Raw genomic sequence first — 57,671 nt, forward strand, 5'->3', positions numbered from 1 at the left:
ACGAGGCGAACAAGGTGATGGTGCCGCTCTACATCCCGCTGCTGCTTCCCCTCACCGTGCTCGCGCTCCCCGTGAGCGACCTGGTGCTGGCGTTCGTCCGGCGCACGTGGCGCGGGCAGTCGCCGTTCGCCGCCGACAAGGGGCATCTGCACCACCGGCTGCTGCAGATCGGCCACTCGCACCGCCGGGCCGTGCTGATCATGTACGCCTGGGCGGCCCTGTTCGCCTTCGGGACGGTGGCGGTCGCCGCGGGCGGGGGAGCGCGCTGGTTCCTGCTGGGGCTCCTCGCCGTCAGCGCGACGGGGATGGTGGTGCTGATGCTCCCCGGCTTCTCGCCGTCCGCGACGCTGCGGACCGCGCGGTCGCTGGTCCCGCGGCTGCGTCCCGCGCGGGCCGATGAGCCCTCAGCGTCCGGCGCGCCGGTCCCGGTCGTGGCGCAGCAGTACGAACACCACGCGCCACACGGCCGCCCCGAGGCCTAGCACCCCGCCGGTCCACTTCAGTCCTTCGGCGCCGCGCGGCGGCAGGTCCCAGACCAGGGCCGGGGTCACGACGGCGCCGAACACGAGGGCTCCGACGACCAGCGCGCTCACGAGCGCGAACATGATCTCGACGGTCATCGCGTCCTTCTCCCAGCGGGATTCACGGCCCATGTCCATGGCCGGAGTTTCCCACGGCGCCTGCCGGAGGCGGAGACGGAGGCGGAGACGGCGGCCGCCCGAAGAAGGCCTGCCTCGTGAAAAGTGGCTGAATACAGCCTTGTGGGCCGTACTTGGGGGCGCCTTTCACGTATCAGTAAGGTTAGGCTAACCTCTCCCCGTGCTTCCAGGTGAAGAGACGGCCGCGGCTTCGCGTCCCCAAGGTCATGAACTGTCCGCCACGGGCGTCACCGTGGCGTACGACGGCGTCGACGTCGTGCACGACGCCTCGATGACGCTGCGGCCCGGCGACGTCACCGTCCTGGTGGGCCCCAACGGCAGCGGGAAGTCGACGCTGTTGCGCACGCTCGCCCGGTTGCAGCGCGCCCGCACCGCCACGCTCGTCATCGACGGCGGAACCGACGGCCTCGCCATGGGCCCCCGCGAGTTCTCCCGCCACGTCGCCCTGCTCACCCAGGGGCGCCCCACACCCAGCGGTCTGACCGTGCGCGACGTCGTCGAGTTCGGCCGCTACCCGCACCGGGGCCGCTGGGGCAAGGCCGACCCGGGCGGCCGGGCGGCGGTGGACCGCGCGCTCGCCCTGACCGGCGTCGCCGAGCTCGCCGGACGGGGCGCCGAGCACCTGTCCGGCGGCCAGCTCCAGCGCGTCTGGCTCGCCGGCTGCCTCGCCCAGGAGACGGGCGTCCTCCTGCTCGACGAGCCGACCAACCACCTCGACCTGCGCTACCAGGTCGAACTCCTCGACCTCATGCGGGACCTGGCGGACGACCACGGCATCGCCGTCGGCGCCGTCCTGCACGACCTCGACCAGGCCGCCGCCGTCGCCGACCGGATCCTCCTGCTCGACCGGGGCCGGGTCGTCGCGGACGGCGACCCCCACGACGTACTGACACCGGAGCGGCTGACCGACACGTACGGCATCCGTATCGACGTCGAGTCCGACCCCCTCACCGGCCGCCCGCGCACGCGCGCCATCGGCCGTCACCACTCGCGAAGCGAAAGGCTCAGCACCACCTCATGAGACGCCTCCTGTGCACCGCGGCGGCCGCCACCGTCGCGGCCCTCGCCCTGACCGCCTGCGGAACCACCGAGCCCGCCGCCGACGACGCCGAGAAGAGCGGCGAGTCCTTCACCCTCACCGACGGCACCGGTACGAAGGTGAAGCTCGACGGGCCCGCCAAGAAGGTCGTCGGCACCGAGTGGAACGCCGTCGAGAGCCTCCTGTCGCTCGGCGTCGAACCGGCCGGTGTCGCCGACGTCAAGGGCTACAAGACCTGGGACAGCGCCGTCCCGCTGACCAACGACCCCAAGGACGTCGGCACGCGCGGCGAGCCGAGCATGGACACCATCGCGTCCATCAAGCCCGACCTCATCATCGCGACCACCGACCTGCCCGCCTCCGCGGTCAAGCAGCTGCGCAGGATCGCCCCGGTCCTGAACCTGCGTCCGGCCGACGCCGCCGACCCCATCGGGCAGATGACCGAGAACCTGGACCTCCTCGCCAGGGCCACCGGCACCACCGAACGCTCCGCGAAGCTCAAGAAGGACTTCGAGGCGAAGCTCGCCGAGGGCAGGAAGGCGCTCGCCGACGCCGGTCGCGGCGGCGCGAAGTACGCCTTCGCCGACGGCTACGTCACCGGCAACCAGACCTCGATCCGCCCGTACACCGACGGCTCGCTGATCGGCGCCGTCAACAAGAAGCTCGGCCTGAAGAACGACTGGTCGGCCAAGGGCGACAAGGCGTACGGCCTCGGCTCCACCGACGTCGAGGGCCTCACCGCACTCGACGAGGACGTCCACTTCGCCTACATCGGCAACGACGGCGACAAGGGCAGCAACCCGTTCGCCGGTGTCCTGAAGAAGGACAAGGTGTGGACGTCCCTGCCGTTCGTGAAGAAGGGCAACGTACACCGGCTGCCCGACGGCATCTGGATGTTCGGCGGCCCCGGGTCGATGAACCAATACGTCGACTCCGTCGTGAAGGCCCTGAAGAAGTAGGGCTTCGGACAAGCAGGGCTCCGGACAAGCAGGGCTCCGAACGAATAAGGCGCTGAAGAAGCAAGACCATGGCCGTCACCGCAACCACCCCCGCCACCCGTCCCTCGACAGCCGCGTCCCGCACGGGCGCGGTGGCGGTGACGGCCGCACTGGTCCTCCTCGTCGCCGCCCTCGCGGTCGTCGACATCACCCAGGGCACGGCCGCCGTCGGCCCGTCCGAGGTCTGGAAGGCGCTCACCGGGCGCGCGGAGACGGGCGACGCCTCCGTCGTCATCGCCTCCCGGCTGCCGCGGATGACCGCGGGGCTCCTCATCGGCCTCGTGCTCGGCACGGCGGGCGCCGCTCTCCAGGCCGTCAGCCGCAACGTCCTCGCCTCGCCCGACACCCTCGCCGTCAACGCGGGCTCCTACCTCGCCCTCGCCCTCGCGGCCGCGACCGGCATCTCGCTGCCGCTCCTGGCCTCCTCCGGCATCGCCTTCCTCGGCGGACTCGTGGCGGCGGCCGTCGTCCTCGGCCTCTCCGGCCTCGGCGCGGGCACGGTCCGGCTCGTCCTCGCCGGCAGCGCCCTCACCTTCGGACTCACCGCCGTCACCGAGGGCCTGCTCCTGCTGTACCCGCAGCAGACCGAGGGCCTCTACAAGTGGAACCAGGGCAGCATCGCGCAGAACGGCTTCACGGGCGTGCTGCAGATGCTGCCGATCGCCGTCGTCGGCCTCGTCGGGCTGATCCTGCTCGCCCGCAGGGTCGACGCGCTGGCGCTCGGCGACGACGCGGCCCGCGGCGTCGGCGTACCCGTCCGCGCCACCCGCGTCATCGCGGTCGTCCTCGCCGCGCTGCTCTCCACGGCCGCCGTCACCCTCGCGGGCCCCGTCGGCTTCGTCGGCCTGTGCGCGCCCGCTCTCGTACGCCCCCTCGCCCGCAGGTTCCGCGCGTTCACGAAGTCCCGCGCGCGGCTGCCGTTCGCGGGGCTCACCGGCGCGGCCCTGGTGCTCGGCTCGGACGTGCTGCTGCGCGCCGTCGTGCCCTCGGACGTGGCGGTCGCCGTGCCGACCGGCGTCGTCACCAGCCTGGTCGGCGCCGTCTTCCTGATCGTCATGGCCGCGCGGGTCCGGGACACGGCGGGCGCCGCCCCGGACGACCGGCTGCGCCTCCGCAGCAGGACCGCCTTCGTCGTCACGACGGCCGTCCTGGTGACCGTGCTGATCGGCCTGACGGTCGCCGCCGTCCTCGTCGGCGACAGCAAGCTCCTCCTCGGCGACGTCGTCAACTGGGCGCAGGGGCGGGCGGGCCAGACCGTCTCCTTCGTGCTCGACACCCGGCTGCCCCGCGTCCTCGCCGCCCTCCTCGCGGGCGCCGCCCTCGCCCTCGCGGGCACCCTCATCCAGGCCGTGACGCGCAACCCCCTCGCCGAACCGGGCGTTCTCGGCGTGACCAACGCCGCCGCGGTGGGCGCCGTCCTGCTCGTGACGACCGTGCCCACCGCCGGGTCCTGGAGCATCGCCGCGGGTGCGTTCGCGGGCGCCGCGACCGGCTCGGTCCTCGTCTTCGGGCTCGCGGCGCGGGGCGGGTTCCGGCAGAACCGGCTCGTCCTCGTCGGCTTCGGCGTCGCCACCGGATCGGCCGCGACCATCAGCATGCTGATCATCCTCACTGACCCGTTCAACGCGACGAAGGCGCTCACCTGGCTCGCGGGCTCGACGTACGGGCGGACCCTGCCCGACGTACTGCCCCTCGCCCTGGTCCTGGCCGTGGGCCTGGCCGTCGCGGTCGCCCGGCGCACCGAACTCGACCTCGTCTCGCTCGACGAGGACACCCCGAGACTGCTCGGCCTGGACCTGAGCCGCGGCCGCCTCGGCTTCCTCCTCCTCAGCGTCCTGCTGAGCGCCACCGCCGTCGCCGCCGCGGGCACGATCGGCTTCGTCGGGCTCGTCGCACCGCACGCGGCCCGCGCCCTCGTGGGCCGCAGGCACGTGCGGGTGGTCCCGGTCGCCGTACTCCTCGGCGCCGCCCTCGTATGCGCCGCCGACCTGGTGGGCCGCACGGTGATCGCACCCGCGCAGCTCGGCGCCGGGCTCATGACGGCGGTGATCGGTACGCCGTACTTCCTGTATCTGCTCGTACGCAGCCGCCGGTAGCCGCCCGGACGGTGCACGTAGACTGGGCGGTCGGCGCGGCGCTGCGCCCCGGTGGCGACCGACCGCCCCGCCCCACCGCACGCCGCCCGATGCCGCCGGGCGTGCCCGAGCACGACAGGTTCCGCGTCTCTTGTCCTTCTCCGCACCGTCCCCGGCCGCGCGGCTGCGCGGCCTGCGCCCCGACTGGATGTCCGACCCGAAGGTCTGGCGCACCGAGATCCTGGGCGGCCTGGTGGTCGCGCTCGCGCTGATCCCCGAGGCGATCTCGTTCTCGATCATCGCCGGGGTCGACCCCGCGATCGGTCTGTTCGCGTCCTTCACCATGGCCGTGACCATCTCGCTCTTCGGCGGACGCCGCGCCATGATCTCCGCCGCGACCGGCGCGGTCGCCCTGGTCATCGCCCCGCTCAACCGCGAGCACGGCCTGGGGTACCTGGTCGCCGCGGTGATCCTCGCCGGTGTCTTCCAGATCGTCCTCGGCGTGCTCGGCGTCGCCAAGCTGATGCGGTTCCTGCCGCGCAGTGTGATGGTCGGCTTCGTCAACGCGCTGGCCATCCTGGTCTTCCTGGCGCAGGTCCCCGAGATGCACGACGTGCCCTGGCCCGTCTACCCGCTGATTGTCGCCGGGCTGGCGCTCATGGTGTTCTTCCCGAAGGTCACGAAGGTGGTCCCGGCGCCGCTCGTGTCCATCGTCGTCCTCACCAGTGTCACGGTCGCCGCGGGCATCGCCGTACCGACCGTGGGCGACAAGGGCGACCTGCCGTCCTCGCTGCCCGTGCCGGGCCTGCCCGACGTGCCCTTCACGCTCGACACCCTCACCACCGTCGCCCCCTACGCCCTCGCGATGGCGCTGGTCGGCCTGATGGAGTCCCTGATGACGGCGAAGCTCGTCGACGACATCACCGACACCCGCTCCTCCAAGACCCGCGAGTCCATCGGGCAGGGCATCGCCAACATCGTCACCGGCTTCTTCGGCGGCATGGGCGGCTGCGCGATGATCGGCCAGACGATGATCAACGTACGGGTGTCCGGCGCGCGCACCCGCCTGTCGACGTTCCTGGCGGGCGCCTTCCTGCTGGTGCTCTGCGTCGTCTTCGGCCCGGTCGTCTCCGACATCCCGATGGCGGCCCTGGTCGCCGTGATGGTGATGGTGTGCTTCGCGACCTTCGACTGGCACTCCATCGCCCCGAAGACCCTGAAGCGCCTGCCCCTCGGGGAGACGCTGGTCATGGTCGTCACCGTGGCGGTCGTCGTCGCCACGCACAACCTCGCCATCGGCGTCGTCGTCGGCACCCTCACCGCGACCGTCGTCTTCGCCCGGCGCGTCGCCCACCACGCCGACGTCACGGCCGTCGTCGACCCGGACGGCACCCAGGTCGTCTACTCGGTGACCGGCGAACTCTTCTTCGCCTCCGCCAACGACCTGGTCACCCGGTTCGACTACGCCGCCGACCCCGACAAGGTCGTCATCGACCTCACCTCCGCGCACGTCTGGGACGCGTCGTCGGTCGCCGCCCTCGACGCGATCACCGGCAAGTACGAACAGCGCGGCAAGCAGGTCGAGATCGTCGGCCTGAACGAGCACAGCGCCGCGCTGCACGGCAGCCTCAGCGGGGAACTGACGTCCTGATCGGACGGTCCTGATCAGACGCCTGCCGCGTCGCGCCTGGTGAAGCGGTGCCACCAGTGCCGCCGCCGGGGATGGACCGCGCGCCCGAGGCGGCGGCCCAGCAGGAGGTAGCCGAGCAGGGCCCCGAAGGTGTTGAGGATGACGTCGTCGATGTCGAAGGTGCGCCCGGTCACGAACGCGCCCTGCGCCAGCTCGACGAGGACCATGGTCACCGCCGTGGCGAGCCCCACCCGGATCAGCCCGCGGGTGCGGGGCAGCACCACGGGCAGCAGCAGCCCGAACGGCACGCCGAGCAGGATGTTCCCGCCGAGCTGCTTGACGGTGTCGCGGAAGGCGGGCTCCGAGAGGTACGCGTCGATGGAGTCGCCCGGCGTGAAGTTGCTGTGGGTCAGCGCCTCGGAGGCCGCCGACGGCTCCAGCGTCAGCCGGGCGAGCACCACGGCGAAGGCGACCATGGCCGCGAAGGCCGCCAGCATCGTCGCCGCCCTGGCCAGCGGCGAGAGGGGCGCGGCCCGTCCGGAGGCCGCGTTCTCGACCTGCTCGCGGCCTTCTTTTCTGTCCCGGCCGGTCCGTGCCGGTCGCGATGGCCGTGCCGTACGTGGTGGTCGTGCCGTCCGAGCCATGCGTGCCATGCGTGCCTCCAGGAAGCGCCGTGTCGCCGGCCGCGCTCAGGTCGGTTCGGTGCTGCCGAACAGACCCGCGTGCCCCGGCGGGAGCTGAGTGAGGATGCGGCGCAGCAGCGCGTCGTCCGCCGCTCGCGCGAGCGTGCCGAGCACGGCGGTGACGGCGCGGCGCGCCCCGGCCGTGTCGTCCCCGGTCCGCGCGGCCACCGCGTCGATGAACTCCACGGGGGTCAGCGGCCCGCTGGCCGGTTCCGCCTCGGCCAGCACCTGCCCGCACTGTTCGGGCAGCAGGCGGGCGAGGTCGGTGCGGTCGTCCCCGACCAGATGGGCGCCCAGTATGGCCAGGACGTTCTCCACGGCGCCTGCCGCCTGCTGCCGACTGGCGAAGGCTCCACGCGCCCGCACCTGGTCGAGGATTACTTCCAAGGATGTGCTGCCCATGCCGACTCCGTGCGTCTCGGGTCCGGTTCTTGCTCCGGATACCCGAGCCGGGCCACCTGATGCCTGCGGCCCGTGCGGCGCCTCATCGCACGGCGGCCCGCGCCCGGTCCATCTCCACCGTGAACTGCGCCCCGGCGAGCAGCGCCAGATTGGACACCCACAGCCAGACCAGGAAGACGACGATGCCCGCGAGGGAGCCGTACAGCTTGCCGTAGGTGCCGAACTCGGCCGCGTAGAGCGTGAACAGGCCCGAGGACAGCAGCCAGAGCAGCGCGCCGAGCACCCCGCCGGGCAGGATGTGGCGCCAGCCGCGGGCCTCGGGCGGCGCGTTGCGGAAGAGGACGAGCACGAGCAGCGCCACCAGGCAGACCAGGGCCGGCCACCGCAGGACGGCCCACGCGGTCTGTCCCGCGTCGCCGAAGCCGATCCAGCGCCCGGCGCTCTCGGCGAAGGCACCGCTGAGCACGAGGAGCAGCGCGCTGGCGGCGAGCAGGGCGAGCAGCATGAGCGCGGTCATGAGCACGCGGTGCGCCTTCCGCCAGGCGGGCCGTTCGTCCGCGACCCCGTGCATCGCGTGCAGCGCCCGCCGGAACACGGCGGCGTAACTGGACGCGGACCACAGCGCGCTGACCCCGCCGGCGATCACCACCGTGAGCGCCGCGGACCGCGCGTCCGCCATGTCGCTGAGCGCCGAGTGCAGGGAAGGGCCCGACTCCGCGGGCGCCCAGTCCGTGACCTCGGCGATCAGCTCCTGGGTGGTGGAGGGGCTGACGAGGCTGATGAGGCTGACGGTGACGAGCAGCGCGGGGAGCAGGGCGAGGATCGCGTAGTACGTCAGGGCCGCCGCCCAGTCCGATACGTCGTCGTTCCACATCGACACAGGGGTGCGGCGCAACGCGGTGCGCCGCAGGGCCCAGGCCGACGGGGCGTCGGTGGCGTCGGGGGAGCGGCCGGTCCCGGTCGTACGGGGGGAGCGCGCCCCGCGACCGTGCGGGAGCTTGACGGGTGCCCCGTGCGCGGCGTGCGGTGGACTGTCCATGGGGCTGCTCCTTCGTGCAGGCCGGCGGCGAGAGTGCCGCCTCTTGTTCCTCTGTCCGTGTTTCGTTGTTCGGACACGCGGCACGGGGCGCTGTGACGCGCCCACCGGTTCACCGGTGCGCGTCACATGGGTGTGGGGACGACAAAAGCCCCGGACTCCCGTACACGGGAATCCAGGGCTTGTCCGGAGCGCTGGGCAGGCCTTGCACCTGCATTTCCCCGCAGGAAGCGGGGCGTCTTTCCTTGGACGACCAACGCCGGTCCCCCGACCGGAAGTCCGGCGCGAGGTGGCATGAATGATCTTATCCCATCACGGCCCGTGCTCCGCACCGCCCGGGTCCCGCGAAGCCCCGCCCCTCCGCGCGTCGGCGGGATCAGCGCGGTTCCAGATCAGTGCGGTTCCAGATCAGCGCGGGTTTCAGATCAGAGCGGGCTGTGGTTCCGGCTCGGGTTCCGGGCGCTCGGCCGGTGCGGTCCTGGTCTCCCACAGCCTGATGGTCCGCGCGTAGCCGTAGATCACGGAGGCCGTCACCAGGAGGAGGAGGGGGCCGGCCGGCCAGGGGTGCCGGGCCATCTCCACCGGCAGGTAGCGGTAGGAGAGCAGGAGGCCGGTGAAGACCGCTGTGCCGTAGGCGACCTGCTGGATCGCGGGGCGGCCCCAGCCGTGGTCGAGCGCGCGCAGGCCCGTCTCGACCGTGAGCGCGAACACCACTCCGGCGAGGAGGTCGACGCCGTAGTGGTAGCCGAAGCCCAGCGTCGCGGCGAGCGTGGCGGTCAGCCAGAACGTCCCCGCGTACCGCAGCAGCCTGGGGCCCTTGCGGGAGTGGATGAAGATCGCGGTGGCCCACGCCGTGTGCAGGCTGGGCATGCAGTTGCGCGGGGTGATCCCGTCGTACGGGACCGGGTGCGGGACGCCGATCGACGGCGGTGTGTGCGGCCACAGGTTGGCCACCGCCCACTCCACGCCGCCGGTGCCCGACGTGCCGGGCCCGTACGCGAAGATCGGCCCGACCACCGGGAAGATCATGTAGACGGCCGGGCCGAGGAGGCCGATGACCAGGAAGGTGCGCACCAGGTGGTGGCGCGGGAAGCGGCGCTCGGCGGCCACGTTGCGCAGTTGGTAGATCGCCACGACGATCGCGGCCACGGCGAGCTGTCCGTACACCCCGTCGAGGAGGCGGGTGCCGACCGGGCCGGTGGCCTCGAGCATGCGGCCCGCCGCCCAGGACGGGTTGCCGAGCGCGTGATCGGCGGTCGCCACGTACGGGTCGAGCACGGTGGGCCGGGTCTTGGACGTGATGAGGAGCCAGGTGTCGCCGGTCTTGCGGCCGGCCACGAGGAGCAGACCGAGGCCGACGCCCTTCAGGAGCAGGACGCGTTCAGCACCGGTGCGGCGCGTGAGCGCGAAGACCGCACAGCCGAGCATCGCCCACAGTGCGCCGTTGCCGAAGAAGTGGTCCTCGGGCACGTCGGCGTCGACCGCCCAGCGCACCAGCACGAAGACGGCGTCGATGCCGATCGCGGCGCCGGCCGCGATGAACCGCTGCCGCCAGGTGAGCACCACCATTATCAGCGCCAGTCCGCCGTACAGCGGCCCCGGCTTGGGCGGGAACAGCACCTCGCGCGCCTGGTTGGTGATCGGCCCCGGCACGCCGCCGTAGCGCCGCGCGGCGATCTCCAGGGCGATGAGGAACGCGAGGGTCACCACACCGGCCACGGCCCACAGGACCGTCCGTGGTCGACGGAGCGAGGGCGACCTCATTGCGCTGTTCATTCCTGAAAACACCCGCGACGCGATGGATATCAATGGTTCGACCGATGTGTTAGATGGCGGAGGTGGTGGCGAGGGCGGGCTGCTCGGGACGCCCGTCGGGACACCGATCATGCCATCGGCGCGGTGCGGGCGGCTTGGCCGGTCACGGGTGCCGGTGCTCGCCTGGGGTGCGGGGGGCGGTACGGGCCCCTCCGGTGGGTGGTACCCATGCCCCTGGGGCAGCGTCCGACGCGCCGCAGTGCCCAGCGAGTCCAGGTGGTCGGGCCTTCACCATTTCCACGTGAAACCGACGGACGTCTCCTCGATGAAAGGTACGTAGTGCCGGACGATGCCGTTGTGGGGAACCATAGGGCTCTGCTGGATGGCTGCTCCGCCCAGATGGTCGTCCCAGACACACCACCACACGTCCCGTGGGATTCTGTTGGCTGGGAAATTGACGGCCAGATCGACGTTCTCCGTGCGTGCGTAAGCGGCTCGTCTGACTTCGTTGGTGACGGCTGCCGCCGCAGCGAAGTGCGTTCTGTATTCGAGCGCAGTGGTCTGGGACTGCGCCAGCGGAGGCGTGAGTAGGATCTCCCGTCCGATGAGCCCTCCGCCGTAGACGTGTCGTATGCCCAGCATGCCCCCGTGCAGGACTTCGATCTCTGAGGCGTGTGGCTCGTGGTTGAAAATGTAGAGGTCCATACCGTCCTCGATCGCCCGGATGGTGTGGAAGGTGTTCCGGAGCTTCAGCGTCCCTGTCTCATCCACGAAGTACCGCTCGACGAGGCTGACGGTTCGATGGCGCTGACGTCTAGCCATTTCACGATGCCGTCGAAGGGTGTGGGCGATGCCCGACACGAGATCCTGTTCCGTGGTGTAGGTGGCCCACAAGTGGTCCGCGTCGCCGCTTTCAATGTCGAAGGCGCCGATTATCCATCTGAGAGTCTCCGTGGAAAATGAAGTCCCACTGAGTGCCCGTGAAACCCGGTCTTTAAGTGTTCGCTGGAGTGAAGTCTGACTGTCACTCCTCTCTCCGGAATCCCAGAGGTACAAGGAAATCACTTGCGCCACGGCTGACTGACTCAAGCCTCCCCTGACGCGTTTCGTCTCACTGAGCCACTTGTGTCTATAGCGTGGGTTCGTCGTGAGGAGACGCCGGAGAAGTTCTCCCGTTGCAGGAAACCTACGCCCAGTTGAAGCCGACACCGATGACCTCCCAGCCCGACCGTGGGCAGTAGCACTCAGGTAGTCGCAGCCCTGACTGGTGGCTCTGCGTATGCGACGCCCCAACTGTGCCTTCTGCTCCTCGCACGCTTCCCGCACGCTCTTTGCGACATAAGCGCGACACCCCTGCCGTGAGGTTGTACCCGTGGCGTCGGGTCGTCAAGGAGTCGGCCGGCGCGATGATCGCATCGAAGGGGGCAACTCATGAGCTACGAGGCGAGCTCAACAGCCGGTGACGGACCTGAGTACGTGATCTCTGAAGAAGAGGAAGGCTCGGCGACCGTCCAGGACGGAGACGACGTGCCTGCCGACCCGCGCGCAGAACTGCGCGCCATGCAGGCCGCCTTCACGGCCCTGGAAACGCTGGATCAAAGGGGGCGGGTGCGTGCGCTCGCGTGGCTGTCGGACGCATTGGGCGTGGAGGCAACCCCGCGGGACACGGTCCGGGTCGCCACCCTTTCATCGGTCGAGCCCAGTGATGGGGGTGCGGCTGGAGGGATCGTAGCCGCAGGAGGTGTGCCGAGCCCTCGAGAATTCGTCAGCCGGAAACGGCCGGAATCAAATGTGGAGCGCGTTGCTTGCCTGGCGTACTACTTGGGACGCTATCGCAACGCACCTCACTTCAGGACGCCCGATATCGTCGACCTGAACACGGAGGCCGCCGGCCCTAAGTTCGGCAATCCGTCGCGTGACGTGGACAACGCGGATCGAGGTAGTGGGTTCCTCGTGACTGCGGGAAAGGCAACCAAGCAACTCTCCGTGCGAGGCGAGGCGTTGGTCGAAGCCCTGCCGGACAGGGACGCGGTGAGGGGAGCTCTGCGTGAGCACCCGCATCGGGCGCGCAAGCGGGATTCGGGCAACAAGCGGCCGCAGGTGAACGGTGGCGCGGGTGATGACTGAATCCGTCCGGGACGTACTGCAAGCCGCGTATTCCGAGAAACTGGTCGACGAGCTCCTCGCCGCATACGAGGAAGCAAAACGGAACTACTACCTCGGCGGTCACAGGCTCAGCGCTGTCGAGGGCGGGCGGTTCTGCGAAGCGGCGTACCGCATGCTCGAGGAGGCGTCAAAGGGTAGGCACACGCCACTGGGAGCCCAACTCAGGACGGACAAGCTGGGCAATTGGCTGAGCTCGCACGAGACGCTGGGACTCTCTAGTTCGATCCGTCTCTACATCCCCCGGGCATTGCGGATCGTCTACGACATCCGGAATAATCGGGATGCCGCTCACCTCGCTGACGGGATCGACCCAAATCTCCAGGACGCGACCCTCGTTGTACATGTCCTGGATTGGGTGACGGCCGAGTTCGTCCGGTTGAGCAATGGCACGTCGCCCGAGCATGCGCGGGACATGGTCGAGGGAATCGTTACGCGCAAGATTCCGGTGGTGCAGGACTTCGGTGAATTTCCCAAGTTGCTGCTGCCGGGGGTCCGAGCGGGAGATTACGTCCTCATGCTTCTCTACCACAAAGGGGCGCACGGAGTTTCCTATGCGGACCTGCACCAGTGGGTCCCAAGAGTGATGCGCGCCAACCTGCGTAGGACGTTGCGAACCCTGGAAGACAAGGCCCTGGTGCACCAGGGAGAGGGAACCGTCCACATTACGTATACGGGCGAGATCCTCATCGAGACGCGAGGCCTCTTGGAGGTGCCGACCGCTGGGTGAGTGGTCAGGTGCCTGCTCAACTGGTTGCCGCTCCTACTCGACCGCGTTCCTGGAAGTCCGCGGTCGAGTCGGGTCACCGGCCCCCTAGTTATTCCGACAGAAAGGACCGCATGCGTTCGTAGAACGGATACTGATACGCGTAATACGACGCCAGCTTCGCGTTGTTCTCCACCCGCTCCGGGTAGACCCGCGGAACATGGTGGAAGCCCCTGCTTCTCGCCGCGTCCGCGTGCCATTCCCTCGTGCGGCTCCACTCCTCCCTGTTCTCGGGCTGCCAGGAGAGGTGGGATTCCGTGAAGTCGATGCCGACCCTGGCGCAGTAGTCCCGGACCACCACCGCGGGTTCGGCGGCCAGTCTCTCCGCGGCGAAGACCACGGGGCTCGCCCCGACGCTTTCGTGCACGGTGCGGAATATCTCGCATTGGTGCTCGAAGCCGATCTCGGCGCAGGTGATGTCCGGCTTCATCGCGTAGTGCGACGGGATCACCGATTCGGGGTCACGGATCAGGAACGTATGACAGCCGATCTTCGGGAATTCCGGGGCGTCGACGATGTCGTAGCGATACTCCGTCGTTTCCTTCACGAACACCCGGCGCCGCGTCGCGATGTCCGCGAGCGCGTCGAGGAGTTGTTGCTGGTCGGATATCTTTTCCCCCTCGACGACGGCGTATCCCTGCACCACGAGGCTGGAGAACGGCTCGTGAACGATGAGGTGGTCGCCTCTCTCTATCATCATCCGCAGGAAAGCGGTCGAGAGGCTACGCGGAGGGCTCCAGAGGAAGAGGAGATTGTGCCCTTGTTGTGGTACGTCGTTCATGAGGAAGCTCCATTCTGCTGCGTGCCTGACTGACGGGCGCTCGCGCGCGGCTACCGCTTGTGGCCGATGACCACGTGCTTCTCGCCGCTCGCCCTGCGCACCTCGCAGTCCTTGAACCCGGCCCGCTCGAGCAGCGCGATGAACTCGGCGGCCGTACGGTGCTTCCCGGCCATCTCGATGTGCATCACCAGGTTCATCGCGGCGGTGGCCAGCGGACCGGTGCGGTCGTCCTCGAAGAGGCGGTCCATGATGAGGACCCGGCCCGGCGCCCGGCACGCGCGGTAGGCCTTCTCCAGGAGCGTGACGCACGTGTCGTCGTCCCAGTCGGAGAGGATGTAGCCGAAGGCGAGGCAGTCGCCCTCCGGAAGCTCGTCCGCGAAGAAGTCGCCGCCCACGAAGTCGAGCCGGTCGGCGACCGGACGTGCCTCCGCGTCCTCGCCGACCAAGGGGCCGACCGCCGGCATGTCGAAGACGGTGGCGCGCAGCTCGGGGTCGGTGAGCAGCGCCGCCACGGCGAACGGGCCGGTGGCCCCGCCCACGTCCACCAGACGCTCCGTTCCCGCCATCCCCGCGAGCGCCGCCAGCTCCTGCGACACACCGAAGCTCAGGTCCCACATGGCGCGCATGAAGTCCCGCAGCGACTCGGCGTCGCGGTACACGTCGTCGAAGGGAGACGCCTCCGTGACCGGCTTCCCCTCGGCGAGGTAGGTGTCGAGGCGGTCGAGCCGGCCCCGGGTCTCCAGCGTGAGGTGCTTGATGAACCCGCCCAGGTACCGGCTGTTGCGCCGGTCGAGGAACGGCACGGCATCGGACGTCAGGGAGTACTCCCCGCCCGACGCGCGCTCGACGACGCCGAGAGACGTCAGAACGAGCAGCATGCGCTCCAACGTGTCCTGGTCGACACCCAGGCGCCCGGCGAGGCGCGGCGCGGTGTCCGGGCCGTCCTCGATGAGGGAGGCGAACACCCCGTGCTCGACGGCGGCGTGGAGCACCGGAGTGGAGAGCAGTCCGTAGACGGAGTTCTCAAGCGCGCTGGGCATCATCGGTGTTGCTCCTCGTTCATGGCGATCTCTCGTACCAGTTGGGCCAGTTCCTGCGGATGGCTGACGTGCGCGGCGTGACTCGCACCGGCGATCTCGGCGAACCGGCCGTGCGGCAGCAGTTCGCCGAGCCGCCGCGCCACTTCCCTGTGGTGTGCGGCCGACCGCGATCCGGCGGCCACGACGGTGCGGACGGGAAACGTCAGCGGGTCGAAGCTCGGCGCGTCGACCGTGGGGTCCGTCATCTCCGAGATGAGGGTCGCCCCGTCCGCGGCGAGGTCGGCGGGCTGCGCGCGGGCCAGGTGCAACCGGCTTGCGGGGCCCAGGAGTTCGGTGAGGATGGCCCGCGTCGCCTGCTCAGGACCGCCCTCCGCGGCGGCGCTCCGCACGGTCCGCTCCCAGGGGTCGTCCGCGGGCCACCAGGGCAGCCAGCGCACCGGCGGTTCCACGGCCACGATCCCGGCGACACGCGTCGGATCCGCGGCCGCGGCGGCCAGGGCCACCAGCGCGCCGTAGCTGTGGCCGAGCACGACCGGCGGCACGTCCAGCTCCGCCAGGGCCGCACGGAGGTCGTGCACATGCACCGCGAAGTCGACGTCCGCGCCCCCGAGCGGGCGGGACCTGCCCCAGCCGCGCCGGTCGTAGCCGAGGACCGGCCCGCCTTCGAGGTGGTCGACCACGCGACGGAACGCGTCACTGCGGTCCATCGAACCGTGCACGATCATGACGGGCGGGTGGGCGCCCGTCGTGTCTGCTTTCCCCGCCCCGTCTCCCCACGCGGTGACCACCGGTCTCGTCCGCTCCGTCGCGGGCCCGGTCCGTTCCGTCGGGTGTGGCACTGCTGTTACGGCTGCTACCGCGTCGTTCACTGAGCTGTTCACCGAGCCGTTCGTCCCTCGCTGACGAGCTGCACCAGGCCGACCAGGGTCGGCTCGTCGAGCAGTCGCTGTATGTCGATCACCACGCCGAAACGGTCCTCGGCGGCCGCCATGAACTCGGCCATGGCCAAGGAGTCACCGCCCGCCGCGAAGAAGTCGGTGTCCAGCTTCACGTGCGCCTGCGGCACGCGCAGACACGTCGAGAGCAGCTGGGCCAGCTCCCATGTGACGCGGGTGGAACCGGCGTCGGCGCCGGACACGGACCCGGAAAGGGGTACGGACCCGGAAAGGGGTACGGACCCGGGAAGGGGTACGGGTACGGCAGGCACGGGAACCGCGGGCACGGGAACCGCAGGCACCGCGGGCGCCTCCGTCTCGCGCCGCTGCCCCGCCTTCGCGCCCACCTTCCCGACCGACGTGAGCGGCAGCTCCTCCGTGACGGTGAACGCCGTCGGAATCATGCCGCCGTGCAGACGCTCCGCGAGATGGCGACGTACCGCCTGCTCGTCCCAGGAACCCGGCCGCTCGGGCACCACGAAGGCGTGCAGCCTGTCGTCACGCTCGACGGCATGGCAGGCGGCCACCCCGGGCGCCTTCTCCAGAACGCGCTCCACCTCGTACAGCTCGACGCGCTGCCCCCGGATCTTGACCTGCCGGTCGCGGCGGCCGACGTACTCCAGCGAGCCGTCCTCCCGCCACACGCACAGGTCACCGCTGCGGTACATCAACCGTCCCGGCCGTCCCGCGAACGGGTCGGGCACGAACGACTCGGCCATCAGGTCGGGGCGCCCCAGATAACGGCCGACGCCGGTCCCGGCGATGTACAGCTCGCCCGGGCTCCCGGCCGGAAGGAGCCGGTGCTCCTCGTCCAGGACGTAGACGCGTTTGCCCGCGACCGGGCGCCCGATCGGCGGGTCGTCCTCACCGGCGCACTCGTGCCAGGTGGACCAGACCGCCGCTTCGGCGGGACCGTAGAGGTTGAGGAGCCTGCGGCCCGGCGCCGTCCAGCGGCGGACCAGGGCGCCGGGCAGCCGCTCGCCCGCGAAGGCCGCGACGCGCAGGTTGGGCAGCGGATCGTGGCCGAGCACCGACCACACCGACGGCGTCATGATGGCGGCGCTCACCCGTCGCTCGCGCAGCAGCCGCAGCAGCGGAGGGCCGGGGGTCAGCTGCGCGGACCGCGCGACGACCAGCGTCGCCCCGCACAGCAGGGCGAGGACGACCTCGGATATGCAGCCGTCGAAGTTCAGCGAGAGGAACTGGAGGACCCGGTCCTCCGGCCGGATCCGGAACACCTTGCGCTGGCCGATGTGCAGGTTCGTCAGCGCCTCGTGGCTGTTGGCGATGGCCTTCGGCCGGCCCGTGGTGCCGCTGGTGAACACGACGTACGCGGTGTTGCCCGGCGCGACGCCGGTGATCGGCGGGGTGGCGGCGCGCACCGCCGGATCGAGGCGTACGACGTCGGCCGCGACCCCCAGAGCCGCGATCCGGTCACCGGTGGCGTCGTCGGCGACGACGAGCCGCGCGGACGTCTGCTCCAGCATGGTCCTCAGCCGCTCGCCGGGGCAGTCGGCGGCGGCGAGCAGGAAGGCGCCGCCCGCCTTGGCCACGGCGAGGATCGCGACGACGAGCCGCACGGAGCGTTCCATGCTGATCGCGACGACCGTCTCGGGCTCCACGCCCAGGTCGCGCAGCCGGTGCGCGGCCCCGTTCGCCAGCGCGTCGATGTCCGCGTACGAGTACGCGACGCCCTCGTCCTCGACCGCCGTGCTGTCCGGCGCCAGTCGGGCACGCTCCTCGAAGAGCAGCTGCCAGCAGACCTGGGCGGCGCCGTCGTCGGCGCCGGTGTCGTTCCACTCGGCGACGATCTGATGCCGTTCGAGATCGCTGACCGTCTTGACGGCCACCGTCGGCACCACGTCGGCCGTCGGCACCACGTCGGCTATCGGCACCACGTCGGCCATCGGCACCACGTCGGCCATCGGCGCCACGTCGGCCGTAGGGCCGACGAGCACCGCTGCCCGGCGCCGCGAGCGGGTGTTGCAGTGCGGTCCCCACTCCACCGGCTCCGACTCCGCGGGCGAGAGCCCGAACCGCTCGTAGCGCTCGATGAAGCCGAGGATCGCCCAGCGCGCCAGGCGTTCGGCGAACGGCGCGCCCAGGCAGTAGTGCGGGCCTGAGCCGAACCCGAGGTGGCGGCCCTCGCTGCGCGCGACGTCGAAGGCGGTGGGATCGGTGAACTTGCGGGGATCGAGGTTGGCCGCGGCGAGCAGGACGAGGACGCCGTCCCCGGCCCTCATCCGCGCCCCGCCGACCTCGATGTCGCGCACGGCGTGCCGGCCCACGTACTGGCTCGACCCGTCGACCCGCAGCACCTCGGACACGGCGGAGTCGACGAGCGAGGGGTCCTGCCGCAGCCGCCGCAGCTGCTCCGGGTTCTCCGCGAGCAGCAACAGTCCGCTGGAGACGAGGTGGGTCAGGGTCTGGTAGCCGCCGGCGACCAGGACCAGCGCGTTGGCGGCGACGAGCTGGAGCAGCTCGGCGGGCGGCTCCTGCGCGGGACCGAAGGCGAAGTCGTCCCGCAGGGCCGTCGCCAGGGTGGAGACGAGGTCGTCCCCGGGCGCGGCGAGGCGTTCGGCGGCCAGCTCGCGCAGCCCGGCGAGCGCCTTGTCGAGGAGGGGGACCGTCTCCAGGTCGGCCCGGCTGGGGAAGGTGGAGACGCTGCTGAGCAGCCGCTCGTAGGCGTCGGCCCACTCGGTGAGTTCCGCGCCGCGCCCCGCCATGCCGAGCAGATGCGTCATCAGGTGCTCGGGCAGCAGTTCCGCGAAGTCCCGTACCAGATCGATGGTTCCGGCGTCGGGCAGCGTGTCCAGGACCCGGTCGGCGATCGCCCGCAGGGCCGGGTCCTGCCGGTCCATGGCGGCCGGTGCGAACTCGCCGCGCAGGGCGCTCCTGATCCGGGTGTGGTCGGGCGGGTCGGTGAAGAGGAACTGGGCGGACAGCATCTCGGCGGTCGGTACGATGCCGCTCATGCCGCGCGCCGCCAGGTCGTCGGGGGAGTGGTGGCGCGCGGACGAGAACGCCCGGTGGTTGGCGAGGATCTCGACCGACTCGGCGTACCCCGAGCAGACCCAGACGCCTCCCACCTCGTCGTAGAAGACGGGCGGAAGCTCGGAAATCGCCTTCCAGTAGAGCCGGGGGGCGGCTATGACCTCGGCACGGCGCAGATTGTGGATGCCGTGCCGCGCACGGTCGTAGCCGGCTGCGGGACGGGCGGTCGGGGACACCACGCTCTTCCCCATCTCCTTACTTGTCGGCCATGCGCTGCGCGAGGCTGCGCGGGCGCATGTCGGTCCAGTTCTCCTCGATGAAGCGCAGGCAGGCCTCGCGCGTGTCGCTCGGGTGCGCGACGGTCCAGCCCGCGGGCACGTCCACGATGACCGGCCAGAGCGAGTGCTGGTTCTCGTCGTTGACGAGCACCACGTACGTGCCGTCCGGGTTCTCGAAGGGGTTCGTCATGTCAGCTCCTTGAGGGGATTACGGGTTGAGGGTGGATGGAGGGAGGGGGGCGGATGGAGGGAGGGGGGCTTGCAGGGCGCCGGAGAGGATCTCGCCCACCGGCTTCAGGATGTGCGGCAGCAACATGTCGTCGTGTGAGCACGGCACTTGGTGTTCGTCGACCCGCCCGGTGACGTGTGCCGCCCAGGCGTCCCGTCCCTTGCCGGAAGCGGTCCTGGACCCGTCCCGCCCGAGCTCCGCCGTCAGTACGAGGAGGTCGCCGCGGAACACACCGGGTGTGAAGGCGGCACCGATACCGGCGTTGTGCCGCAACGTGTGCGCGAACGTGCCGAGGTCGTCCGCGGTGAGGTTGGCCATCACCGCGCCGACCTGCTGGAAGAACGCGCTCAACGCGGTCGGTGTCAGCGGCTCGCCGGCACCGACGGTGGTGATGGCCTCCGGATCGTATCCGGCGTTCGCGGCGATCATCCTCAGCATGCTGTCCTCGTCCGCGGGAACCGGCTCGGCGCCGCTCCTCGCCGTGGTCGGGAACGCGTCAAGGAGGGCGAGCAGCGCGATCTCCTCGCCCTGCTCCTGCAGTTGCGTGGCCATCTCGAAGGCGACGAGACCGCCGAACGACCACCCGACGAGGTGGTACGGGCCACTGGGCCGCACCGAACGCAGCTGCTCCACGTAGTCCGCGGCCATCGCCGAGAGCGTGGCCGGGGGCTCCGCACCTTGGAGGAGGGTGCGGGCCTGGAGGCCGTAGAGCGGGTGGCCCGGGGGCAGATGGTCCTTGAGGTGGTAGTAGCCCCAGCTGTGGCCGCCCGCGGGGTGGACGCAGAAGACCGGCGCCCGGTCCCCTTCCAGGTGCAGCGGCAGCAGGACGTCGCCCTCCGCCTTCGCCGCCCCGCGCAGCCGCTCGGCGAATCCGGCCACGGTGGGTGCCTCGAAGAAGTCCCTGGGCCGCAACTGCGCGCCGAGGGCGGCACGGATCCGGCCGATCAGGCGCATCGCGAGCAGCGAGTGCCCGCCGAGGGCGAAGAAGCTCGTGTCGCTGCCGATCAGGGCGACGTCCAGGCCGAGGACCTCGGCGAAGAGTCCGGCGATGATCCGCTCGTGCGGGGTGCCGGGGGCCCGGGTGGGGGCGGTGGAGCCCGCGTAGTCGGGCGCGGGCAGGGCCGCGCGGTCGAGCTTGCCGTTGGGGGTCAGGGGGAGCGCGTCGAGGGGGACGAGGGCGGTGGGCACCATGTGTTCGGGCAGTGCGAGCTTCAGCCGGTCCCGGAGGTCTTGCAGGTCGAGTGGCGTGCCGTTGCCGCTGCCGTTGTCGCGTACGACGTAGGCGACCAGGCGGTGGTCGGCGGGGCTGTCCTCGCGGATGAGCGCGGCCGCACTCGCGACACCGGGGCAGGCGGTCAGCGCGGCCTCGATCTCGCCGAGTTCGATGCGGTAGCCGCGCAGCTTGACCTGGTGGTCGGTACGTCCGAGGTAGCGCAGGGTGCCGTCGGTGTTCCAGGCCGCGAGGTCACCCGTGCGGTACATACGTGACCCGGCGGGCCCGTACGGATCGGCGACGAACCGCTCCGCCGTCAGTGCCGGACGGTTCAGGTAGCCCCGCGCGAGGCCCGCCCCCGCCACGTACAACTCACCGGGCACACCCGGCGCGACCGGACGCAGCGCGGCGTCCAGCACGTACACACGTGTGTTCGCGATCGGACGGCCGATCGGCGGAGCGACCGAGCCGTCGGCACGGTCGAGGTCGGCGGCCGTCGACCAGATGGTCGTCTCGGTGGGCCCGTACACGTTCGTCACCGACCGGCCGAGACCGCGGAGGGTCTCCGCCAGGTCCGCGGAGACGGCCTCGCCGCCCACCAGCACACGGCGCAGACCGAGGTCCGCCGCGCCGGGCACCGCGGCCAACTCCCGCCACAGTGAGGGCGTTGCCTGCACCACGGTGACCCCGGCGTCGGCGATCAACTGGACCATGGCGAGCGGCTCGTTGGCCACCGAGGCGCCGGGCAGCACCACCGCGGCGCCGCACAGGAGAGGCAGGTAGATCTCCAGCCCGGCGATGTCGAACGCGATCGTCGTCACGGACAGGAAACGGTCCCCCTCCCGGACACCGACCCGGCCCCTCATGTCGTCCATGAAGTTGGCGAGAGCCCGGTGGGGAACGGTGACGCCCTTGGGGGTGCCGGTGGAGCCGGAGGTGTAGATGACGTAGGCGGGGTGGGCGGGGTCGGGTGTGACGTTCGGGTCGGTGGCGTCGAGCGCCGCGGTCTGTGCCTGGAGGGCGGGGTCGTCGAGGTGGACGGTGGGGGTGTCCTGCGGCCAGAGACCGGCGGTGGTGGTGTGGGTGAGGACGAGGGTGGGGCGGGCGTCCTGGATCATGTGGCGGATGCGTTCCGCCGGGTAGGTGGTGTCGATGGGTAGGTAGGCGGCGCCGGTTTTGAGTACGGCGAGGAGTGCGGTGATCAGTTCCGGTGAGCGGGGGAGGGCGAGGGCGACGATGTGTTCGGCGCCGACACCCCGTTCCCGCAGCAGCCGGGCCAGGCGGTTGGCGCGGGTGTTGAGCTCGTCGTACGTGAGGTGGGTGCCGTCGGCGATCAGGGCGGTGGCGTCGGGCGTGGCCGCGGCCTGTGCCCGGAACAGCTCGGGCACGGTGGCGGCGGGTGCCGAGGCAGCCGTGTCGTTCCACTCTTCGAGCACCCGGTGCCGCTCGTCGTCGGACAGGACGTCGACGGAGGCGATGCCCTGGTCGGGATCGGCCACGACGGTACGCAACACGCGCAGCAGCCGCTGCACCAGCGCGTTCGTCGTGTGCTGCTCGAACAGGTCGGTGCGGTAGGTGAGGGAACCGGAGATCCCGTCGGGGGAGCCGTCCTCGTCGTGCCGTTCGGCCAGGCTCAGGGCCAGGTCCGTGCGTGCCGCGTGGAATCCCGCGGGCCGCACGGAGGCCTGCGTCCCCGCGAACTCCAGCTCTGCTCGTGGGGTGTTGTTGAACGCGAGCATGACCTGGAAAAGCGGGTGGTGGGCGAGGGAGCGGGTGGGGTTGAGCGCCTCGACCAGGCCTTCGAAGGGCACGTCCTGGTGGGCGTAGGCGTTGAGGTCGCTCTCGCGTACGCGGTCGAGGAGCTCGGCGAAGGTGGGGTCGCCCGACAGGTCGGTGCGCAGCACGAGGGTGTTGACGAAGAAGCCGACGAGGTCGTCGAGTTCTTCCTCGCCGCGACCGGCGACGGGTGTGCCGATGGGGATGTCCGTGCCCGCGCCGAGGCGGTGCAGAAGGACGCTCAACGCGGCCTGGAGCACCATGAAGACGGTCGTCTGGCGTGAACGCGCGAGGGTGGCGAGGGCCTGGTGCAGTTCGGCATCGATGCGCACCGCGACCACGCCGCCCTCAGTTCCGGCCCGGTCCGGGTACGGGTGGTCGGTGGGCAGCTCGATGCGGTCGGGCAGGCCCCCCAACGAGGTCTGCCAGTAAGCGAGTTGGGCGGCGAGGAGACTGCCGGTGTCGCCTGTGTCGCCGAGGAGTTCGTGCTGCCAGAGGGTGTAGTCGGCGTACTGGACCGGCAGCGGCTCCCACGCGGGGGGTTCGCCTGCGCGGCGGGCGGCGTAGGCGGTGCTGAGGTCGCGGAGCAGCGGTCCCATCGACCAGCCGTCTCCGGCGATGTGGTGGATGACCAGGACGAGGACGTGCTCGTCGATGGCGTCGGACAGGGTGAACAGCGCGGCGCGGAGCGGCAGTTCGGTGGCGAGATCGAAGGGGTGCCGGACGGCTCGGTCCACCGAACTGTCGAGTTCCGCCTCGGTGAGTGTCGCGATGCTCACCTCGGGCCGGGCTTCGCCGGCCGGGCGGATGTCCTGGTACGGCTGGCCGTCGTTGTCCGGGAAGAGGGTGCGCAGGGCCTCGTGACGCGCGACCACGTCACCCAGCGCGGCGCACAGGGCGTCGGCGTCCAGCGAACCGGACAAACGCAGCACGAGCGGCACGTTGTAGGTGGCGCTGGGTCCCTCGTACCGGTGCAGGAACCACAGGCGGCGTTGTGCGAAGGACAGGGGTGTTTGTTCGGGGCGGGTGGTGGGTGTGAGGGCGGGGCGGGTGGCCGGGTTCGTGGTTGCTTCCACGGTGCCTGCCAGTCCGGCGACGGTCGGGGTGGTGAAGAGGTCGCGGATGGCCAGGTTCACGCCGATGACGGCTCGTATGCGGCCGATGAGGCGCATGGCGAGCAGGGAGTGTCCGCCGAGGTCGAAGAAGCTGTCGTCCATGCCGATGCGGTCGAGGCCGAGGACTTCGGTGAAGAGTCCGGCCAGGATCTCTTCGCGTGCGTCGCGCGGGGCCCGGGACGAGGTCGCCGTGCCGGTGTAGTCGGGGGCGGGCAGCGCCTTGCGGTCCAGCTTCCCGTTCGGCATCAGCGGCAGCTCGTCCAGGACCATGACAGCGGACGGGACCATGTGGTCGGGCAGGCGGTCGGCCATCTGAGCGCGCACGGCCGCCGGTTCGGCGTCGGTTCCTGGCTCGCTCACGATGTAGCCGATGAGGCGTCGGTCGCCGGGTCGGTCTTCGCGGATGAGGGCGGCCGCGCTGGTGACGCCGGGGCAGGCGGTCAGCGCGGCTTCGATCTCGCCGAGTTCGATGCGGTAGCCGCGCAGTTTGACCTGGTCGTCGGTGCGGCCGAGGTAGCGCAGGGTGCCGTCGGTGTTCCAGGCCGCGAGGTCACCCGTGCGGTACATGCGCGAGCCGGGAGGCCCGTAGGGGTCGGCGATGAAGCGTTCGGCGGTCAGGCCCGGCCGGTTGAGGTAGCCACGGGCGACACCGGCCCCTGCCACGTACAACTCGCCGGGCATTCCCGCGGGGACCGGGGAGAGTTCCCCGTCCAGCACGTAGGTGCGCACATTGCCGATGGGGCGGCCGATGGGCGGGACCTCCGACCCGGTGAGGGGGTCGCTGAGGGTCGCGCACACGGTGGTTTCGGTGGGCCCGTAGGCGTTGAGCATGGTCCGGCCCAGCGACCAGCGTCCGGCGGTGTCCGGCCCGCAGGCCTCGCCGCCCACGACGACCGTCATCGTCTCCGGGACGTGTGCCGGGTCCAGCACACTCAGAGCGGACGGGGGCACCATGCAGTAGGTCACGCCCGCGGCGGAGAGCACACGGGTGAGTGCGGGGCCGGGGACGAGGTCCGGGGCGTCGGCGACCACGAGTGCGGCGCCGGAGAGCAGGGCCAGGCTCCAGTCCCAGGTGGCGGCGTCGAAGCTGGGGGAGGCGAATTGCAGCAGTCGGCTGCCCGGCCCCACGCCGAGGTGCGGCGCCGAGGCGGCCACCAGGCTCACCAGACCCGCGTGCGTGAGCACGACCCCCTTGGGCACACCGGTCGACCCGGAGGTGTAGATGACGTAGGCAGGCTGCTCAGACGTGACCGCAACCAGCCCCGCCGCCGGGGCAGGAGTCGTCAACTCGGCCTGCACAGACGGGTCGTCCAGGAGTACCAGCGGTGTGTCCTGCGACCACAGATGCGTGCTGCTCGTATCCGTTACGACCAGCGTCGGATGCGCGTCCTGGACCATGAAGCGGATCCGGTCCACCGGATAGGCCGGGTCGATGGGCAGATACGCCGCCCCCGCCTTCCACACCGCGAGAACGGCCACGATGAGCTCCGGCGAGCGGGGCAGCGCCAACGCCACCACCTGCTCGGCCCTCACCCCCCGCTGCACCAGCAGCCGCGCCAGCCGGTCCGCCCGCACATCCAACTCGCCGTAGGAGTAGACGGTGCTGCCATCCGCAGCCAGAACCGCCGCCGCCTCCGGAGCCTGCGCGACCCGCGCCGCGAACACCTCCGGCGCCGTCCCCGCCAGCATCTCTACCGACGGACCGGTACCCCACTCACCCACCACCCGCTCCCGCTCACCAGTGGACAGCAACTCCACCGCACCGACCCGACGCTCCGCATCCTCGGCCACAGAACTCAGCAGACGAACCAGGCGGTCGAGGAGCGCGTCCGCGTCCGGGCGGGTGTAGTTGTCGGGGCGGTAGTCGAGGCGCAGGCGCAGCTCTGCGCCGGGGACGATGACGAGGTTCAGCGGGTAGTGGGCGCCGTCGTAACCCTTGGCTCCGGAGACCCGCAGACCTCCCGACTCCTCGACGGGGTCGGCGGAATCGGCGGAGTCGGTGGTGCGGGGAGACAGGTAGTTCTCGAAGGCGACGACGGTGTCGAACAGACTGCCCGTACCGGCGGCCCGCTGGATCTCCGTCAGGGACAGGTGCTGGTGCGGCAGCAGCGCACCCTGCTCGTCCTGCACACGTGTGGCCAGATCGGCCCACGTGTCCTCCGACTCCAGCCGCACCCGGACCGGCACCGTGTTGATGAACAGACCGATCATGCTCTCGACGCCCGGGATCTCGGGAGAGCGCCCCGACACCACGGCACCGAAGACGACGTCGTCCTGACCGGTCATCCGGCCGAGGAGCACACCCCACGCACACTGGACGAGGGTGTTGAGGGTCACCCCGGCGCGACGTGCCTGGGTGTCGAGTGCCGCCGTGGTGTCCGCGTCCAGGTGGGACACCAGCCGCTCGGGCAGGGATGCGGTCCCCTGGTCGGCGGCCGAGGGCGCGACTGCCGCCGCGTACGTGGGTTCGGCCCCCGCCATCGCCTGCGTCCACGCGTCCTGCGCCGCTGTCCGGTCGCGCTCCACGAGCCAGGTCAGGTAGTCGCGGTAGGGAGTCGCCCTGGGCAGGGCGGAGTCGTCGCTGCCGGACGCGTACAGCCGGTACAGGGCGAGGAGTTCATTGATGTGGAGGGTCGAGGACCAGCCGTCGGTGAGGATGTGGTGCTGGGTGATGGCCAGGCAGTGGCGGTCTTCGCCCAGGCGCACCAGGGCGAACCGCATGAGCGGCGCCCGCGCCAGGTCGAAGCGCCGGGCCCGCTCCCCGCTCAGGAACGCGTCCAGGGCCGTTTCGGCGTCGTCGGCGCCGGACTCCACGCCGTCGCGCAAGTCGACGTCCAGCCACGGCAGTTGAGTGCCTTCCTCGATGACCTGCACCGGTCGGTCCAGACCCTCGTGGCGGAAGGCCGCCCGCAGGTTGGGGTGTCGTTCCAGCATGCGCTGTGCCGCCGCCCGCAGGGCCTTGCCGTCCACGTGGCCGTCGAGGCGCAGCGCCATCTGGACGGTGTAGACGTCGGGGGCGTCGGGGTCCGCGCCGTCGGCGAGGGCGTGGAAGAGCATGCCCTCCTGGAGCGGGGACAGCGGCCAGACGTCGGTCAGTTCCGGGTGCTGCTGTTCGAGTCGGGCGATCTGCTGCTGGGTGAGGTCGACGAGGTCGAGATCGCTGGGGGTGCGGCCCACGGCCGCCGGGCCCTCGGCGTGCGCGCCGAGGGCGGCGAGCGCGGCCAGCCAGGCGTCGGCGAGCTCCTGGACGCGGTGGCGGGGGAAGTGGGCCGCGGGCCACTTGAAGGTCGCGCTCAGCGCGGAGCCGTCGGCGGAGTCCACGGTGACGGCATTGATCATCAGCGGGTGCGGGGCCCGCATGCGCGGGTCCAGACCGCCGAGCGACGGGTTGCCGGGGACCTGCTGCCAGTCCGCGGCCGTGGTGTCGGCGCCGGGGCCCGGCACCGTGAATCGGCCGAGGTAGTTGAAGGAGACCTGGGGGCCGGAGAACTGGGCGAGGACGGGGGCCGTCTCCGGGTTGAGGTGGCGCAGGAGACCGTAGGTGAATCCGTTGTCGGGGACGGCGCGCAGCTGTTCCTTGACCTGTTGCAGCGCGCGGCCGACCGCGGGGCCACCGGTGCGCAGCTCGGCGGCCGGTACGGCGCCCGGGTCGAGCCGGACCGGCGCCATGCTGGTGAACCAGCCGACGACGCGGGCGGTGTCCGCCCCGGCGAGGTCGTCCTGGCGGCCGTGTCCCTCCAGGTCGATGAGGGTCGAGGTGTGCGTGGAGGTATGCGTGGAGGTGTGCGCGAGGGTGTGCGTAGAGGTGTGCCGGGAGGTGTCGCGCCAGCCCGCGAGGGCGACCGCGAGCCCGGTCAGGAGCACCTCGTTGGTGGTGGAGTGCAGCGAGGCGGACACGCGGGTCAGGAGCGCCTCGGTCAGCTCGGCCGGTACGCGCACGCGCAGCGAGGCCAGGGTGTCGGCGGTGTCGCGTGCGGAACGATCCTCCGTACCCTCCATCCCACCAGCGTCCGCAGGGTCCTGCCCGAGGCGCGGTTCGGGCCGGGACAGCATGTCGGCCCACTGCGGAAGCGTCGCGGTGGTGCGGGGCTCGACGGCCAGCTCCGCGAGCCGGTGCGCCCACTGCCGGAACGAAGTGCCGACCGGCGCCAACTCGGGTGCGTGTCCGGCGAGTACGGCCGCTCCCGCGACCGCGAGATCGGGCAGGAGAATCCGCCAGGAGACTCCGTCCACCACCAAGTGGTGGATGGACAGCAGCAGTTGGCCCGGCTCCTCCGCTCCGTTGTCGAACCAGACCGCCTGCAGCATGACGCCGTCGTGCGGGGCGAGCCGTCCGCATGCCTGCTCCGCGTGGTGTACGAGGAGTTCGCGCCGCCGCTCGTCGTCGAGACCGGCGGCCATCACCTGGGTGAGATGCGGCTCGACCGGCACCGCACCGGCCGGCGGGACGTCGAGGAACCACTCGGCGTCGGCGTCGTCCCGCCGTACGAGGCGGGCCCGCAGCATGTCGTGGTGATCGACGAGCGCCTGGAGTACCTCACCGAGCTGGGCGCGGTCGATGCCGCCGGGCACCTGGACGAGGACGGACTGGTGGAAAGCGTCGAAGGGGTGGCCGGGTTCGAGGAGCCAGTGCATGACCGGCGTCAGCGGCACCTCGCCCACGCCCGCGCGGTCGACAGTCGTGCCGTCTCCGCCGCTCCGGCCGTTCCCGCCGCCGGCCGGTCGCGCCCTGCGGGCCAGTGCCTCGGGCGTCTGGTCCTTGAAGACATCGCGGGGGGTTAGGTCGAGTCCGTGTTCGCGGGCGCGGGTGACCAGGACGATGGAGCTGATGCTGTCGCCGCCGAGGGCGAAGAACCCGTCGTCGACGCCGACACGGTCGGCGTCGAGGCCGAGGACATCGGCGAAGAGTCCGGCGATGATCCGCTCGTGCGGCGTGCCGGGGGCGCGGGCGGGGGTGGTGGTGGCGCGGGTGTAGTCGGGCACGGGCAGTGCCCGGAGGTCCAGCTTTCCGTGGGCACTCAGGGGCAGCGTGTCCAGGAGCACCACGGCCGTGGGCACCATGTACTCGGGCAGGCGGGCCCCGACGGCCTTCTTGACCTGGTCGACGTCGACCTCGACGGCGCCGTCGGCCACGACGTACCCGACCAGGCGCCGGTCCCCGGGCCGGTCCTCCCGCAGCAGCGCGGCCGCACTCGCCACCCCCGGGCACGCGGTCAACGCCGCCTCGACCTCACCCAGTTCGATACGGAACCCGCGCAACTTCACCTGGTCATCGGCACGGCCCAGGAACTGCAACGTGCCGTCCCCGTTCCACCGCACCACATCCCCGGTGCGATACATACGCGACCCCGCAGCCCCGTACGGATCGGCCACGAACCGCCCCGCCGTCAGCCCCGGACGGTTCAGATACCCACGAGCGACACCCGCCCCCGCCACGTACAACTCACCCGGCACCCCCGCCGGCACCGGAGACAACCCCTCATCCAGCACATACGTCCGCACATTCGCAATCGGCCGACCGATCGGCGGCACCACCGCCCCCGACAGCGCCTCGCTCAACGTCGCGCACACCGTGATCTCGGTCGGCCCGTACGCGTTGAACATCTTCCGGCCCGCGGACCAGCGCTCCACGATCTCCGGACCGCACGCCTCACCGCCGACGATCAGCGTCAGCGTGCCAGGCAGCGTCTTCTCGGACAGCACCCGCAGCACCGAAGGGACCAGCGTGCAGTGCGTGATCTCCTCGGTACGGAGCAGTTCGAGGAGGTCGGGCCCGGGAGTGAGCCGCTCCGCGTCGGCGAGGACCAGCGTGCCGCCCGTCAGGAGGGCCGTGAAGAACTCCGATGCGGCGGCGTCGAAGCTCGGCGACAGGAACTGCAGCACCCGGGAGCCGACGCCGATGCCCCACTGCTCGGCCTGCGCGAGCGCGAAGTTGGCGAGGCCCCGGTGCGGGACGGTGACGCCCTTGGGCGTGCCGGTGGAACCGGAGGTGTAGATGACGTACGCGGGGTGGTCCGGATCCAGTGGCGTCAGACGGTCGGCGTCCGTGAGGTCGGACGCGTCCAGTCCCGCGAGGTGTTCCCGTACCGCAGGGGTGTCGAGGACGACGACGGACGTGTCGTCCTGCTCCGAGAGGATGTCGGCCGCGCTGGAGTGGGCAAGGACGAGGCTCGGGCAGGCGTCCCGCAGCATGAAGCGGATGCGGTCCACCGGATAGGTGGTGTCCAGCGGCAGATAGGAGGCGCCCGCCTTGAGCACGGCGAGCAGCGCGGTGATCAGGTCCGGCGACCGGGGGATGGCGAGCGCCACGATGTGCTCGGGACCGATGCCCCGCTCGACCAGGAGCCGGGCCAGGCGGTTGGCGCGGGTGTTGAGGTCCGCGTACGAGACGTCGGCGCCGTCGGCGCCGAGCGCGATCGCGTCGGGTACGGCGACCGCGCGCTCCTGGAACAACTCGGCCGCGCTACCGGCCAGTTCCGGCGTTGCCGTGTCGTTCCACTCTTCGAGTACGTGGCGTCGCTCGTCCTCCGACAGGACGTCGAGCGACCCCACGCGCCGCTCCGGCGCGGCGACGCCGCTTTCGAGAACGCGGGTGAACCGCTCGGCCATGGCGGAGACCGCGCCGTGGTCGAACAGGTCGGTGCGGTACGAGATCACACCGCTGATCCCGGCGGGGGAGCCGTCGTCGCCGTGCTGTTCGGCCAGGCTGACGGACAGGTCCATGCGGGCGGACTGGAGACGGACGGCCTGGGGGGTGGCCTTGAGCCCGCCGAACTCCATCGCCACGCGCGGAGTGTTGTTCAGGGCGAGCATGACCTGGAAGAGCGGGTGGTGGGCGAGGGAGCGGGTGGGGTTCAGGGCCTCGACCAGGCCTTCGAAGGGCACGTCCTGGTGGGCGTAGGCGTTGAGGTCGCTCTCGCGTACGCGGTCGAGCAGTTCCTCGAACGTCGGGTCGCCGGAGAGGTCGGCGCGCAGCACGAGCGTGTTGACGAAGAAGCCGACGAGATCGTCGAGTTCCTCCTCGCCGCGACCGGCGACGGGTGTGCCGATGGGAATGTCCGTGCCCGCGCCGAGCCGGTGCAGGAGCACGCTCAACGCGGCCTGGAGCACCATGAAGACGGTCGTCCGGCGCGAACGCGCGAGGGCGGCCAGGGCCTGGTGCAGTTCGGCGTCGATCCGCACGGGAACGGTGCCGCCCTCGGACCCGGCCTGCTCGGGATACGGGTAGTCGGTGGGCAGCTCGACGCGTTCGGGCAGCCCGGCCAGCGCTCGCTTCCAGTAGGTGAGTTGGGCGGCGAGGAGGCTGTCGGGGTCGTCGGCGTCGCCGAGGAGTTCGTGCTGCCAGAGGGTGTAGTCGGCGTACTGGACCGGGAGCGGCTCCCACGCGGGGGGTCCGCCTGCGCGACGGGCGGCGTAGGCGGTGCTGAGGTCGCGGAGCAGCGGCCCCATCGACCAGCCGTCCCCGGCGATGTGGTGGATGACCAGGATGAGGACGTGCTCGTCGACGGCGTCGGACAGCGTGAACAGCGCGGCACGGAGCGGGAGTTCGGTCGCCAGGTCGAAGGCATGGCGCACGGCGCGGTCCACCGCACCGGTCAGTTCCGCCTCGGTGACCGGCCCGACCTCCACGACCGGCCGCGCCTCGGCGACCGGGCGGATGTCCTGGTACGGCTGCCCGTCCGTCTCAGGGAAGACCGTGCGCAGGGCCTCGTGGCGCGCGACCACATCACCCAGCGCGGCACACAGGGCGTCGGCGTCCAGGTCCCCGGACAGGCGCAGCACCACCGGCACGTTGTACGTCGCGCTGGGTCCTTCGAACCGGTACAGGAACCACAACCGACGCTGCGCAAACGACAACGGCACCATGTCTTCTTGCGTTCCCCTCGTGTCTCAGCAGCAGCTCTAGCGCCGGTCTGTCCCGCGCGATGTGGATCCGGACGGTTCAGCCGTCCGATGGGTCAGGTCACCCGGACATGGCCACCAGGACGCGGCGCGGCCCGGTGTAGGGGCGGCGGCCGTGCGCCACGGCCACGTTGTCGATCAGCAGCAGATCGCCGTCGCGCCAGTCCACGTCCACGGCGGCGGCCAGGCCGTTGTCACGCACGTGTGCCACGTACTCGTCGGGGATGGGCGTGCCGTCGGCGAACGTCACCGACTGCGGCAGCTCGTCCTCCGGCATCAGCTCGGAGAGCATCGTCGCGGTGTCGGCGTCGAGACCGGCGAGGTGCCACTGGTCGAACTGGTTGAACCAGACCTCCTCGCCCGTGACCGGGTGCCGCACGGTGGCCGGGCGCAGCTGCGTGACGCGGAGGCCGCCGTCCGCCTTCCACTCCCAGGTGACGTCGGCGTCCGCGAGGAGCCCCTCGACCTCGTCCTTGTCGGAGGTCTCGAAGGTGTCCTGCCAGCTCTTGCCGAAGCCCGCGCCGCTCTGCAGGTTCTGCGTGTAGCGGATGCCCTTGCTGAAGGCGGCCCTGACCTCCTCGTCGAGGGAGCTGAGCCACACCGTGCCGTCGACCACCGGCGTCGCGCCCCCGGTGGCCGGCTGCCGCTGGCAGTAGAAGGCGAGCCGCGACGGCCAACGGCGGGCGTAGGAGAGCTCGTTGTGCATGGAGATGGTGAACTCGGCCGGGTACTCCGTCGAGGTGTACACGTTGCTGCCCACCTTGGTGCGGGGCGAGTTGCCGTGCACGTAGGCCAGGCGGTTCGGCAGGAGGAGGTCGAGCGCCGAGTCGACCTGCTCCTTGGACGTGCCGAAGCCACGGAAGACCAGGGCCTTCTTCGCGAGGAGCAGCTCGGCCGTCCTCGCCGTGTCGCCGATCGCCGCCAGCAGGCCCTCGTGGCTCGCCGCCACCCCCGCCGTGTCCGGCGTCACCACATGGGGCGTCCAGTCGCTCTGCTCGCTCACGTCACTTCTCCTCTGTTCCCTGTGTCCTGTGTCCTTCGGCGCCGGGCCGTGCTCATGTCGTCCCTCGCGAGCGCGGCCGCAGCTTGGGCCTGGGCCGGGGGCTCGGCCTGGCTGGGTCCTCCAGGCTCTCGGCCAGTTCCGCCACCGTCGGCTTGGTGAAGACCGTCCGCAGGTCGACCTCCGCGCCGAGGACGGTACGGATGCGGCCGATGAGGCGCGTGGCGAGCAGCGAGTGCCCGCCGAGGTCGAAGAAGTTGTCGTCGATGCCGACCGTCTCCAGGCCGAGGACCTCGGCGAAGAGCACCGCGAGTGCCTCTTCGCGGCCGGTGCGCGGAGGCCGGGACGGCGCCGTCGTACCGCTGTAGTCGGGCGCGGGCAGCGCCTTGCGGTCCAGCTTTCCGTTCGGCGTGAGGGGGAGCGCGTCGAGGGTGACGACGGCGGCGGGGACCATGTGGTCGGGCAGTCGCGCGGCGACAGCCTTCTTCACCCGGCCGACGTCGACGGCAGCACCCGCCGCGGCAGCACCGGCCGCGGCACCATCGGCCACGACGTAGCCGACCAGCCGCCGGTCCCCGGGCCGGTCCTCACGGATGAGCGCGGCCGCACTCGCCACCCCGGGGCAGGCCGCCAACGCGGCCTCGACCTCGCCGAGTTCGATCCGGAACCCGCGCAGCTTGACCTGGTCGTCCGTACGGCCCAGGTACCGCAAGGCGCCGTCCTGGTTCCAGGCAGCCAAGTCACCCGTGCGGTACATGCGCGACCCCGCGCCCCCGTACGGATCGGCGACGAACCGCTCCGCCGTCAGTCCGGGCCGGTTCAGGTAGCCCCGCGCGAGGCCCGCCCCCGCGAGGTACAACTCCCCGGCGACACCCGGCGCGACCGGACGCAGCGCGGCGTCCAGCACGTACACACGTGTGTTCGCGATCGGACGGCCGATGGGCGGAGCGACCCTGGGGTCGCCGTCCGCGGCGCACGGGTGGTACGTGACGTCGACCGTCGCCTCCGTCGGCCCGTACAGGTTGTGGAGCCGAGCGGCGGGCAGCACGGAGTGGCAGCGCGTCACCAGATGGGCGGGCAGCGCCTCGCCACTGCTGAACAGCCGCCGCAGGGACGTGCAACGCCCGGCCGACGGCTCGTTCAGGAACGCGTCGAGCATCGACGGCACGAAGTGCGCCGTGGTGACGCTCTCGCTCTCGACGAGTCCGGCCAGGTAGCGGGCGTCGTTGTGCCCGTCGGGCTTCGCCAGGACCAGGGCCGCGCCCTGCAGCAGCGGCCAGAAGAACTCCCACACGGACACGTCGAACCCGGCCGGTGTCTTCTGCAACACCCGGTCGTCGGCCCCGAGCCCGTACTCGGACTGCATCCACCGCAGCCGGTTCACGACGCCGGAGTGCGGCACGGTGACGCCCTTGGGGGTGCCGGTGGAGCCGGAGGTGTAGATGACGTAGGCGGGGTGGGCGGGGTCGGGTGTGACGTCCGGGTCGGTGGTGTCGAGCGTTGCCGTCCGCGCCTGGAGGGCGGGGTCGTCGAGGTGGACGGTGGGGGTGTCCTGGGGCCAGAGGTTGGCGGTGGTGGTGTGGGTCAGGACGAGGGTGGGGCGGGCGTCCTGGATCATGTGGCGGATGCGTTCCGCCGGGTAGGTGGTGTCGATGGGAAGGTAGGCGGCGCCGGCTTTGAGTACGGCGAGGAGTGCGGTGATCAGTTCCGGTGAGCGGGGCAGGGCGAGGGCGACGATGTGTTCGGCGCCGACACCCCGTTCCCTCAGCAGCCGGGCCAGGCGGTTGGCGCGGGCGTCGAGTTCCGCGTACGAGACGTGGGTGCCGTCGGCGATCAGGGCGGTGGCGTCGGGCGTGGCCGCGGCCTGTGCCCGGAACAGCTCCGGGACCGTGTCCGAGGGCAGGGGAGCGGCCGTGTCGTTCCACTCCTCGAGCACCCGGTGCCGCTCGCCCTCGGTCAGCACGTCGACGGTGCCGACACGCTGACCGGGGTCGTCGACGACGACGCGCAGCACCCGCAGCAGCCGCTCCACCAGCGCGGTCACGGTGGCCTGTTCGAACAGGTCCGTGCGGTACGCGACCGACCCGTGGATACCGTCCGGCGAGCCGCCCCCGCCCTGCCGCTCGGCCAGGTGCAGCGTCAGGTCCATGCGTGCGGCCCTGATGCGCGCCTCCTGCGGGGTCGCCTTCGCCCCGGCGAAGGTCAGTTCACCCCGCGGGTTGTTGTTGAGGGCGAGCATCACCTGGAAGAGCGGGTGGTGGGCCAGGGACCGCGTCGGGTTCAGGGCCTCGACCAGGCCTTCGAAGGGCACGTCCTGGTGGGCGTAGGCGTTGAGGTCGCTCTCGCGGACGCGGTCGAGCAACTCCTCGAACGTCGGGTCGCCGGAGAGGTCGGTGCGCAGCACGAGCGTGTTGACGAAGAAGCCGACGAGATCGTCGAGTTCCTCCTCGCCCCGGCCCGCGACCGGCGTCCCGACGGGGATGTCCGTCCCTGCACCGAGCCGGTGCAGGAGCACGCCCAGCGCGGCCTGGAGCACCATGAACACCGTCGTCTGCCGCGACCGCGCGAGCCCGGCCAGAGCCTGGTGCAGTTCGGCGTCGATCCGCACCGGGACGGTGCCGCCCTCGGACCCGGCTTGCTCGGGATACGGGTAGTCGGTGGGCAGCTCGATGCGTTCCGGCAGCCCGGCCAGCGCCTCCCGCCAGTAGCCGACCTGCGCACTGAGCAGGCTCTCCGGGTTGCCCTCGTCGCCGAGGAGGGCGCGCTGCCACAGGGTGTAGTCCGCGTACTGCACCGGCAACGGTGTCCATGCCGGAGCCCGGCCGGCGCGCCGAGCCGCATAGGCGGCGCTCAGGTCGCGGGACAGCGGTCCCATCGACCAGCCGTCCCCGGCGATGTGGTGGATGACCAGGACGAGGACGTACTCGTCGACAGCGCCCTCGACGGTGAACAGGGCCGCACGCAGCGGCAGTTCGGTCATGATGTCGAAGGGGTGGCGCACGGCGCGGTCCACCGCACCGGCCAGCTCCGCCTCGGCGACCGACCCGGCCTCCACCACCGGACGCGCCTCCGCGGCCGGGCGGACGTCCTGGTACGGCTGGCCGTCCGTCTCCGGGAAGACCGTGCGCAGGGCCTCGTGGCGCGCCACGACGTCACCGAGCGCGGCCCGCAGCACCTCCGCGTCCAGCGCGCCGGAGATACGGAGCACCGCGGCGCCGTTGTAGGTCGCGCTGGGCCCTTCGAACCGGTGCAGGAACCACAGGCGGCGCTGCGCGAACGACAGCGGCATCAGCCGCGGCCGCGCAACGGGCACGATCGGCGGGCGCGCCTCGGCGCTGCCCGCGAGCTGCCGGGTGAGGCCCGCGACTGTCGGAGCGTCGAAGAACGCCTTGATGCCGAGCTGCGCGCCCATGGCCCTGCGGATGCGGCCGATCACGCGGGCGGCCAGCAGGGAGTGCCCGCCGAGGTCGAAGAAGCTGTCGTCGACGCCGACGCGCTCGGGGTCGATGCCGAGCACCTCGGCGAACAGGACGGTGAGGATCTCCTCGTGGGGGCTGCGCGCCGGCCTGCCCGACCGCCCCTCGGTGCCAGCGGTGGCGGTGTAGTCGGGGTCGGGCAGCGCCTTGCGGTCGAGCTTCCCGTGAGCGGTCAGCGGCAGGGCGTCGAGGACGACGACCGCGGCCGGGACCATGTACTCCGGCAGCCGCTCGGCGAGGCGGTCCCGCACCTCGGCGGGGTCGACGCTCCCCCCGGTCTCCGGGACGACGTAGCCGACGAGGCGCCGGTCACCCTCCTGCTCCTCGCGCACCACCACGGCCGCCCGCGCGACATGGGCGCAGCAGGTCAACTCGGCCTCGATCTCGCCCGGTTCGATGCGGTAGCCGCGCAGCTTGACCTGGTCGTCGGCGCGGCCGAGGAAGACGAGGGTGCCGTCGCCGTTCCAGCGCGCGAGGTCGCCGGTGCGGTACATCCGGGACCCGGCGGGCCCGTACGGATCGGCGACGAAGCGCTGTCCGGTCAGCCCGGGCCGCCGCAGGTAGCCCCGCGCCAGGCACTCGCCCGCCACGTACAGCTCGCCGGGCACACCGGGCGGCACCGGACGCAGGCCCGCGTCCAGGACGTACACCTGGGTGTTGGCCATCGGGCGGCCGATCGGGACCGGGCCGTCCGGCAGCCCGTCGCCGGGCTCGATCCTGAACTCGGTGCAGTTCACCGAGGCCTCGGTCGGCCCGTACACGTTCATGACCGTCACGTCCGGGTGCCGGTCGCGCCACGTGCGCAGGGCCTCGCCGAGCAGCGCCTCGCCGCCGAGCAGGAGCTCCTCGCGCGGCGAGACCTCATCCGGGAGGCCTTCGAGCAGCGCCAGGTGGCTGGGCGTGGCCTTGAGGAAGTCGCAGCCGAGCGCCCGCACCTCCGCGTCGTCCGCGAGATCGTCGCGCAGCTCCGCGAGCACCACGCGGCCGCCCGAGACGAGTGGCGTGAAGAGCGCGGTGATCGAGAGGTCGAAGGAGAGCGACGTGTGCAGCAGCGCCACACCCCGGGCCCCCGGATAACGACGGCTCGTGTCGCGCAGATAGTCGACCACCGCCACGTGCGGCACGACGACACCCTTGGGGGTGCCCGTGGAACCCGAGGTGTAGATGACGTACGCGGGGTGGGCGGGATCGGCCGTGGTGGCCGGGTCGGTGGCGTCGAGCGTTGCCGTCCGCGCCTGGAGGGCGGGGTCGTCCAGGAGGACGGTGGGGGTGCCCTGGGGGCAGAGGTCTGCGGTGGTGGTGTGGGTCAGGACGAGGGTGGGGCGGGCGTCCTGGACCATGTGGCGGATGCGCTCGGCCGGGTAGGCCGTGTCGATGGGCAGGTAGGCGGCGCCGGTTTTGAGTACGGCGAGGAGTGCGGTGATCAGTTCCGGTGAGCGGGGGAGGGCGAGGGCGACGATGTGCTCGGGGCCTGCGCCATGTTCCATCAGCAGTCGGGCCAGGCGGTTGGCGCGGGTGTTGAGCTCGTCGTACGTGAGGTGGGTGCCGTCGGCGATCAGGGCGACGGCGTCCGGCGTGGCCGCGGCCTGCGCCTGGAACAGCTCCGGGAGCGTGCCGGGCCGGGTGGGCACGGCGGTGTCGTTCCACGCCCGGAGCACCTCCTCCTGCTCCGTGGCCGACAGCAGGTCCACCGACCCCACGCGCTGCTCGGGATCGTCGAGGAGGCTCGCGAGGGCCTGCCGGAACCAGCGCCCGATGGCCTCGACACGCTCCCGGGAGAACCGGCCCGCGTCGAACTGCAGGGCTCCGTCGACCCCCTGCGGCGCACCGTCCGCACCGAACCGCTCCCGCAGGGTCAGGGTCAGGTCCCGGCGTGCGGCCCGGGTGTTCCAGGACGACGTCGTGAGGCGCAGCCCGGGGATGTCGAGCTGCCGCGCCTCGTGGTTCTGCAGCGTGAGCATCACCTGGTACAGCGGCTGATGGTCGGTGGAACGGGTGGGGTTGAGCGCCTCCACCAGGCTCTCGAAGGGCACGTCCTGGTGGGCGTAGGCGTTGAGGTCGCTCTCGCGTACGCGGTCGAGGAGCTCGGCGAAGGTGGGGTCGCCGGACAGGTCGGTGCGCAGCACCAGCGTGTTGACGAAGTTGCCGATGAGCGTGTCGAGTTCCTGCTGGGCCCGGCCCGCCGTCGGTGTGCCGATCGGGATGTCCGTTCCGGCGCCGAGTCGGTGCAGGAGCACGCTCAACGCGGCCTGGAGCACCATGAACACGGTGCTGCGGTGGCCCTTCGCGACCCGGACGAGGTCCGCGTGCAGCTCTGCCGTCAGGGACAGCTCCGACACTTCGCCCCGCCGGTCGTCGCCCGACGCCCGCTCGGCGAGGTCGGTGGGCAGGTCGATGCGGTCGGGGAGCCCGGCGAGCGCGTCCTTCCAGTGCGCGAGCTGCGTGGAGAGCAGACTCCCCGGATCGTTCTCGTCGCCGAGGAGTTCACGCTGCCAGAGGGTGTAGTCGGCGTACTGCACGGGCAACGGTTCCCATGCCGGAGCGCCGCCGGCGCAGCGAGCGGCATAGGCGGTGCCCAGGTCGCGGGCGAGCGGGCCCATCGACCAGCCGTCTCCGGCGATGTGGTGGATGACCAGGACGAGGACGTGCTCGTCGACGGCGTCGCTGAGGGTGAACAGGGCCGCCCGGAAGGGCAGTTCGGTGGCGAGGTCGAACGGGTGGCGGACAGCGCGGTCGATCGCACCGTCGAGTTCCGCTCCGGTGAGGGTTGCGGCGCTCACCTCGGGCCGGGCTTCGCCGGCCGGGCGGATGTCCTGGTACGGCTGGCCGTCGTTGTCCGGGAAGAGGGTGCGCAGGGCCTCGTGGCGGGCCACTACGTCGTTCAGCGCGGCAAGGAGAGCTTCCGTGCTCAGGGCACCGGACAGTCTCAGCACCACGGGCACGTTGTAGGTGGCGCTGGGTCCCTCAAGCCGGTGCAGGAACCACAGGCGGCGTTGCGCGAAGGACAGGGGGGTCTGTTCGGGGCGGGTGGTGGGTGTGAGGGCGGGGCGGGTGGCCGGGTTCGTGGTCGCTTCCACGATGCCTGCCAGACCGGCGACGGTCGGGGCGGTGAAGAGGTCGCGGATGGCCAGGTCCACGCCGATGACGGCTCGTATGCGGCCGATGAGGCGCATGGCGAGCAGGGAGTGTCCGCCGAGGTCGAAGAAGCTGTCGTCCATGCCGATGCGGTCGAGGCCGAGGGCTTCGGTGAAGAGTCCGGCCAGGATCTCTTCGCGTGCGTCGCGCGGGGCTCGGGAGGGCGTTGTCGTGCCGGTGTAGTCGGGTGCGGGCAGCGCCTTGCGGTCCAGCTTCCCGTTCGGCAAGAGGGGGAGTGCGTCGAGGGTGACGAGGGCTGCGGGGACCATGTGGTCGGGCAGCCGGGCGGCGACGGTCTTCTTCACCTGGTCGACGTCGAGGGCACCACCGGCCACGGCATCGTCGGCTACGACGTAACCGACGAGGCGTCGGTCGCCGGGTCGGTCCTCGCGGATGAGGGCGGCCGCGCTGGTGACACCGGGGCAGGCGGTCAGCGCGGCTTCGATCTCGCCGAGTTCGATGCGGTAGCCGCGCAGCTTGACCTGGTCGTCGGTGCGGCCGAGGTAGCGCAGGGTGCCGTCGGTGTTCCAGGCCGCGAGGTCACCGGTGCGGTACATACGTGACCCGGCGGGCCCGTACGGATCGGCGACGAAGCGTTCGGCGGTCAGGCCCGGGCGGTTGAGGTAGCCACGGGCGACACCGGCCCCTGCCACGTACAACTCGCCCGGCATTCCCGCGGGGACCGGGGAGAGTTCCCCGTCCAGCACGTATGCCCGCACATTGCCGATGGGGCGGCCGATGGGCGGGACCTCCGACCCGGTGAGAGGTTCGCTGAGGGTCGCGCACACGGTGGCTTCGGTCGGCCCGTAGGCGTTGACCATGGTCCGGCCTACCGACCAGCGTCCGGCGGTGTCCGGCCCGCAGGCCTCGCCGCCCACCACGACCGTCATCGTCTCCGGGACGTGTGCCGGGTCCAGCACACCCAGAGCGGACGGGGGCACCATGCAGTAGGTCACGCCCGCGGCGGAGAGCACACGTGTGAGTGCGGGGCCGGGCACGAGGTCCGGGGCGTCGGCGACCACGAGTGCGGCGCCGGAGAGCAGGGCCAGGCTCCAGTCCCAGGTGGCCGCGTCGAAGCTGGGGGAGGCGAACTGCAGCAGTCGGCTGCCCGGCCCCACACCGAGGTGCGGCGCCGAGGCGGCCACCAGGCTCACCAGACCCGCATGGGGGACCACGACCCCCTTGGGCACCCCGGTCGACCCGGAGGTGTAGATGACATAGGCAGGCTGCTCAGGCACGGCCGGGCACAGGCCAGCTGGGGCAGGAGTCTCCAGCTCGGCCTGCACGGTGGGGTCGTCCAGGAGTACGAGGGAGGTGTCCTGCGACCACAGATGCGTGCTGCTCGTGTCCGTTACGACCAGCGTCGGACGCGCGTCCTGGACCATGAAGCGGATCCGGTCCACCGGATAGGCCGGGTCGATGGGCAGATACGCCGCCCCCGCCTTCCACACCGCGAGAACGGCCACGATGAGCTCCGGCGAGCGGGGCAGCGCCAACGCCACCACCTGCTCGGCCCCCACTCCCCGCTCCACCAGCAGCCGCGCCAGCCGGTCCGCCCGCACATCCAACTCGCCGTAGGAGTAGACGGTGCTGCCATCGGCAGCCAGAACCGCCGCCGCATCGGGAGCCTGCGCGACCCGCGCCGCGAACACCTCCGGCGCCGTCCCCGCAAGCATCTCTACCGACGGACCGGCACCCCACTCACCCACCACCCGCTCCCGCTCACCAGCGGACAGCAACTCCACCGCACCAACCCGACGCCCCGCATCCTCGGCAACCGCCGTGAGGACCCGCACGAGGCGGTCCGCAATGACCGCGACCGTGTGCTGGTCGAAGCGGTCGGGGCGGAAGTCCAGCCGCAGTCTGAGGGCATCGCCCGGAGATACGGCAAGGCTCAACGGATAGTGGGTGGCATCGCGGCCTTGCGTGGCCGTGGCTGTCAGGCGGGATGTGCGGCGGTCGGCGGAGGCGTCGCGGTCGGCGGGGAAGTTCTCCACGGCCATGACCGTGTCGAACGCGTCACCGAGGCCGACCGCCCGCTGAATGTCCGTCAGGGACAGGTGCTGGTGCGGCAGCAGCGCACCCTGCTCGTCCTGCACACGTGTGGCCAGATCGGCCCACGTGTCCTCCGACTCCAGCCGCACCCGGACCGGCACCGTGTTGATGAACAGACCGATCATGCTCTCGATACCCGGGATCTCGGGAGAGCGCCCCGACACCACAGCACCGAAGACCACGTCGTCCTGACCGGTCATCCGGCCGAGGAGTACACCCCACGCACACTGGACGAGCGTGCTCAGCGTGACGCCCAGGCGACGGGCCTGGGCTTGCAGCGAGGAGGTGGTCGACTGGGGGAGACGGGCGACATGGCTCTCCGGAAAGGCTGCTGTCGTCCTCTCAGGAAGCAGGTCTGTGGCAGCAGTTGCCAGGAAAGTCGGCTGCGCGCCGGTCAACGCGGCGGTCCAGGCCTCGCGGGCACCGTCACGGTCCTGCTCGGAGAGCCAGACCAGGTACTCCCGGTAGGGCGTCACGGGAGGGAGGGCACTGTCGTCACCCTGGGCGTCGTACAGGGCGAGCAGTTCACGCACCATCAGGGACGACGACCAGCCGTCGACGAGCACGTGATGCTGGGTGAGGACCACGCGGCTGCGGTCGGCCGTGGCCGTTGCCGTGTCTTCGCTGTCGTCACCGGTGTGCCTGACGAGTGCCATGCGCAGCAGCGGCGGACGGTCGAGTTCGAAGCGGCGAGCCCGCTCGGCGTCGGCGAAGGTCCGCAGTTCGGCCTCGGCCTCCGCAGGCGTCAGGTGCGTGAGGTCGACCTCGGTCCACGGCAACTCGACGTCGCGCGCGACCACTTGGACCGGCTCGTCGAGGTCGTCCACCCAGAACGCGGCGCGCAGGTTCGCGTGCCGGTCGAGCAGAGCCTGACCGGCCGTGCGCATGACCTCGGCGTCAAGGGGGCCCTCGAAGTCCAGGATCAGCTGCACGACATAGGCATCCGGTCCCTCGCGGTCGGCGAGGGAGTGGTAGACCAGCCCCTCCTGCAGCGGAGACAGCGGCCAGATGTCCTCAAGCTCATGCGACAAGGTTGATCCACTCTCCGTGCCAGACACTGCGACGTGTTGAGGTAGCCCATTGACGGTGCGCGCGACCACTTCACCGGAACCGGGACCGGGCTGCGGCTGTCCGCCCGCCGTCTCCCGCGCCGGATCGAGGGGGCGGGGAAGCCGGGCGTCAGTGTGCCGTACACACCGGTCATGAATGTCTTGGGCAGTCGCGCACGAAGGAGACGCACACAAAGGGAAAACGGTACGTGTCGTCAGTGTGGCCCAAGAAGTTGGGAAAGAACGTCAGCTCGGCTTGTTCACCCGAGTCGCCAGGGAATAACTCGCCGATGGGCCAGATGTGCCCGCGGTGTCCCTCCGAGGAATCTCTCCACGGCCCCCTCCTGCATCCAAAGCGCTACCCCCGTAACGCAGCCATGAGTTGAAGGGACACTACAACCGTCGCTGCGAGCTGTACATGTGACGCCCGTCACAAAGCCTTGCGGTGCAGGCAGGGCTTGGATTTCCGTACTGACCGGGATCGTAACCCACAGGGCGGGGCGTCCCGCTCAAAGCTGTCGCGGAGGGCGCATCGGGCGGGCGGGGCAATGAATTTGACGACGGGTCGGCCGACGCGATGTGTGATTATGTGGACCGCCCGGCGAGTGCCGGGGTGGATCACGTGGCTTCGGGGGGCTTGGGTGTCTGGTCCGGTGGATGAGCAATGGCCCTTGACTGCTGCCCAATCAGGGGTGTGGTTCGCCGCCTCTCTCGGGCCCAACTCCTCGGTCTACAACGTCGGTGAGCGCGTCGAAATCCACGGGCCGATCGACCCGGACATTCTCGAAAAGGCATATAGGGCTGCCCTCGCGGAAGCGGAATCGCTGCGTCTTGTCATTGCGCAGGGTCCGGAAGGCCCGGTTCAGGCTCCCGACCGCACCGCTCAACTGGCGGTTCGACGGCTTGATTTCACCGGTCAGAAGGATCCGGACGCGGCGGCGGAAGCGTGGGTGACGGCGGACGTCGATACCGCGTTCGACCTCACACAAGGGCCGTTGTGCGCGCCCGCGCTGCTCACGGTGGGTCCGAACCTCCATATTCTGTACAGCCGTTACCACCACGTCGTCATGGACGCCTGGAGTTCCGCGCTGATCACTCGTCGCACCGCACAGCTCTATTCGGACATGATGGTGGGCCGCCCGGACAGCGGGACTCCGCTCCCTCCGTTCCGCGATCTGCTGGAACGTGAGGTGTCGTATCGGGGGTCGGAGGAGTACGAGGCCGACCGCCAGTACTGGCTCAAGCGCCTTGCGGACGCCCCCGACCCGGTACGACTCTCCAACCGCCCGCACCGCAGGCCCGAGAACATTCTCCGCAGGCGGACCACGCTCGGCGCGGGCCTTTCGAAGCAGTTGCGTTCCGCCGCCGCGGGGCTCGGTGTCAGCCTCTCGGTATGGGCGGTGGCGGCGACCGCCGCATACGTCAGCAAGGCCACCGGAGAGAGCACGATATCCGTCGGACTTCCGCTGTCCGGGCGCCTGGACGAGGTCGAGCGCAATACGCCGGGAATGACGGTCAACGTCGTTCCGCTGCACATCACCGTGCGTCCGGAACTGTCACTGAAGAAACTGGCCAGGAAAGTCTGGGCCCAGACGACTCGGGCTTCTCGACACAGCCGTTTCCGCATGGAAGATCTCCGTCGCGAACGCCTTCAGGCTGCCGGGGAAGGCCTTCCCTGCGGGCCCGTGGTCAATGTCATGGCATTCGACTACGACATACGCTTCGACGGTCATCCGGTAAAGGCGAGCAGCCTCTCGCAGCGCTACACCGAGGACTTCTCCTTCGCCTTCTACGAAGGGGAGCACGAGGGCCCGATCGAGGCCTACTTCGACGCGAACGACCGCATGTACAGCCGGGCGGAAATGGACGCCCACGTCGAGCGGTTCCTGCTCTTCCTGGAGCGCTTGGCGGCGGCATCCCCGGAGCAGCCGATCGGGTCGGTCGGCCTGCTCGGCGCCGACGAGCGTGAGCGCGTGCTGGACGTGTGGGGCAGCGGTCCGGCGGTGGAGGTGCCGGAGGGGACCGCGCCGGCCCTGTTCGAGACGTGGGCCGCTCAGGCTCCGGACGCCGCGGCCCTCGTGGCGGCGGACGGCAGCACCGTGTACACGTACGGGGAGTTGAACGCGCGCGCGAACCAGGTCGCGCGGCTGCTGGTGGAACAAGGCGTCGGACCCGAGCAGCTGGTGGCGCTCGCGCTGCCGCGGTCGCCGGAGATGATCGTGGCCGTGTGGGCCGTGCTCAAGGCGGGCGCGGCCTACTTGCCGGTGGACGTGGAGTATCCGGTGGAGCGCGTCCGCTTCATGGTGGAGGACTCCCGCCCGAGCGTGATGCTGGTGGACTCCGCCACCACGCTCGCCGGGCTTTCCGGGGAGTGCGCCGTCGTCTCCCTGAGCGACCCGGCGGTCGAGGACCGCCTCGCGCGCTTGGCGACGGCGGATCTGACGGACGCGGATCGACTGGGCCCGTCGGTGCCGCAACATCCCGCGTACGTCATCTACACGTCGGGCTCGACCGGCACTCCCAAGGGTGTGGTGGCGCACCACGCGGGCGTGGTGAATCTCGCTCTCGCCCTGCGGGGGCACTACGAGATCGGCCCGGGGACGCGTGTGCTGCAGTTCGCGTCGCCGAGCTTCGACGCCGCCACATCGGAGATCTTCCGCACCCTTCTGCAGGGCGGCGCGCTCGTCCTGGCCTCCGCGGAAGAGCTGGCCCCCGGTGACGCCCTGACGCGTGTCCTGGTGGACGCCGGGGTGACCCACTGCACCCTTCCGCCGTCGGCGCTGAGTGTGATGGACACGGCGAGTGTTCCGGCGGCGATGACGCTGATCGTGGCGGGGGAGGCCTGTGACCCCGACACGGTCGGGCGCTGGTCGGCCGGGCGGCGGATGTTCAATGCGTACGGGCCGTCGGAGGCGACGGTGTGCGCGACCGTCAGCGATGCCTTGTCGGGGGTGGCGGTGCCGCCGATCGGCCGCCCGATCGGCAACGTGCACACGTATGTACTGGACGGTGGGCTGTCGCCGGTACCGCCGGGCGTGCCCGGTGAGCTGTACGTGGCGGGCGCCGGTGTCACACGGGGCTACCTGAACCGGCCGGGACTGACCGCCGTACGGTTCGTCGCCGACCCGTACGGGCCGCCCGGCTCACGTATGTACCGCACGGGCGACCTGACGTCCTGGAACGACGACGGCACCCTGCGCTTCCTGGGCCGCGTCGACGACCAGGTCAAGCTGCGCGGCTTCCGCATCGAACTCGGCGAGATCGAGGCGGCATTGGCGGCCTGTCCCGGTGTCCGGGCCGCCGCCGCCGTCATCCGGGAGGACCGGCCCGGCGACCGGCGCCTGGTCGGCTACGTCGTGGCCGACGGCGGCATCGACGTCGGCCGGGTGAAGAAGGCCGTCGCCGCGCGACTGCCCGACCACATGGTCCCCGCGGCCGTCGTCACCCTCGACGACATCCCCCTCACCCCGAACAGGAAGCTGGACCGCAAGGCGCTGCCCGCGCCCGACTACAGCGGTACGGCGGCGGGCCTGTCCCGGGCCCCGCGCGACGCACGCGAGGAGATCCTGGCCGCGCTCTTCGCGGACGTCCTCGGCGTCGACCGGATCGGTGTGGAGGAGAGCTTCTTCGACCTGGGCGGGCATTCCCTGCTCGTCATGCGCCTCATCGGCCGCGTACGGGCCGTGCTCGGGGTGGACCTGGTCATCCGCGACCTTTTCGCGGCTCCGACCGTCGCCGCGCTGGCGCGTCTGGTGGACGCGACGAGGAACCCGGTCGACCGTCCGGCCCTGACGTCCGTCCCCCGTCCGGCCCCCATGCCGTTGTCGTTCGCACAGCGCCGGCTGTGGTTCCTGAACCGGCTTGAGGGGCCCAGCGCGACGTACAACGTGCCGGTGGTGCTGCGGCTGTCCGGCGCCCTGGACGTCGATGCCCTGCGCACCGCGCTGGGTGACGTGGTCGCGCGCCACGAGGCGCTGCGCACGGTCTTCCCCGAGACGGACGGGCAGCCGTACCAGGACATCCGCCCGGCCGCCGAGGCGCGGCCGGAGGTGGCGGCCGAAACGCTGACCGAGGCGGACCTGACCGCCGCCGTGGACCGCGCGGTCAGCCATCCCTTCGACCTCGCGTCCGAACTCCCTCTGCGCGCAGCCTTGTTCACGATCATCGACGCCGTCGACAAACACGTGCTTGTTCTGACGCTCCATCACATCGCCGGAGACGGCCTGTCGATGGGCCCCTTGGCCCGTGATCTGAGTGCGGCCTATGCCGCGCGGTGCGCGGGGCGGCCCCCGGCGTGGGCGCCGTTGCCGGTCCAGTACGCCGACTACACCCTGTGGCAGCACAAGCTGCTCGGCGACGCGAACGAGCCGGACAGCGTGCTGAGCACCCAGCTCGGCTACTGGAAGCAGGCTCTGGCCGGACTGCCGGATCGACTTGAGCTGCCGACCGATCACCCCTATCCGGAACAGGCCGGATACGAGGGCGCGTCGGTGCCGCTGCGGGTGGACGCCGACGTGCACCGGGCGCTGGCCGGGCTCGCGCGGTCGCGGCAGACGACGGTGTTCATGGTGTTGCAGTCCGCCCTCGCCGTGCTGCTGCACCGCCTCGGCGCGGGCACGGACATCCCCCTGGGCACCCCGGTCGCGGGCCGCGGCGAGGAGGAACTCGACGATCTCGTCGGCTTCTTCGTCAACACCCTCGTGCTGCGCACCGACCTGTCCGGCGACCCCACCTTCGCCGAACTCCTCGACCGGGTCTGCGCGACGAACCTGAGCGCCTACTCCCACCAGGACATCCCCTTCGAGGGCCTGGTCGAGGCACTCAACCCGACGCGCTCCCTGGCCCATCACCCCCTCTTCCAGGTGATGCTGGCCTTCAACAACACTCCGCGTGCCACACCGGACTTCGCCGGGGTCACGGCCACGCTCCGGACCGTCCGCGTCGAATCCGCCCGGATGGACCTCTCCGTCAACCTCGCCGAACAGCGCGACGCCGACGGCGGCCCCGCCGGGATCGACGGTGTGATCTCGTACCGTACCGACCTGTTCGACCACGGCACGGTCGCCACCATGGCCGAGCGGCTCGTCCGCGTGCTCAAGAGCGTCGCCGTCGACGCCGAGCGGCGCGTGGGTGCGATCGAGCTGCTCGCCGAGGACGAGCGGCACCTGATCCTGGAGGAGCGGAACGACACCGCAAGGCCGGTGCCCCGCGCCGCGGTCCCCGAACTGTTCCAGGCGCGGGCCGAGGCCACGCCCGACGCCCTCGCGCTGATCGCCGACGGCGGCCACGGTGAGCACCTCACGTACGAGGACCTCAACACCCGTGCCAACCGCCTGGCACACCTCCTGATCGCGCAGGGTGTGGGCCCCGAACACATCGTCGCCCTCGCGCTGCCCCGCTCACCGGAGCTGATCACCGCCCTGCTCGCGGTGCTCAAGACGGGCGCGGCCTACCTGCCCGTCGACACGGCCTACCCCGTCGACCGCATCCGCTTCATGCTGGAGGACGCCCGCCCGACCCTCGTCCTGACCCACGCCACCACCGGCGCGCCGTGGACCGAGGACACCCCCACCGTCTTTCTTGACGACCCCGCTCTCCAGGCCGGACTGACGGCACGTCAGGGCTGCGACCCGACCGACACCGACCGTCTGACGCCACTGGATCCCGACCACCCCGCGTACGTCATCTACACGTCGGGCTCGACCGGAACCCCCAAGGGTGTGGTGGCCCACCACACGAGCCTGGTGAATCTCGCCCTCGCGCAGAGCGAACGGTGGGGGATCGACGCGGGCAGCCGTGTGCTGCAGTTCGCGTCGCCGAGCTTCGACGCCGCCGCGTCGGAGGTCTTCACCGCCCTGCTGACGGGCGGCACGCTCGTACTGGCCGACGCGGACCGGCTCATGCCGGGGGAGGCGCTGACGCGTGTCCTGGTGGACGCCGGGGTGACCCACTGCACCCTTCCGCCGTCGGCGCTGAGTGTGATGGACACGGCGAGTGTTCCGGCGGCGATGACGCTGATCGTGGCGGGCGAGGCCTGTGACCCCGACACGGTCGGGCGCTGGTCGGTGGGGCGGCGGATGTTCAACGCGTACGGGCCGTCGGAGGCCACGGTGTGCGCGACCGTGAGTGAGCCGCTGTCGGGGGCGGTGGTGCCGCCGATCGGTCGGCCGATCGCGAATGTGCGGACGTATGTGCTGGATGAGGGGTTGTCTCCGGTGCCGCCGGGGGTGCCGGGTGAGTTGTACGTGGCGGGGGCGGGTGTCGCTCGTGGGTATCTGAACCGTCCGGGGCTGACGGCGGGGCGGTTCGTGGCCGATCCGTACGGGGCTGCGGGGTCGCGTATGTATCGCACCGGGGATGTGGTGCGGTGGAACGGGGACGGCACGTTGCAGTTCCTGGGCCGTGCCGATGACCAGGTGAAGTTGCGCGGGTTCCGTATCGAACTGGGCGAGGTCGAGGCGGCGTTGACCGCGTGCCCGGGTGTGGCGAGTGCGGCTGCTCTGCTGCGGGAGGACCGGCCCGGGGACCGGCGCCTGGTCGGGTACGTGGTGGCCGACGGCGCCGTCGAGGTCGACGTCGAGCAGGTCAAGAAGGCCGTCGGGGCCCGCCTGCCCGAGTACATGGTCCCCGCGGCCGTCGTCACCCTCGACGCGCTCCCGCTCATGCCGAACGGCAAGCTGGACCGCAAGGCTCTGCCCGCGCCCGACTACGCCCCGGCCACCCGCACCCGCGCCCCGAGCACCCCGCGGGAGAAGACGCTCACCGGCCTCTTCGCGGACGTCCTCGGCCTCGACGCCGACCGCGTCGGCGTCGACGACGGGTTCTTCGCCCTCGGCGGCGACAGCATCAGCTCCATCGTGCTCGTCAGCCGCGCCCGCGAACGCGGCCTCGACCTGTCACCCCGTGACATCTTCCGGCACCACACGGCGCGGCAACTCGCCCATACCGCAAGCCTGTTGACGAGCGGCGCCACCGCGTCGGAGGCGGACGACGGAACCGGCTCGATCCCGCTGACCCCCATCATGCGGTGGCTCGTCGAGCCCGAGCACACGTATCCCGAGCACACGTATGAGCAGTTCTTCCAGTCGCGGCTGGTCCAGGCCCCCGCAGGCGTCGGACGCGACCAGCTGGTGGAGATCCTGCAGTCCCTTCTCGACCGCCACGACGTACTGCGGGCCCGACTTTCGAGGGACGGCGACCAGGGTGACTGGGCCTTGCTGGTTCCTCCGGCGGGCAGCCCGCAGGCGCTCACCGCCGACGCGGCCCTGACGCGCGTGGACTGCGCCGGGGCGACCGCGGCCGAGCGGGAACGGCTGCTCACCGAACACGCCGCGCACGCGCAGCGGCGGCTGGCGCCGCGCGACGGAGTGATGCTCCAGGCCGTCTGGTTCGACCATGGGCCGAACGAGCCGGGACACCTGCTCCTGACGGCCCATCACCTGGCCGTGGACGGCGTCTCCTGGCGCATCCTCCTGCCCGACCTCGCCGCGGCGGGAGCGGCCGTACTAGACGGCCGCGCACCGGAGTTGGCGGCCGTGCCCACCTCCTTCAAGCGCTGGGCGGAGCAGCTCCAGGCGCTCGCGGGTGAGCCGCGCACCACCGACTCCCTGCGGTACTGGACCGATTCCCTGTCCGTCTCCGAACCGCCTCTCGGCAACAGGCGGGTGAGTGCGTCCGAGGACACGGCGGCGCGGCTCGACACGCTGCGTACGACGGTTCCGGCGGAGTTGACGGAGGCGCTGCTCACGCGGGTGCCCACTACGCTGCACGCCGGCGTCGAGGACGTACTCGTGACGGCGTTCCTGCTCGCGGTGACCCAGTGGCGGAACGCGCGCGGCGTACCGGGTGCTTCTCCTCTACCAGGCGCTTCTCCCCAACCAGGCACCGCTCTCGCGCCGGGGGCCTCCAGCGCGACGTCCCTCCTGGTCGATGTCGAGGGCCACGGGCGGGAGGACCTGTTCCCGGGCGCCGACACCTCACGCACGGTGGGCTGGTTCACGGCCATGGCCCCGGTGCGGCTCGATCCCGGCAGGGTGGCCTGGGGCGAGGTACGGCGCGGCGGGCCCGCCGCCGGGCGGGTTCTGCAGCGGGTCAAGGAGCAGCTGCGTGCCGCGTCGGAGCAGCGGATCGCCTACGGCCTGCTGCGCCATCTCAACCCGGAGACCGCACCCGTACTCTCCGCGCTTCCCGAAGCGCAGGTGGCGTTCAACTACTTCGGTCGGGTCGGCCCGGGCCGTTCCCACCCCGAGGGCGACTGGCAGCAGGTGGCCGGCCGTACGCCCACCGGTGGCCTCGACCCCCGGATGCGCCTGACGCACGCGCTGATGGTGAACGCGGCGACGACGGAGGGCCCGTCCGGCCCGGAGCTGTCCGCGACGTGGTCGTGGCCGCGTGAGGTGCTGACACCCGGCGATGTGAAGCAGCTCAGCGAGGGCTGGGTCGCCCACCTCAAGGCGCTGGCCGCGCACGCCGACGGCCCCGACGCGGTCGGCAGGACGCCCTCGGACCTCTCCCTCGTCAACCTCAGCCAGAGCCAGATCGACCGACTTGAGAAGAAGTGGCGTGGGAGGCGGTGACGCCCTCGCGCGCCATCGCCACCGCCCTGTTGTGATCGTGTGAGTTGGAGTGTGATGTTGCAGTGACCGCCGTCTACGAGGACGCAGCCGTCCGATCCCGTGTTCTCGACTTCCTGTCGCGGTACGTGGACGACCCCACCGAGCTGGAAGGCATCCAGCTGATCACCGGCGGCGTGCTCAGCTCGCTGGCGACCGTGGCGCTCGTCGCCCACCTCGAGAAGGAGTTCGGCGTCGGCATCGACGACGACGACCTGGAGATCGAGAACTTCGACACCCTGGACAGCATCGTGCGGTTCGTGCAGGAGAAGCAGGCATGAGCCAGCCGCCACCGGCCGCGGCCGAGCTGGGGCGACTGCTGCTGCCGTTGGCCGACGAGATCGAGGCGGCGAAGGCGGTGCCCGCGCACGTCGTCGCGGAGCTCGTCCGGTCCGGCGCACTGGGCGCGATGGTGCCCGCGGAGTACGGGGGGCGGCCACTGGGCCACCGGGGGTACGGCGAGCTGAGCCGGGCGGTGGCCCGCACCTCGGCGTCGCTGCAGAGCCTGCTGACCGTACACGGCATGGTGTGCGCGAGCCTGAGCCGTTGGGCGTCCGAGGCCACCCGGCAGCGGTTGCTGCCGCGCCTCGCCTCCGGTGAACTCATCGGGGCGTTCGGCCTCACCGAGGACGGCGCGGGCAGCGACGCCCAGGCCGTCGGGACGACGGCGACGCCGGAAGAGGCTCCGGAGGGCGGCGGCCCGGCGGGCGCGGACGCGGGCACCGTGTGGCGCCTGGACGGCACGAAGCGCTGGCTGTCCTTCGGGCAGCTCGCCGACTGTTTCCTGGTCATCGCCAAGCACGGCGAGCGCAGCGTGGCCTTCCTCGTCCAGCGGGACGACCCGGGCGTCACGGTGGTCCCCAGCCGCCCCACCAGTGGCTTCCGCAGCGCCATGCTGGCCGACCTGCACCTGGCGGGCTGCCGAGTCCCCGCAGAGCGCATGGTGGGCCGTCCCGGCTTCGGCGTCTCACAAGTCGCGGGCAGCGCACTGACGTTGGGGCGCCTCTGTGTCGCGTACGGCTCGCTCGGGATCGCCGAGGCGTGCTGCGACGCGATCCTCGGCCACACCAGCAGCCGTAAGCAGTTCGGCGGGCGGTTGATCGACCTCCAGCTCGTCCGCGGTCTGATCAGCGACGCCGTCCTCGACACCGAGGCGGCGCGGCTGCTGTGCGAGCAGGCGGCGCGGGCCATGGACACCCAGGACGACTGGCTGAACCACCATGTGCTCACCGCCAAGCTGGCCGCCTCCCGCGCGGCGGACAGGGCGTCGGCCGCCGCGGCCCAACTGCACGGCGCGGCGGGCCTGGTGGAGGGGAGCCCGGTGGACCGCTGGGTGCGGGACGCACGGGTCATGCAGATCATCGAGGGAAGCACGCAACTGCTGCAGGACCTGCTGGCCGAGGAGAGCCTCCAGCGGTTCCGCGTCCGCAGGCGCCACCCGCAATATCCGTTCGAAGCAGGAGCCGACTGTGCCGAGTGAGCTGGTCAAGTGTGTCGTCTGGGACCTGGATGACACCGTGTGGGAGGGCGTGCTGTCCGAGGGCTCGGGGGTGAAGCTGCGCCCCGGTGTCCGTGAGCTGATCGACACGCTCGACCAGCGCGGCATCCTGCAGTCGGTCGCCAGCAAGAACGACGAGAAGGCCGCCCTCGCCGAACTCGAACGACTGGGTATCCGCCACTACTTCCTCGTCCCGCACGTGTCGTGGCAGCCGAAGTCCAGCCTGGTCGAGAGCATCGCGAAGAGCCTCAACATCGGCCTCGACACGCTGATGTTCGTGGACGACTCCGCCTTCGAGCGGGCCGAGGTCGAGTTCGTGCACCCGCAGGTGCGGTGCGTGGACGCCGCCGAGACCGCGGACCTGCTCGGCCGCCCGGAGCTGACCCGGCCGGTGACCGAGGACGGGCGCGCCCGCCGCACGCTGTATCTGCAGGCGGAGGAGCGCAACGAATACGAGAAGTCGTTCGCCGGGCCGCAGGTGGAGTTCCTCAGGTCGCTGCGGATGCGCCTCACGGTCGCGGTGGCCACCCCCGAGGACCTGGAACGCGCCGCGGAACTCACCGAGCGCACGCACCAGCTCAACACCACCGGTCTGACCTTCTCCAAGGCGGAACTGCGCGAACTGATGGACCGGCCCGACCAGACGCTCCTGGTCGCCCGACTGACGGACCGCTTCGGGACGTACGGCACCATCGGCCTCACCCTGGTCGGCAAGACGGCGGAGGAGTGGCGGATCCGGCTGTTCCTGATGTCCTGCCGGGTGATGGGCCGCAACGTCGGGGGCGCCATTCTGCGCTACCTGGCGCAGTCGGCCGAGGCCGAACAGGTGCGCCTGACGGCGGACTTCAAGCCCACCGACGTCAACAAGTCGATGTACACGGTCTACCGCCTGGCGGGCTTCAAGAAGACCTCCGTCGACGGTCCCGCAACAGTGCTGGAAATGGCGTCCGGCCTGCCGCACACCTATCCCGACTACCTGGCCCTGTCGCTGCCCGGCGCATCGGACGAGAGCTGAGGAGCCCGCCATGACCCTGCTGATCACGTGGCCTGATTCCGGTCCCGCCGACCCCGTACGCCACACGGCCGATCCCACTGAGATCGCTGCTGCGCTGGCGCCCGCGGGGGTGCGCTACGAACAGTGGCCGCTGCGCGACGGCCTGCCCGAAGACCCGGACCCCGCAGCCGTGTTGAGCGCGTACCGGGACGCCGTGGATGGCCTGGCCGCCGCCGAAGGCTTCGCCACCATCGACGTCGTGGGCCTGCGGCCGCGGAAGGACCTCGGCTGGCGGCTGACCGCCAAGGCCGAGCGCAAGAAGTTCCTCAGCGAGCACACGCACGATGACGACGACGAGGTGCGGTTCTTCGTCGCGGGGGCCGGGGCCTTCTATCTGCACGTCGGCAGTGAAGTGCATGCCGTGCTGTGCGAGGCCGGGGACCTGCTGGGGGTGCCGCGTGGGACGAAGCACTGGTTCGACATGGGGGCAGCGCCCTCGTTCACCGTCATCCGCTTCTTCCACGACGAAAGCGGCTGGATCGGCAATTTCACCGGCAGCGACATCGCTCTGAAGTTCCCCGATTTCGACGGGCTCATGGCGGCACGCACGGCCGCCTGATGCACAGAACCGGACACGGAACTGGGGGGCCGGTGCGCAGGCCACCCTTCTTCACCGAGCGTCCCATGCACCGAACCGGGCGGAGCGACAGCCGATTTCGACCCTGTTGAAAGTTGTTGTATACCTCGTCGAGAACTGTGGAGAAGCGGGAAGCCGTCGCCACCGTGACGTTAAGTGGGCGAGGACACGCCACGACGAGCAGGCCGACCTGTGCTCAGCGGTGGTATCCGCACGCTCTTTACGTCACCCAACGTCACCCGGCGCGGCGCCCATCAGGCTGGCCGAAAACCGAGGCGGGATCCGGGCCCGACGGCCGCCGTCCACCGCGGTCGCCGGTCGAACGGCCATGGCTCGATAGTGGACTTGACCTTGGCGAAACGTGACAGCGAGCCTGTTCGAGGGCCGAATCCCCAGAAACGCACTCCAGTTTCACGTACCACTCGCGTATGGAGGTTCCATGGACATCCAGCTGAGCACCGAGGTCGACAGCGATCTCGGTGAACTAGAGGTACTCGAGATGGATGAGCTGCAGGTCAGCGGTTCTTCCACGGCCTACAACTACATCGCCAGGAACGCGGACCGTTCCTCGGACGCACCGGCGGGCTGACCGGCCCGACCGCATCGCTCGACGAGCCACCGCGGTCTCGCGCCGGGCACCTGGTGCCCGACGGTCGCGAGACCGCGGTGCCGGCCGACAGCGATTTCCAGCTTCCAGCATTTCGCGCACCCGGCCGGCTCCACCGTCCGGACCAGGACGGGGATGGCATGGATCTCTTGCTGCTCTTTCCGCCACTGACGGAGGCGACTCTCTTTCCGTATCTGAGTCTGCCCTATCTCGCCGGGCACGTCCGCCGGTCCGGCTACAGCGCGCATCAGGTCGACCTGAGCATCGAACTGGTCCATCGGCTTCTGGACGGCCCCGCGCTCACGCGGCGGGCCCACTCCCTCGTCGAGGCGCAGGACTTGCCCACCTGGTACCGAGCCGCGGTGGCGGACGTTGCCGTGCAGCATCTCGACGAGATACGTGACTTCGTCCTGACGAAGAATCCGGCGCCCCGCCTCGGTCCCGTACGCGCGGTCCGACTGGCCCGCCAGGCCGCCCAACTGATGCTGCGTGAATCGGAATTGGCACACGTGTGGGAGGACTTCGCATCGCTCGACCGAGCGGTACTCCGGCTGTCCGCGACGCAGGTCGATTCGCTCGACTTCGCGACCCGGAATCTGCACGGTCTGCTGACGGAGGCCCTCGACGAGTCCGTGCCGCGTGCGGTCGGGATATCCGTTCCCTTCTTCAGTCAGTTGGCTCCGGCCCTCCTGCTGGCCCGGTGGATCCGGCTGCGCCATCCGGACATGCCGATTTGCCTCGGCGGTCAGCAAGTCATGCTGCGTCACGGCGAGTTGGCGGCGCTCACGTCGGTCCGTACGACGGTGGACGCGCTCTGCGTCACGGCGGGTGAAGAGCCCTTGGAGCGCTGGCTGGCCCATCTCGCCGCGAAGGCGCCGCGCTCCGACGTGCCGGGAATGAGGTGGCTGAACCCCGAAGGCGCGACAGCCCCCAGCCGACAGCCCACTCTCCGCTTCGCGGACACGGGAGCGCCCGACTACGGCGGTTTGAAGGTGCGTTCCTATCTCAATGACACCGTCGTCCTCTCCATGGTGTCGTGCGTGGGCTGCTACTGGGCACGCTGCGTCTTCTGTTCCTACGGGAACCGGTCTCTCGCACGCGGGGCCTACCAACAGGGCTCGCCGAGACAACTCGCCGACGTGGTGCGCCGGATCGTGGAGAGCACCGGAATCAACTTCGTCACCGTGGTCGACGAGAACACCAACCTGCGCCTGCTCGCCCGCACCATGCGACTCGTGCGCGAGAGCGGTCTCGACGTCCGCTTCAACACCCGCAACCGACTGGAACCGATCCTCCTCGACCCCGCCTTCTGCGAGGAACTGGCCGAACTCGGCTGCGAGGGAATGGCCGTCGGGTACGAGGGCGTCACCCAGCGCCTGCTCGACCGACTGGACAAGGGTGTCCGTGCGGCGGACTTCCAAGTCATCCTCGACAACCTCGCGGCGGCGGACATCAAGGTCAACCTGTCGGTCATGGGCGGCCTCCTGGACGAGACCGACGAGGAGGCCGGGGAATCACTCCGCTTCCTCGAACGCAACCGCGAGAAGTTCGCCATAGACGCTTTCGAACTCATGGTGGCCGAGCCGGGAACCCGCCTGGTGTCCGACCCGCAGAGCTTCGGCGTGGCCCTCGACAGCTCCGACGCGTTCGCCGACAACCGCGAACTCAACTACCTGGGCGGCAGGGTGGGCAGACGGCACACCGTCGTCGGCGGACCCGGGCGTCCCGACATGCTGAAGCGGCTGAAGTACGGCATGCGCCGCATCGCCGCGGCCGGTCCCGCCGTCCCGACCGAGGCCGCCGCGTCATCCCCGGCGGAGCGCATCGTGCTGCGCCCGCATCCATGGCTCCGCTGCGCCCCGGCACGGTTCGCCCCGCGCGGTCCGGGCGGCGGGTCCTTCCTGCTGGCCGACCCGGTACGGGAACAGGTGTACTCACTGCCGACGAACCATGTGACCCGAAGCGCCGAGCCGGGTGGGCCGTTGGCCGCGACCAGTGCCCACGGCCGGACCCTGCTCGGCAAACTCGCCGCCGCGGATGCCGGTGTCGTCTGCGACGAACCGCTCCCGGCAAGCCGTCCGTCACGCTGAAGGAGTCACACGGTGCACATCACCCTGGTCAATATGCCCTGGGCCTCGATCGACTTCCCGTCCCTGGCCCTGGGAATCCTCAAGCGTCGCGTCACGGACGAGTTCCCGGACAGCCGCGTCGACGTCGTGAACGCCAACCTGGACTACCTCGACTGGATCACCGCACGGGCGGGCCTGACGCGCGACGAGTACAACTTCTGCTGGGACTCCTACTTCACCGGCTACAGCGAGTGGATCTTCTCCTCCGCCCTGTACGGCGATCCGCACTGGCGCACCTCCGCGTTCGCGGACCTGGTCGCGGATTCCGTGCCGGGGGACATGCTCAACAAGGGGCGGCAACTGCACGCGCTCGCCCCCGAGTACATCGAATCCCTCGTCCGCCGCCTACTCGCCGACCGGCCCGACGTGGTCGGCTTTTCGACGACCTTCGCACAGAACAGCGCCGTGCTCGCCGCGGCCAGGCTCATCAAGAAGATGGCACCCGAAGTGTGTGTGGTGCTGGGCGGCGGAAACTGCGACGGCCCGATGGGGGCCGCGCTCCACCGGAACTTCCCGTTCGTCGACTACGTCAATCGCGGTGAGGGCGAGGTGTCGTTCACACGACTTCTAGCCTGCCTTCGCGACGCGTCGAGCCCCGCGGACGTCCCCGGACTCTGCTGGCGCGACGCGGACGGGACTTCGCATGCCAATGCCATGAGCGCGGCCCCGCTGCCGGCGTCGGCCCTGGTGACACCGGACTACACGGACTACTTCGAGCAGCACGCCGCCTCCCGCGCCGGAGCCATGGCCGAGCCCCACCTCGTGGCGGAGAGCTCGCGCGGCTGCTGGTGGGGCCAGAAGCACCACTGCACCTTCTGCGGGCTCAACGGTTCCTTCATGGAGTTCCGCAGCAAGAGCCCGGACCGGTTCGTCGAGGAACTCCTCGCGATGACGGAGCGCTACCAGGTCCTCAATGTCGCCGTGGCCGACAACATCCTCGACATGAACTACCTGCGGTCGATGGTCCCGAGGCTCGCGGAGGCCGCATGCGACCTGCGCATCAGCTATGA

At 70.9% G+C, this 57,671-nt stretch carries 28 protein-coding genes and 1 pseudogene (2 of these 29 only partly in view); 15 read left to right on the top strand and 14 right to left on the bottom strand.

Going from position 1 to position 57,671, the window contains the following annotated elements:
* Positions 1-482, top strand: partial view of an MraY family glycosyltransferase gene (locus tag ACZ69I_RS24025; protein ID WP_467678306.1) — the end only. It extends 775 nt beyond the left edge of the window; 482 of the gene's 1,257 nt are visible here — the last part of the coding sequence; its start codon lies off the left edge, out of view; it ends in the stop codon at positions 480-482.
* Here the strand turns inward: ACZ69I_RS24025 and ACZ69I_RS24030 are convergent.
* Positions 405-659: a DUF6332 family protein gene (locus ACZ69I_RS24030; protein WP_470834466.1), complete on the bottom strand. Its 255-nt coding sequence runs from the start codon at positions 657-659 to the stop codon at positions 405-407. The two genes, ACZ69I_RS24025 and ACZ69I_RS24030, sit on opposite strands and share 78 nt — an antisense overlap.
* A gap of 160 nt (positions 660-819) precedes the next feature.
* Here ACZ69I_RS24030 and ACZ69I_RS24035 point away from each other — a divergent pair, with 160 nt between their 5' ends.
* From ACZ69I_RS24035 to ACZ69I_RS24050, 4 genes are all read left to right on the top strand, one after another.
* Positions 820-1,680 (top strand): ABC transporter ATP-binding protein, encoded by an 861-nt coding sequence (locus ACZ69I_RS24035; protein WP_467678310.1) that lies wholly within the window; start codon positions 820-822, stop codon positions 1,678-1,680.
* On the top strand, positions 1,677-2,657 hold the full coding sequence (locus ACZ69I_RS24040) for an ABC transporter substrate-binding protein (protein WP_470834468.1): 981 nt from the start codon (positions 1,677-1,679) through the stop codon (positions 2,655-2,657). Before ACZ69I_RS24035 ends, ACZ69I_RS24040 begins: the two co-directional genes overlap by 4 nt.
* Before the next feature lie 68 nt (positions 2,658-2,725).
* Positions 2,726-4,792: an iron ABC transporter permease gene (locus ACZ69I_RS24045; RefSeq protein ID WP_470834469.1), complete on the top strand. Its 2,067-nt coding sequence runs from the start codon at positions 2,726-2,728 to the stop codon at positions 4,790-4,792.
* A gap of 187 nt (positions 4,793-4,979) precedes the next feature.
* Positions 4,980-6,422, top strand: a complete 1,443-nt coding sequence (locus ACZ69I_RS24050) for a SulP family inorganic anion transporter (RefSeq protein WP_470834662.1) — start codon at positions 4,980-4,982, stop codon at positions 6,420-6,422.
* Positions 6,423-6,436: 14 nt separating this feature from the next.
* Here ACZ69I_RS24050 and ACZ69I_RS24055 read toward each other — a convergent pair whose 3' ends face one another.
* From ACZ69I_RS24055 to ACZ69I_RS24075, 5 genes are all read right to left on the bottom strand, one after another.
* Complete coding sequence (locus tag ACZ69I_RS24055; RefSeq protein WP_470834470.1) at positions 6,437-7,054, bottom strand: VanZ family protein; 618 nt, start codon at positions 7,052-7,054, stop codon at positions 6,437-6,439.
* Positions 7,055-7,090: 36 nt separating this feature from the next.
* Positions 7,091-7,486: a DUF2267 domain-containing protein gene (locus ACZ69I_RS24060; RefSeq protein ID WP_470834471.1), complete on the bottom strand. Its 396-nt coding sequence runs from the start codon at positions 7,484-7,486 to the stop codon at positions 7,091-7,093.
* Positions 7,487-7,568: 82 nt separating this feature from the next.
* Positions 7,569-8,525, bottom strand: coding sequence for a YihY/virulence factor BrkB family protein (locus ACZ69I_RS24065; protein ID WP_470834473.1), 957 nt, complete (start codon positions 8,523-8,525; stop codon positions 7,569-7,571).
* 417 nt (positions 8,526-8,942) lie between these two features.
* Complete coding sequence (locus ACZ69I_RS24070) at positions 8,943-10,286, bottom strand: phosphatase PAP2 family protein (RefSeq protein ID WP_470834475.1); 1,344 nt, start codon at positions 10,284-10,286, stop codon at positions 8,943-8,945.
* Between the two features lie 279 nt (positions 10,287-10,565).
* Positions 10,566-11,351 (bottom strand): hypothetical protein, encoded by a 786-nt coding sequence (locus tag ACZ69I_RS24075; RefSeq protein ID WP_470834477.1) that lies wholly within the window; start codon positions 11,349-11,351, stop codon positions 10,566-10,568.
* A 357-nt stretch (positions 11,352-11,708) separates the two neighbouring features.
* Between ACZ69I_RS24075 and ACZ69I_RS24080 the strand changes: the two genes are divergently transcribed.
* Together ACZ69I_RS24080 and ACZ69I_RS24085 are read left to right on the top strand one after the other, a co-directional pair.
* Positions 11,709-12,404 (top strand): hypothetical protein, encoded by a 696-nt coding sequence (locus tag ACZ69I_RS24080; protein WP_470834479.1) that lies wholly within the window; start codon positions 11,709-11,711, stop codon positions 12,402-12,404.
* Positions 12,397-13,170 (top strand): hypothetical protein, encoded by a 774-nt coding sequence (locus ACZ69I_RS24085; RefSeq protein WP_470834481.1) that lies wholly within the window; start codon positions 12,397-12,399, stop codon positions 13,168-13,170. Before ACZ69I_RS24080 ends, ACZ69I_RS24085 begins: the two co-directional genes overlap by 8 nt.
* Positions 13,171-13,258: 88 nt before the next feature.
* Here ACZ69I_RS24085 and ACZ69I_RS24090 read toward each other — a convergent pair whose 3' ends face one another.
* The 8 genes and pseudogenes from ACZ69I_RS24090 to ACZ69I_RS24125 form a co-directional block, all read right to left on the bottom strand.
* Entirely contained in the window at positions 13,259-13,987 is a 729-nt protein-coding gene (locus tag ACZ69I_RS24090) for a sulfotransferase-like domain-containing protein (RefSeq protein ID WP_470834483.1), read from the bottom strand.
* A 50-nt stretch (positions 13,988-14,037) separates the two neighbouring features.
* Positions 14,038-15,030, bottom strand: coding sequence for a methyltransferase (locus ACZ69I_RS24095; RefSeq protein WP_470834484.1), 993 nt, complete (start codon positions 15,028-15,030; stop codon positions 14,038-14,040).
* On the bottom strand, positions 15,027-15,752 hold the full coding sequence (locus ACZ69I_RS24100; protein WP_470834486.1) for an alpha/beta fold hydrolase: 726 nt from the start codon (positions 15,750-15,752) through the stop codon (positions 15,027-15,029). The genes ACZ69I_RS24095 and ACZ69I_RS24100 overlap by 4 nt, the downstream gene beginning before the upstream one ends.
* A 152-nt stretch (positions 15,753-15,904) precedes the next feature.
* Positions 15,905-19,195 carry an amino acid adenylation domain-containing protein gene (locus ACZ69I_RS24105; RefSeq protein WP_470834487.1) on the bottom strand — a complete coding sequence of 1,097 codons (3,291 nt, stop codon included), beginning with the start codon at positions 19,193-19,195 and terminating at the stop codon, positions 15,905-15,907.
* Between the two features lie 16 nt (positions 19,196-19,211).
* Positions 19,212-19,424: an MbtH family protein gene (locus tag ACZ69I_RS24110; RefSeq protein ID WP_470834489.1), complete on the bottom strand. Its 213-nt coding sequence runs from the start codon at positions 19,422-19,424 to the stop codon at positions 19,212-19,214.
* 18 nt (positions 19,425-19,442) lie between these two features.
* Positions 19,443-31,436, bottom strand: a pseudogene (locus ACZ69I_RS24115) (amino acid adenylation domain-containing protein); the annotation flags it as partial.
* Between the two features lie 94 nt (positions 31,437-31,530).
* Entirely contained in the window at positions 31,531-32,472 is a 942-nt protein-coding gene (locus ACZ69I_RS24120) for a TauD/TfdA family dioxygenase (RefSeq protein ID WP_470834490.1), read from the bottom strand.
* A 52-nt stretch (positions 32,473-32,524) separates the two neighbouring features.
* Complete coding sequence (locus tag ACZ69I_RS24125) at positions 32,525-42,166, bottom strand: non-ribosomal peptide synthetase (RefSeq protein WP_470834492.1); 9,642 nt, start codon at positions 42,164-42,166, stop codon at positions 32,525-32,527.
* A gap of 605 nt (positions 42,167-42,771) precedes the next feature.
* Here ACZ69I_RS24125 and ACZ69I_RS24130 point away from each other — a divergent pair.
* From ACZ69I_RS24130 to ACZ69I_RS24165, 8 genes are all read left to right on the top strand, one after another.
* The gene (locus ACZ69I_RS24130; protein ID WP_470834493.1) at positions 42,772-50,760 is read left to right on the top strand and encodes an amino acid adenylation domain-containing protein; all 7,989 of its coding nucleotides are present in this window, start codon (positions 42,772-42,774) and stop codon (positions 50,758-50,760) included.
* 62 nt (positions 50,761-50,822) lie between these two features.
* A complete protein-coding gene (locus ACZ69I_RS24135) occupies positions 50,823-51,077 on the top strand; it encodes an acyl carrier protein (protein WP_467678349.1) in 255 nt (84 codons plus the stop codon).
* Entirely contained in the window at positions 51,074-52,276 is a 1,203-nt protein-coding gene (locus ACZ69I_RS24140) for an acyl-CoA dehydrogenase family protein (protein WP_470834494.1), read from the top strand. Before ACZ69I_RS24135 ends, ACZ69I_RS24140 begins: the two co-directional genes overlap by 4 nt.
* A complete protein-coding gene (locus ACZ69I_RS24145; RefSeq protein WP_470834495.1) occupies positions 52,266-53,309 on the top strand; it encodes an HAD-IIIC family phosphatase in 1,044 nt (347 codons plus the stop codon). The genes ACZ69I_RS24140 and ACZ69I_RS24145 overlap by 11 nt, the downstream gene beginning before the upstream one ends.
* A 10-nt stretch (positions 53,310-53,319) precedes the next feature.
* A complete protein-coding gene (locus tag ACZ69I_RS24150; RefSeq protein WP_470834496.1) occupies positions 53,320-53,907 on the top strand; it encodes a 1,2-dihydroxy-3-keto-5-methylthiopentene dioxygenase in 588 nt (195 codons plus the stop codon).
* 457 nt (positions 53,908-54,364) lie between these two features.
* Entirely contained in the window at positions 54,365-54,514 is a 150-nt protein-coding gene (locus ACZ69I_RS24155) for a hypothetical protein (RefSeq protein WP_467678357.1), read from the top strand.
* Positions 54,515-54,672: 158 nt separating this feature from the next.
* Entirely contained in the window at positions 54,673-56,622 is a 1,950-nt protein-coding gene (locus ACZ69I_RS24160) for a B12-binding domain-containing radical SAM protein (RefSeq protein WP_470834497.1), read from the top strand.
* A 12-nt stretch (positions 56,623-56,634) separates the two neighbouring features.
* A protein-coding gene (locus ACZ69I_RS24165; RefSeq protein ID WP_470834499.1) for a RiPP maturation radical SAM C-methyltransferase crosses the window boundary here: on the top strand, positions 56,635-57,671 show its 5' end (the start). Its footprint extends 1,507 nt past the window's final position; the window shows 1,037 of its 2,544 coding nt (coding positions 1-1,037); its start codon is at positions 56,635-56,637; its stop codon lies off the right edge, out of view.

The sequence above is a fragment of the Streptomyces sp. NPDC036815 genome (assembly GCF_055609205.1).

Excerpts from the sequence above, each read along its gene's own strand:
- ACZ69I_RS24110 (WP_470834489.1), bottom strand. The coding sequence starts at position 19,424 with ATGACGAACCCCTTCGAGAACCCGGACGGCACGTACGTGGTGCTCGTC.
- ACZ69I_RS24040 (WP_470834468.1), top strand. The coding sequence starts at position 1,677 with ATGAGACGCCTCCTGTGCACCGCGGCGGCCGCCACCGTCGCGGCCCTC.
- ACZ69I_RS24030 (WP_470834466.1), bottom strand. The coding sequence starts at position 659 with ATGGACATGGGCCGTGAATCCCGCTGGGAGAAGGACGCGATGACCGTC.
- ACZ69I_RS24050 (WP_470834662.1), top strand. The coding sequence starts at position 4,980 with ATGTCCGACCCGAAGGTCTGGCGCACCGAGATCCTGGGCGGCCTGGTG.
- ACZ69I_RS24060 (WP_470834471.1), bottom strand. The coding sequence starts at position 7,486 with ATGGGCAGCACATCCTTGGAAGTAATCCTCGACCAGGTGCGGGCGCGT.
- ACZ69I_RS24100 (WP_470834486.1), bottom strand. The coding sequence starts at position 15,752 with ATGATCGTGCACGGTTCGATGGACCGCAGTGACGCGTTCCGTCGCGTG.
- ACZ69I_RS24130 (WP_470834493.1), top strand. The coding sequence starts at position 42,772 with ATGTGGACCGCCCGGCGAGTGCCGGGGTGGATCACGTGGCTTCGGGGG.
- ACZ69I_RS24140 (WP_470834494.1), top strand. The coding sequence starts at position 51,074 with ATGAGCCAGCCGCCACCGGCCGCGGCCGAGCTGGGGCGACTGCTGCTG.
- ACZ69I_RS24085 (WP_470834481.1), top strand. The coding sequence starts at position 12,397 with ATGACTGAATCCGTCCGGGACGTACTGCAAGCCGCGTATTCCGAGAAA.
- ACZ69I_RS24055 (WP_470834470.1), bottom strand. The coding sequence starts at position 7,054 with ATGGCACGCATGGCTCGGACGGCACGACCACCACGTACGGCACGGCCA.
- ACZ69I_RS24080 (WP_470834479.1), top strand. The coding sequence starts at position 11,709 with ATGAGCTACGAGGCGAGCTCAACAGCCGGTGACGGACCTGAGTACGTG.
- ACZ69I_RS24045 (WP_470834469.1), top strand. The coding sequence starts at position 2,726 with ATGGCCGTCACCGCAACCACCCCCGCCACCCGTCCCTCGACAGCCGCG.
- ACZ69I_RS24065 (WP_470834473.1), bottom strand. The coding sequence starts at position 8,525 with ATGGACAGTCCACCGCACGCCGCGCACGGGGCACCCGTCAAGCTCCCG.
- ACZ69I_RS24155 (WP_467678357.1), top strand. The coding sequence starts at position 54,365 with ATGGACATCCAGCTGAGCACCGAGGTCGACAGCGATCTCGGTGAACTA.
- ACZ69I_RS24070 (WP_470834475.1), bottom strand. The coding sequence starts at position 10,286 with ATGAGGTCGCCCTCGCTCCGTCGACCACGGACGGTCCTGTGGGCCGTG.
- ACZ69I_RS24090 (WP_470834483.1), bottom strand. The coding sequence starts at position 13,987 with ATGAACGACGTACCACAACAAGGGCACAATCTCCTCTTCCTCTGGAGC.
- ACZ69I_RS24160 (WP_470834497.1), top strand. The coding sequence starts at position 54,673 with ATGGATCTCTTGCTGCTCTTTCCGCCACTGACGGAGGCGACTCTCTTT.
- ACZ69I_RS24095 (WP_470834484.1), bottom strand. The coding sequence starts at position 15,030 with ATGATGCCCAGCGCGCTTGAGAACTCCGTCTACGGACTGCTCTCCACT.
- ACZ69I_RS24150 (WP_470834496.1), top strand. The coding sequence starts at position 53,320 with ATGACCCTGCTGATCACGTGGCCTGATTCCGGTCCCGCCGACCCCGTA.